Origin of the sequence: Streptomyces sp. NPDC013455 (assembly GCF_040632975.1) — a bacterium.
Taxonomy (GTDB): Bacteria; Actinomycetota; Actinomycetes; order Streptomycetales; family Streptomycetaceae; genus Streptomyces.
The window spans coordinates 1-56,422 of the sequence record NZ_JBEYCX010000024.1 but is presented as its reverse complement, the minus strand read 5'-3'; the positions used below and the strand labels follow the sequence as shown (position 1 = coordinate 56,422).

The 56,422-nt window shown below is 72.3% G+C and carries 52 protein-coding genes (1 of these 52 cut by a window edge); 20 read left to right on the top strand and 32 right to left on the bottom strand.

Features of this window, described 5'->3' with window-relative positions; genetic code table 11:
* The 5 genes from ABZ576_RS29950 to ABZ576_RS29930 all read right to left on the bottom strand — a co-directional run.
* Positions 1-225, bottom strand: partial view of a hypothetical protein gene (locus ABZ576_RS29950; RefSeq protein WP_360747596.1) — the 5' portion only. The gene continues 57 nt to the left of window position 1, outside the view; 225 of the gene's 282 nt are visible here — the first part of the coding sequence; it begins with the start codon at positions 223-225; the stop codon falls past the left edge of the window.
* Between the two features lie 145 nt (positions 226-370).
* Positions 371-676 (bottom strand): hypothetical protein, encoded by a 306-nt coding sequence (locus ABZ576_RS29945; RefSeq protein ID WP_360747593.1) that lies wholly within the window; start codon positions 674-676, stop codon positions 371-373.
* Positions 677-751: 75 nt separating this feature from the next.
* The gene (locus ABZ576_RS29940) at positions 752-1,333 is read right to left on the bottom strand and encodes a TIGR03086 family metal-binding protein (protein WP_360747590.1); all 582 of its coding nucleotides are present in this window, start codon (positions 1,331-1,333) and stop codon (positions 752-754) included.
* Between the two features lie 144 nt (positions 1,334-1,477).
* Positions 1,478-2,641, bottom strand: a complete 1,164-nt coding sequence (locus tag ABZ576_RS29935) for a hypothetical protein (RefSeq protein WP_360747587.1) — start codon at positions 2,639-2,641, stop codon at positions 1,478-1,480.
* Positions 2,642-2,690: 49 nt separating this feature from the next.
* Positions 2,691-3,632: a 5-dehydro-4-deoxyglucarate dehydratase gene (locus ABZ576_RS29930; protein ID WP_360747584.1), complete on the bottom strand. Its 942-nt coding sequence runs from the start codon at positions 3,630-3,632 to the stop codon at positions 2,691-2,693.
* A 236-nt stretch (positions 3,633-3,868) separates the two neighbouring features.
* On the opposite strand from ABZ576_RS29930, the gene ABZ576_RS29925 reads away from it, so the two are divergent.
* The 7 genes from ABZ576_RS29925 (at position 3,869) to ABZ576_RS29895 (ending at position 11,222) form a co-directional block, all read left to right on the top strand.
* On the top strand, positions 3,869-4,678 hold the full coding sequence (locus ABZ576_RS29925; protein WP_360747581.1) for an NAD(P)-dependent oxidoreductase: 810 nt from the start codon (positions 3,869-3,871) through the stop codon (positions 4,676-4,678).
* A gap of 272 nt (positions 4,679-4,950) precedes the next feature.
* Positions 4,951-5,721, top strand: coding sequence for a DeoR/GlpR family DNA-binding transcription regulator (locus tag ABZ576_RS29920; RefSeq protein WP_360747578.1), 771 nt, complete (start codon positions 4,951-4,953; stop codon positions 5,719-5,721).
* 114 nt (positions 5,722-5,835) lie between these two features.
* Entirely contained in the window at positions 5,836-7,206 is a 1,371-nt protein-coding gene (locus tag ABZ576_RS29915; protein ID WP_360747575.1) for a sugar ABC transporter substrate-binding protein, read from the top strand.
* Positions 7,203-8,141, top strand: a complete 939-nt coding sequence (locus ABZ576_RS29910; protein ID WP_360747572.1) for a sugar ABC transporter permease — start codon at positions 7,203-7,205, stop codon at positions 8,139-8,141. The genes ABZ576_RS29915 and ABZ576_RS29910 overlap by 4 nt, the downstream gene beginning before the upstream one ends.
* A complete protein-coding gene (locus tag ABZ576_RS29905; protein ID WP_360747569.1) occupies positions 8,138-8,962 on the top strand; it encodes a carbohydrate ABC transporter permease in 825 nt (274 codons plus the stop codon). The genes ABZ576_RS29910 and ABZ576_RS29905 overlap by 4 nt, the downstream gene beginning before the upstream one ends.
* Positions 8,959-9,948, top strand: a complete 990-nt coding sequence (locus ABZ576_RS29900; protein WP_360747566.1) for a zinc-dependent alcohol dehydrogenase family protein — start codon at positions 8,959-8,961, stop codon at positions 9,946-9,948. Before ABZ576_RS29905 ends, ABZ576_RS29900 begins: the two co-directional genes overlap by 4 nt.
* Positions 9,949-10,022: 74 nt before the next feature.
* Positions 10,023-11,222, top strand: a complete 1,200-nt coding sequence (locus tag ABZ576_RS29895) for a TerD family protein (protein WP_360747563.1) — start codon at positions 10,023-10,025, stop codon at positions 11,220-11,222.
* Positions 11,223-11,287: 65 nt separating this feature from the next.
* Here ABZ576_RS29895 and ABZ576_RS29890 read toward each other — a convergent pair whose 3' ends face one another.
* From ABZ576_RS29890 to ABZ576_RS29870, 5 genes are all read right to left on the bottom strand, one after another.
* Complete coding sequence (locus tag ABZ576_RS29890; RefSeq protein WP_360747560.1) at positions 11,288-11,857, bottom strand: helix-turn-helix domain-containing protein; 570 nt, start codon at positions 11,855-11,857, stop codon at positions 11,288-11,290.
* Positions 11,858-11,910: 53 nt separating this feature from the next.
* Positions 11,911-12,633: a 2'-5' RNA ligase family protein gene (locus ABZ576_RS29885; RefSeq protein WP_360747557.1), complete on the bottom strand. Its 723-nt coding sequence runs from the start codon at positions 12,631-12,633 to the stop codon at positions 11,911-11,913.
* A gap of 97 nt (positions 12,634-12,730) precedes the next feature.
* Positions 12,731-14,329: a TROVE domain-containing protein gene (locus ABZ576_RS29880; RefSeq protein ID WP_360747554.1), complete on the bottom strand. Its 1,599-nt coding sequence runs from the start codon at positions 14,327-14,329 to the stop codon at positions 12,731-12,733.
* 495 nt (positions 14,330-14,824) lie between these two features.
* Complete coding sequence (locus ABZ576_RS29875; RefSeq protein WP_360747551.1) at positions 14,825-16,279, bottom strand: alkaline phosphatase PhoX; 1,455 nt, start codon at positions 16,277-16,279, stop codon at positions 14,825-14,827.
* 182 nt (positions 16,280-16,461) lie between these two features.
* Positions 16,462-17,889, bottom strand: a complete 1,428-nt coding sequence (locus ABZ576_RS29870) for a hypothetical protein (RefSeq protein WP_360747548.1) — start codon at positions 17,887-17,889, stop codon at positions 16,462-16,464.
* 265 nt (positions 17,890-18,154) lie between these two features.
* Between ABZ576_RS29870 and ABZ576_RS29865 the strand changes: the two genes are divergently transcribed.
* Positions 18,155-19,981 carry an endonuclease/exonuclease/phosphatase family protein gene (locus ABZ576_RS29865; RefSeq protein ID WP_360747545.1) on the top strand — a complete coding sequence of 609 codons (1,827 nt, stop codon included), beginning with the start codon at positions 18,155-18,157 and terminating at the stop codon, positions 19,979-19,981.
* Positions 19,982-20,104: 123 nt separating this feature from the next.
* Here ABZ576_RS29865 and ABZ576_RS29860 read toward each other — a convergent pair whose 3' ends face one another.
* Both ABZ576_RS29860 and ABZ576_RS29855 read right to left on the bottom strand, forming a co-directional pair.
* A complete protein-coding gene (locus tag ABZ576_RS29860; RefSeq protein ID WP_360747543.1) occupies positions 20,105-20,647 on the bottom strand; it encodes a DUF3618 domain-containing protein in 543 nt (180 codons plus the stop codon).
* The gene (locus ABZ576_RS29855) at positions 20,644-21,063 is read right to left on the bottom strand and encodes a phage holin family protein (RefSeq protein WP_360747540.1); all 420 of its coding nucleotides are present in this window, start codon (positions 21,061-21,063) and stop codon (positions 20,644-20,646) included. Before ABZ576_RS29855 ends, ABZ576_RS29860 begins: the two co-directional genes overlap by 4 nt.
* Positions 21,064-21,373: 310 nt before the next feature.
* Between ABZ576_RS29855 and dapA the strand changes: the two genes are divergently transcribed.
* On the top strand, positions 21,374-22,273 hold the full coding sequence (gene dapA, locus ABZ576_RS29850; protein WP_360747537.1) for a 4-hydroxy-tetrahydrodipicolinate synthase: 900 nt from the start codon (positions 21,374-21,376) through the stop codon (positions 22,271-22,273).
* Between the two features lie 87 nt (positions 22,274-22,360).
* On the opposite strand, the gene ABZ576_RS29845 is transcribed toward dapA, so the two are convergent.
* From ABZ576_RS29845 to ABZ576_RS29800, 10 genes are all read right to left on the bottom strand, one after another.
* Positions 22,361-23,707, bottom strand: coding sequence for an FG-GAP and VCBS repeat-containing protein (locus ABZ576_RS29845; RefSeq protein WP_360747534.1), 1,347 nt, complete (start codon positions 23,705-23,707; stop codon positions 22,361-22,363).
* Positions 23,708-24,021: 314 nt separating this feature from the next.
* The gene (gene dapD / locus ABZ576_RS29840; protein ID WP_360747531.1) at positions 24,022-25,008 is read right to left on the bottom strand and encodes a 2,3,4,5-tetrahydropyridine-2,6-dicarboxylate N-succinyltransferase; all 987 of its coding nucleotides are present in this window, start codon (positions 25,006-25,008) and stop codon (positions 24,022-24,024) included.
* A gap of 311 nt (positions 25,009-25,319) precedes the next feature.
* Positions 25,320-25,652 carry a metal-sulfur cluster assembly factor gene (locus tag ABZ576_RS29835; RefSeq protein ID WP_360747528.1) on the bottom strand — a complete coding sequence of 111 codons (333 nt, stop codon included), beginning with the start codon at positions 25,650-25,652 and terminating at the stop codon, positions 25,320-25,322.
* Complete coding sequence (gene sufU / locus ABZ576_RS29830) at positions 25,649-26,116, bottom strand: Fe-S cluster assembly sulfur transfer protein SufU (RefSeq protein ID WP_360747751.1); 468 nt, start codon at positions 26,114-26,116, stop codon at positions 25,649-25,651. Before sufU ends, ABZ576_RS29835 begins: the two co-directional genes overlap by 4 nt.
* A 15-nt stretch (positions 26,117-26,131) precedes the next feature.
* Complete coding sequence (locus ABZ576_RS29825; RefSeq protein WP_360747525.1) at positions 26,132-27,388, bottom strand: cysteine desulfurase; 1,257 nt, start codon at positions 27,386-27,388, stop codon at positions 26,132-26,134.
* Positions 27,385-28,149: a Fe-S cluster assembly ATPase SufC gene (gene sufC / locus ABZ576_RS29820; protein ID WP_360747522.1), complete on the bottom strand. Its 765-nt coding sequence runs from the start codon at positions 28,147-28,149 to the stop codon at positions 27,385-27,387. Before sufC ends, ABZ576_RS29825 begins: the two co-directional genes overlap by 4 nt.
* Before the next feature lie 7 nt (positions 28,150-28,156).
* Positions 28,157-28,477 carry a non-heme iron oxygenase ferredoxin subunit gene (locus tag ABZ576_RS29815; protein ID WP_360747519.1) on the bottom strand — a complete coding sequence of 107 codons (321 nt, stop codon included), beginning with the start codon at positions 28,475-28,477 and terminating at the stop codon, positions 28,157-28,159.
* Positions 28,474-29,694 carry a Fe-S cluster assembly protein SufD gene (sufD, locus tag ABZ576_RS29810; protein ID WP_360747516.1) on the bottom strand — a complete coding sequence of 407 codons (1,221 nt, stop codon included), beginning with the start codon at positions 29,692-29,694 and terminating at the stop codon, positions 28,474-28,476. Before sufD ends, ABZ576_RS29815 begins: the two co-directional genes overlap by 4 nt.
* 64 nt (positions 29,695-29,758) lie before the next feature.
* On the bottom strand, positions 29,759-31,180 hold the full coding sequence (gene sufB / locus ABZ576_RS29805) for a Fe-S cluster assembly protein SufB (protein WP_360747512.1): 1,422 nt from the start codon (positions 31,178-31,180) through the stop codon (positions 29,759-29,761).
* Positions 31,177-31,911: an ArsR family transcriptional regulator gene (locus ABZ576_RS29800; protein ID WP_360747509.1), complete on the bottom strand. Its 735-nt coding sequence runs from the start codon at positions 31,909-31,911 to the stop codon at positions 31,177-31,179. Before ABZ576_RS29800 ends, sufB begins: the two co-directional genes overlap by 4 nt.
* Before the next feature lie 356 nt (positions 31,912-32,267).
* Here ABZ576_RS29800 and ABZ576_RS29795 point away from each other — a divergent pair, with 356 nt between their 5' ends.
* The 3 genes from ABZ576_RS29795 (at position 32,268) to ABZ576_RS29785 (ending at position 35,057) form a co-directional block, all read left to right on the top strand.
* Positions 32,268-33,188: an ABC transporter ATP-binding protein gene (locus ABZ576_RS29795; protein ID WP_360747506.1), complete on the top strand. Its 921-nt coding sequence runs from the start codon at positions 32,268-32,270 to the stop codon at positions 33,186-33,188.
* Entirely contained in the window at positions 33,188-33,961 is a 774-nt protein-coding gene (locus tag ABZ576_RS29790; RefSeq protein ID WP_360747503.1) for an ABC transporter permease, read from the top strand. Before ABZ576_RS29795 ends, ABZ576_RS29790 begins: the two co-directional genes overlap by 1 nt.
* A gap of 85 nt (positions 33,962-34,046) precedes the next feature.
* A complete protein-coding gene (locus ABZ576_RS29785; protein WP_360747500.1) occupies positions 34,047-35,057 on the top strand; it encodes a COX15/CtaA family protein in 1,011 nt (336 codons plus the stop codon).
* A 9-nt stretch (positions 35,058-35,066) separates the two neighbouring features.
* On the opposite strand, the gene ABZ576_RS29780 is transcribed toward ABZ576_RS29785, so the two are convergent.
* The 3 genes from ABZ576_RS29780 to ABZ576_RS29770 form a co-directional block, all read right to left on the bottom strand.
* Entirely contained in the window at positions 35,067-36,173 is a 1,107-nt protein-coding gene (locus ABZ576_RS29780) for an amidohydrolase family protein (RefSeq protein ID WP_360747497.1), read from the bottom strand.
* Between the two features lie 226 nt (positions 36,174-36,399).
* Positions 36,400-36,720: a hypothetical protein gene (locus ABZ576_RS29775; protein ID WP_360747494.1), complete on the bottom strand. Its 321-nt coding sequence runs from the start codon at positions 36,718-36,720 to the stop codon at positions 36,400-36,402.
* Between the two features lie 100 nt (positions 36,721-36,820).
* The gene (locus tag ABZ576_RS29770; RefSeq protein ID WP_360747748.1) at positions 36,821-37,774 is read right to left on the bottom strand and encodes a heme o synthase; all 954 of its coding nucleotides are present in this window, start codon (positions 37,772-37,774) and stop codon (positions 36,821-36,823) included.
* 378 nt (positions 37,775-38,152) lie between these two features.
* Between ABZ576_RS29770 and tkt the strand changes: the two genes are divergently transcribed.
* Genes tkt through pgl form a run of 5 tightly spaced genes read left to right on the top strand, consistent with a single transcriptional unit; the run spans position 38,153 to position 44,835 of the window.
* A complete protein-coding gene (gene tkt, locus ABZ576_RS29765) occupies positions 38,153-40,255 on the top strand; it encodes a transketolase (protein WP_360747491.1) in 2,103 nt (700 codons plus the stop codon).
* 33 nt (positions 40,256-40,288) lie between these two features.
* On the top strand, positions 40,289-41,407 hold the full coding sequence (tal, locus tag ABZ576_RS29760; RefSeq protein WP_360747488.1) for a transaldolase: 1,119 nt from the start codon (positions 40,289-40,291) through the stop codon (positions 41,405-41,407).
* Between the two features lies 1 nt (position 41,408).
* Positions 41,409-42,947, top strand: a complete 1,539-nt coding sequence (gene zwf / locus ABZ576_RS29755) for a glucose-6-phosphate dehydrogenase (protein ID WP_360747485.1) — start codon at positions 41,409-41,411, stop codon at positions 42,945-42,947.
* Positions 42,944-44,056, top strand: coding sequence for a glucose-6-phosphate dehydrogenase assembly protein OpcA (gene opcA / locus ABZ576_RS29750; RefSeq protein ID WP_360747482.1), 1,113 nt, complete (start codon positions 42,944-42,946; stop codon positions 44,054-44,056). The genes zwf and opcA overlap by 4 nt, the downstream gene beginning before the upstream one ends.
* Positions 44,053-44,835, top strand: coding sequence for a 6-phosphogluconolactonase (gene pgl, locus ABZ576_RS29745; RefSeq protein WP_360747479.1), 783 nt, complete (start codon positions 44,053-44,055; stop codon positions 44,833-44,835). Before opcA ends, pgl begins: the two co-directional genes overlap by 4 nt.
* 71 nt (positions 44,836-44,906) lie before the next feature.
* On the opposite strand, the gene ABZ576_RS29740 is transcribed toward pgl, so the two are convergent.
* From ABZ576_RS29740 to ABZ576_RS29720, 5 genes are all read right to left on the bottom strand, one after another.
* Entirely contained in the window at positions 44,907-45,746 is an 840-nt protein-coding gene (locus tag ABZ576_RS29740) for a carbohydrate ABC transporter permease (protein ID WP_360747476.1), read from the bottom strand.
* Positions 45,747-45,768: 22 nt separating this feature from the next.
* Positions 45,769-47,121 (bottom strand): ABC transporter permease subunit, encoded by a 1,353-nt coding sequence (locus ABZ576_RS29735; RefSeq protein WP_360747473.1) that lies wholly within the window; start codon positions 47,119-47,121, stop codon positions 45,769-45,771.
* A gap of 2 nt (positions 47,122-47,123) precedes the next feature.
* Positions 47,124-48,449 carry an ABC transporter substrate-binding protein gene (locus ABZ576_RS29730; RefSeq protein WP_360747470.1) on the bottom strand — a complete coding sequence of 442 codons (1,326 nt, stop codon included), beginning with the start codon at positions 48,447-48,449 and terminating at the stop codon, positions 47,124-47,126.
* Positions 48,450-48,480: 31 nt separating this feature from the next.
* The gene (locus ABZ576_RS29725; RefSeq protein ID WP_360747467.1) at positions 48,481-50,088 is read right to left on the bottom strand and encodes a glycoside hydrolase family 13 protein; all 1,608 of its coding nucleotides are present in this window, start codon (positions 50,086-50,088) and stop codon (positions 48,481-48,483) included.
* A gap of 169 nt (positions 50,089-50,257) precedes the next feature.
* On the bottom strand, positions 50,258-51,529 hold the full coding sequence (locus ABZ576_RS29720; RefSeq protein ID WP_360747464.1) for an ABC transporter substrate-binding protein: 1,272 nt from the start codon (positions 51,527-51,529) through the stop codon (positions 50,258-50,260).
* Positions 51,530-51,652: 123 nt separating this feature from the next.
* On the opposite strand from ABZ576_RS29720, the gene ABZ576_RS29715 reads away from it, so the two are divergent.
* From ABZ576_RS29715 to ABZ576_RS29705, 3 genes are read left to right on the top strand one after another with little or no spacing between them, the layout of a single operon-like run.
* Positions 51,653-52,168, top strand: coding sequence for a PadR family transcriptional regulator (locus ABZ576_RS29715; RefSeq protein WP_360747461.1), 516 nt, complete (start codon positions 51,653-51,655; stop codon positions 52,166-52,168).
* Positions 52,165-52,917, top strand: a complete 753-nt coding sequence (locus ABZ576_RS29710; RefSeq protein ID WP_360747458.1) for an ABC transporter ATP-binding protein — start codon at positions 52,165-52,167, stop codon at positions 52,915-52,917. Before ABZ576_RS29715 ends, ABZ576_RS29710 begins: the two co-directional genes overlap by 4 nt.
* 20 nt (positions 52,918-52,937) lie before the next feature.
* Positions 52,938-55,220 carry an FtsX-like permease family protein gene (locus ABZ576_RS29705; protein WP_360747745.1) on the top strand — a complete coding sequence of 761 codons (2,283 nt, stop codon included), beginning with the start codon at positions 52,938-52,940 and terminating at the stop codon, positions 55,218-55,220.
* Positions 55,221-55,293: 73 nt separating this feature from the next.
* Here the strand turns inward: ABZ576_RS29705 and ABZ576_RS29700 are convergent, their stop codons facing one another.
* Both ABZ576_RS29700 and ABZ576_RS29695 read right to left on the bottom strand, forming a co-directional pair.
* Entirely contained in the window at positions 55,294-56,112 is an 819-nt protein-coding gene (locus ABZ576_RS29700) for a thioredoxin domain-containing protein (protein ID WP_360747455.1), read from the bottom strand.
* A gap of 157 nt (positions 56,113-56,269) precedes the next feature.
* Positions 56,270-56,422, bottom strand: a 153-nt coding sequence (locus ABZ576_RS29695) for a hypothetical protein (RefSeq protein WP_360747742.1), incomplete at its 5' end; no start/stop codon positions are given.

The window sequence follows — 56,422 nt, the reverse complement described above, 5'->3', positions numbered from 1 at the left end:
GTACCACGGCTCCCCGGGGTCCCCGGAAGGCGTCCGGCCGGCTTTCGCCATGGCGAAGGTGTCCTTGCCGCACAGGGTCCGCGGACCGGCGGCGTCGAGCCTGCCGGGGGCGGCGGGCGCCGCGTGCACCCGGCGGGGAAGCCGTTCCGCGTCGGGCGGGCCGGCCGCCGGGGCGCGTGCGCCCGCCGGCTGGTCGAACTCGTACACGACGACGATCTCGCTCATGTCTCCACCGTAGGCGCGGCCGCGCGCGGGCGGCGCGTCCGCCGCGTCCTGCGGGGGCGGCACGGCGCGGGCAGGCGGCGCGTCCGCCGCGTCCTGCGGGGGCGGCACGGCGCGTGCAGGCGGCACGGCGCGGGCAGGCGGCGCGTCAGCCGCGGGTGCCGCTGGGCAGGCCGAGTTCGCGGCCGCGGTAGAAGCCCTCGCGTTCCTCGGCGACGAACGGGGCCATGGCCGCGCGCCGCTCCGCCTCCGCCTCGGACGTCCGCCACGCGTCGCAGTCCTCCTGGGAGTCCCAGAACGACACTCCGGTGATCTCCTGCCCGTCCGGGGACCAGTACGCGTAGGCCCGGTGCAGACCCCGCGGCGCGGGCTCCGGGCGCCACGCCCGCTCGAAGTCCTCCAACGTGCCCGGCTGAAGGCGGCGCGTCGTCACCCACACGTAGTGCTCCTGCATGGCGGCTTCCTCCGTACCCGTCCGGCTGGCCCCCCTCCCAGCGTCACCGTAGGCCCGATGCGCCGCTTCCGCCGCTCAGTGGGGCCACCCGGGGTTGCGTCCGCTCAGGCCGACCGCCCGGTCCAGCGGCGGCGCGTCCCGCGGGACCGGGACGACGGGGCCGAACAGGCCGGTGCCGCCGTCCGGGTCGTCGGTCGCGGACAGCAGGAAGCCGAGGGCCGAGTCGAGGGCGGCCGGGTCGGGGGCGTACTCCTGGCCGGTGGCGCGGGCCAGGTCCCAGCCGTGGATCACCAGTTCTTCGGCGACGACGGCGCCCGCGACCGCGCCCGGCAGGTCCACCCCGCCGGCGCGGGTGTCACCGGTCCAGGCGGCCGGGTCGCGCCAGGCGCCGGCCAGCTCCTCGAGCGCCTCCGGGAGCCGCTCGCGCCAGCCGGGGCCGATGTCCGGGACGGTGGCGGACGGGCTGGTGTCGGTCCTGGGGCCGAGGTCCTTGCGGGCGGCGTCCAGGAAGGCCTCGGACAGCCCCAGCAGATGTCCCAGCAGGTTGCGCACCGCGTAGTCCGGGCACGGTGTGACGGCGGTCAGCTGCTCGTCGGTCACGGACCCGGCGAGCCGGGCCACGAGTCTGGTCTGCGGTCCGAGATCCACCCTGCTCATGCTCACTCCTCCACGGTCGCGTGCGCGTACGGAGGAGGGACCGGCCGGCTCCCGGAAACTCATCGGTGCCCCGGCGCCGCCTTCTGATCCGGCCTGACCGGCCGGACACGTCCAGGGCGTCCGACCGGTCCGCCGGCCCCCGCCTCAGCGCGCCGAGAGCGCCTCCCGGACCACCGCCAGGTCGCCGTCCGACGCCAGCCCGGCGTGGTACAGCCGCAGCTCCGTCGCGCCTTCGGCACGCGCGCGTGCCGCGTCCGCCGCGAGGGTGCCGGGGCTGCCGCCCATCCCGGAGACGACGGTCAGGTTGGCGGCCAGCACCGTCCGCTCCCGGGCCCGGGCGGCGAAGGGCGCCAGCAGGGCCGTACCGCCCGTGCAGGGCACCACCACGCCGTCGGCCACGGACAGGATGTGCGCGGGGTCGACGCCGGCGTTGGCGCCGCAGTGGTAGGAGACCGGGTCGGCGTGCAGCAGGACCTGGAAGCCGGCGGGCGCGGCGGCGCGTACGGCGGCGACGGCCTCCTCCTGGAGGGTGCGGGCGGTCGTGTCGCGCCACGCGCGCGTGGCGGCCGCCGTCTCCTCCCCGAGGAGTTTCTCGACCGTCGGCCAGCCCTCGTCGTCCGCCGCGCCCCGCCACAGCGGTTCCAGGGCCTCGCGCACGGCCGCCGCCAGCGGGCCGGCGGCCAGGCCCCGCTCGCCGTAGCCGGTGCGGCAGGACGGGCAGAAGCACAGGGACATCAGGTACTGCCCGGCGTCCCCGAGGCCCACGCCGGCCGTCTTGTCGTGGGCGTGCAGGTGCGCCAGTCCGTACCAGCCGAGGGACTCCAGTTCGGTGCCGTGCGCGCCGGGGCGTACGGCGGCCTCGGCGGCCAGGTCGACCAGGTACGCGCGCGTGGCGGGCTGGGCGATGCAGGGCGCCCACGGATAGGGGTCGCCGTAGGCGTTGACGACCGAGGTGCCGGGGTGTTCGGCGCCGAGGCGGGAGTTGTGGGCGAGGACGACCCAGGTGTGCACCTCCAGGCCGGCCGCGGCGAGGGCTTCGGCGGCCGTCCCGTAGGCGTCGCCGGGGGCCCAGCGGCCGGCGGGGTGGGGCCGCAGGGCACGGCCCGCCCAGCGGTCGCCCGGCGGGTAGAGGACGGCCGCGTACTCGGCGGTGACGATGCGCCGGCGGGGGTGGCGCGGGGTCAGCGCGCGGGTGGAGTGGTAGGCGGCGGCGAGCGTGACCTGCTCGACGCCGAGTCCGGCGATGCGTGCGGGGGCCTCCGGGTCCCCGTCGACGTCCCAGGGGTAGACGAACGCCGATGCCTTCACACGTCCTCCTCGTCCTCGTACCACCCGTCCGTCGCGTGGCCGTGTCCGCTCACGCGTCCTCCTCCAGCAGCGCGTAGCCGCGTTCGATCAGCTGGGCGAGCTGTTTGAGGTGCTCTCCGGCCGGCTCGTGCAGCGGCGGGCGCACCTCGCCGACGTCCAGGCCGCGCAGCCGCACCCCGGCTTTGACGAGGGAGACGGCGTACCCCCGTCCCTGGGCGCGCAGTTCGACGAACGGGCGGTAGAAGCCGTCCAGGAGGCGGTGCGCGGTGGGCAGGTCGGCCGACTCCAGCGCGCGGTGGAAGGCGAGGGCGATCTCCGGCACGAAGCAGAAGACGGCCGAGGAGTACAGGGTGATGCCGAGCGCGCGGTAGGCGAGCTGGGTCTGCTCGGCGGTGGGCAGGCCGTTGAAGTACAGGAAGTCGCCGGGGACCTCGGTGCGGACGGCGCTGACGGTCCGCTGCATCAGGTCGAGGTCGCCGAGGCCGTCCTTGAGGCCGATGACGCCGTCCGTGCGGGCGAGTTCGACCACCGTCCGGGGGGTGAACACGGCGTTGTCGCGCTGGTAGACGACGACCGGCAGGTCGGTGGCGGCGGCGACCTCGCGGTAGTGCCGCAGCAGGCCCTCCTGGCCGGCGTGCACGAGGTACGGCGGCATGGCGAGCAGGCCGTCGGCGCCGGCGTCCGCGGCCAGACGCGCGTAGCGGACGGCGAGCGCGGTACCGTAACCGGCCCCCGCGACCACGGGGACGCGCCCCTCGGCCGCCTCGACGGCCGCCCGGACGCAGGCCGTGAACTCCTCGGGCAGCAGTGCGTGGAACTCCCCGGTGCCGCAGGCGGCGAAGACGGCGGCGGCACCGGCCGCGACACCCCGGCGTACATGGGTGCGGTAGACGTCCAGGTCGAGTGAGCCGCCGGGGCCGTAGGCGGTGACGGGGAAGAACAGCGGCCCGCTGGGGTCGCGGAGCCGGGCGGCGAGAGGGGCTGGCGTCACAAGCGCTCCCAGTCGGTGCATGCTTCTGATCGGCGTCTATATTTCTGAACAGCTTCACGCTACGGGCCGGGATCGCGGCGGGTCAAGCGCGTGAACCCGCAACACCGCAGCGGATTCCCGCCCGTCACGGCACACTTGACGGGGCACACGACGGCTCCTTAGCGTGTCCATGAATGTGAATCGTGATCACACATGCGGCCCCTCCCTGTCATCGCGGACCCCGAGGAGATCGACGGATGCCCGCTCCCCGCACCCTCCTGCTCACCGGCGCCGCCGGCGGGCTCGGCACCCTGATGCGGTCCCTGCTGCCGGAGTACGGCTACACCCTGCGCCTGTTCGACGTGCGCCCCGTCGAGGGCGAGCCGGACGCGATCACCGCGGACCTCACCGACAAGGCGGCGCTGCGCGAGGCCGTACGGGGTGTCGACGCGGTCCTGCACCTCGCGGGGATCTCCCTGGAAGCACCCTTCGAGAAGATCCTCAGGTCCAACATCGAGGGCACCTTCAACCTGTACGAGGCCGCCCGCCAGGAGGGCGTGGCACGGATCGTCTTCGCCTCCTCCAACCACGCCGTCGGCTTCACACCGGCCCCGCGCGAGGGCGACCCGCTGATCCCCGTCGACACCCCGCGCCGCCCGGACACCTTCTACGGCCTGTCGAAGTCCTTCGGGGAGGACCTGGCCCAGCTCTACTGGGACCGGCACGGACTGGAGACCGTCTCCGTGCGCATCGGCTCCTGCTTCCCGGAGCCGACCAGCGTCCGCATGCTCTCGGTGTGGATGAGCCCGGCCGACGGCGCCCGCCTCTTCCACGCCGCCCTGACCGCCGAGGAGGTCGGCCACACGGTCGTCTACGGCTCCTCCGCCAACACCCGGCTGTGGTGGGACCTCACGAGCGCCCGCGCGCTCGGCTACGACCCGCAGGACGACTCCGAGCCGTACGCCGAGAAGCTCATCGCCGAGCAGGGCGAACTGGACCGGGCGAACCCGGCCCACAGTCACCTGGGCGGGCACTTCGTGAACGATCCGCCGATCTGGCCGTACTGAACCCCCTTCCGGCCGCGAGCGGCCGGAAACGATCGTCCACGCGCGCGGGCGGGCACCGAACGGGCCCGCCCGCCACCGTGTCCGGGCATCCGCCGTGCCCGTTACCACTCCCCTTGGGACGGCCGCGCAGGTCCGCAGCGGGCACGCGCCGCGCGAAGCGGGCCCACTCGGGCACCAGCGGACCCGGAACAGACCTGGTCAGCGCCGCGCACCGCAGGTAAAACTTCCCCCACGGGCCCGAACGGGCAACTCCTGGGGAAGTGGGTGACGACGTGAGCACGCGGACGACGGAGGAACGCCGGCGCGAGATCGTGCGGACCGCGCGCGCCACCGGCTCGGTGGACGTCACCGCGCTCGCCGCCGGCCTGGGCGTGGCCAAGGAGACCATCCGGCGCGATCTGCGCGTGCTGGAGGACCACGGCCTGCTCCGCCGCACCCATGGCGGCGCCTACCCGGTGGAGAGCGCGGGCTTCGAGACGACGCTCGCCTTCCGGGCCACCAGCCACGTGCCCGAGAAGCGCCGGATCGCCGCCGCCGCTGCCGGCCTGCTCGGGGACGCCGAGACGGTCTTCGTCGACGAGGGCTTCACCCCGCAGCTCATCGCCGAGGCACTGCCAAGGGACCGGCCGCTGACCGTCGTCACCGCCTCCCTCCCGGTCGCCGGCGCCCTCGCGGAGGCCGGCCAGGTCTCGGTGCTGCTGCTCGGCGGCCGGGTCCGTCCCGGCACGCTGGCCACCGTCGACCACTGGACCACGAAGATGCTGGCCGGCTTCGTGATCGACCTCGCCTACATCGGGGCCAACGGCGTCTCCCGGGAGCACGGCCTGACCACCCCGGACCCGGCGGTCGGCGAGGTCAAGGCGCAGGCCGTCCGGGCCGCCCGGCGCACGGTCTTCGCGGGCGTGCACACCAAGTTCGGCGCGGTCGGCTTCTGCCGGTTCGCGGAGATCGGCGCGCTGGAGGCGATCGTGACCAGCACCCTGCTCCCGGCCGCCGAGGCACACCGCTACTCCCTGCTGGGCCCCCAGGTCATCCGGGTCTGATCCTTCCGCCCCGCCCCGCCCTCCGCCCCCCGGGGCGTCCCACACCCCCGGTCGCCCCATATATCCCCATACCTTCCTGCTTTCCTGTCCCCTCCCTCACCCCAGGAGCGATCCATGCGCACCCCGAGCCGACGGAGGCCGCGAGCCACGCTCGCCCTGGCCGCCGCAGGGACGCTGCTCGCCCCGCTGCTCTCCGGCTGCTGGGCCGGCGCCGGCGGGACCGGTTCCGGCGGCGACTCCATCAACGTGCTGATGGTCAACAACCCGCAGATGACCGAGCTGCGGAAGCTGACCGCCGCCCACTTCACCAAGGACACCGGCATCAAGGTCAACTTCACGGTCCTGCCCGAGAACGACGTCCGCGACAAGATGAGCCAGGACTTCGCCAACCAGGCCGGCCAGTACGACGTGGCCACCCTGTCCAACTACGAGATACCGATCTACGCCCGCAACGGCTGGCTGCACGAGATGGACACGTACGTCGCGAAGGACCCGTCCTACGACGAGCGGGACGTCCTGAAGCCGATGCGCCGGTCCCTCACCGGTGACGACGGCAAGCTGTACGGGCAGCCCTTCTACGGCGAGTCGTCCTTCCTCATGTACCGCAAGGACGTGTTCGCGGCCGAGGGTCTGACGATGCCCGCCCACCCCACCTGGCGGCAGGTCGCGGAGCTGGCCGCGCGGGCGGACGGCGCCCGGCCCGGCATGCGGGGCATCTGCCTGCGCGGACTGCCCGGCTGGGGCGAGCTGACGGCCCCGCTGACGACGGTCGTGAACACCTTCGGCGGCACCTGGTTCGACAAGGACTGGAAGGCCCGGCTCGACTCCCCCGCCTTCGAAAAGGCGACGAAGTTCTATGTCGACCTCGTCCGCGAGCACGGCGAGTCCGGCGCCGCCCAGTCCGGCTTCGCCGAGTGCCTCAACAACATGACCCAGGGCAAGGTCGCCATGTGGTACGACGCCACCTCGGCGGCCGGACTGCTGGAGGCCGGGGACTCCCCGGTCAAGGGCAAGCTCGGCTACGCACCCGCTCCCGTGGAGAGGACGACGTCCTCCGGCTGGCTCTACACCTGGGCGTGGGGCATCCAGCAGGCCTCCCGCAACCCGGACAAGGCCTGGAAGTTCGTCTCCTGGGCGTCCGGCAAGGACTATGAGCGGCTGGTCGGCGAGACCAGCGGCTGGTCGAACGTCCCGGCGGGCAAGCGCGCCTCGACCTACACGAACGCCGACTACCGCGCGTCGGCCGCCGCCTTCCAGGAGATGACACGGGAGGCCATCGAGAGCGCCCGGCCGGACGACCCCGGTGTGCAGCCGCGGCCCGCACCCGGCATCCAGTTCGTCGGCATCCCCGAGTTCACCGACCTCGGTACCAAGGTCTCCCAGGAGATCAGCGCGGCCATCGCCGGCCGCCAGTCCGTGGACGCGGCCCTGACGAGGTCGCAGGCGCTCGCCGAGGAGATCTCCGAGGAGTACGAGGGACGATGACAGCGACCACCACGGCCCCTCCCGCGGCCGCCCCCGTACGGACGGCCGGACAGCCCCCGGCCCGGCTGCGCGCCTGGGCCACCCGGGCCCCGCTGCTGCCCGCCCTCGTCTTCATGATCGTGGTGACCCAGCTGCCGTTCGTGGCCACGCTGGTGATCTCCTTCTTCGACTGGAACGCCCTCTACCCGAAAGCCCGCCGCTTCGCCGGCCTCGACAACTACCGCCAGGTGCTGACGGACACGGACCTGCGCCACTCGGTGTGGACGACCGTGCTGCTCACGGCGGCGGTGGTGCTGGCAAGCCTGGTCCTCGGGCTGGCGCTGGCGCTGCTGCTGGACCGGCGGTTCCGCGGCCGGGGCGTCGTCCGCACCCTGCTCATCGCGCCCTTCCTGGTGGTGCCGGTGGCCGCGGCCCTGCTCTGGAAGCATGTGCTCTACAACCCCGAATACGGCCTCCTGAATGGGCTGTTGCACTATGTGGGCGGCCCACAGCCGGACTGGGTCTCCCGCACCCCGCTGCTCGCGGTCGAGGCCTCCCTGGTGTGGCAGTGGACGCCGTTCATGATGCTGATCCTGCTGGCCGGGCTGCAGAGCCGGGATCAGCAGCAGATCGAGGCCGCGCGGGTCGACGGCGCGGGCGGCTGGCAGATCTTCCGCCACCTCACCCTGCCCCACCTGCGCCGCTACCTGGAGCTGGGCGCGCTGCTGGGCTCGATCCACATCGTGCAGAACTTCGACGCGGTCTTCACGATCACCTCCGGCGGCCTGGGCACCGCCAACCTGCCGTACACCGTCTACCAGAGCTTCTACCAGGCGCACGAGAACGGCCTCGCCTCGGCCGCCGGCGTCCTGGTGGTCATCGGCTCGCTCGTCATCGCGACCTTCGCGCTGCGCGTGGTGTCGTCCCTGTTCCGCGAGGAGGTGTCCCGCGCATGAGCGCCGTACGCCGTAACGGTCTGGGCCTGCTGGCGTGGCTGGCCGGGAGCGTGTTCTTCCTGCCCGTCGCCTGGATGGCACTGACGTCGTTCCACTCCGAGGCGGACGCGGCGACCAACCCGCCGTCGTTCACCGCCGCCCCGACCCTCGACGGCTACCGCGAGTTCTTCGGCAGCGACGGCGGGGCGAGCCCCTGGCCCGCGCTGGTCAACTCCACGGTGGCGTCGGTGGCCTCGACGCTCCTCGTCCTCCTGCTGGCCCTCCCGGCGGCCTATGCGCTGTCGATCCGGCCGGTGCGGAAGTGGACGGACGTCCTGTTCTTCTTCCTGTCCACGAAGATGCTGCCGGCGGTGGCGGGCCTGCTGCCGGTCTACCTGTTCGCCAGGAACGCCGGGATGCTCGACGACATATGGCTGCTGGTCGTCCTCCACACCTCCATGAACCTGCCGATCGCGGTGTGGATGATGCAGTCCTTCCTCGCCGAGGTGCCGGTCGCCGTCATCGAGGCGGCCCGCGTGGACGGCGCCCCCCTGCGGGTCATCCTCGCGCGCGTGGTGGCCCCGATCGCCCTGCCCGGCATCGCCGCCACCGCCCTGATCTGCTTCATCTTCAGCTGGAACGAACTGCTCTTCGCCCGGGTCCTGACCGGCGTGGTCGCCGAGACCGCCCCCGTCTTCCTGACCGGCTTCATCACCAGCCAGGGCCTGTTCCTGGCCAAGGTGAGCGCCGCGTCGCTCGTCATCTCCCTGCCGGTGCTCGCCGCGGGGTTCGCCGCCCAGGACAAGCTGGTCCAGGGCCTTTCGTTGGGAGCCGTGAAATGAAGGCCGCCGTCATCGAGTCCGTGGGCCGCGCCGTCGTCACCGAGGTCCCGGACCCGACGCCGGGCCCGCGCGAGGTCGTCGTCGAGGTGGCGGCCTGCGGCCTGTGCGGCACCGACCTGCACATCCTCCAGGGCGAGTTCGCGCCGAAGCTGCCGATCGTCCCCGGACACGAGTTCGCGGGCGAGGTCGTCGGGGTCGGCACCCGGGTCACCGAGGTGGCCGTCGGCGACCGGGTGGCGGTCGACCCCTCGCTGTACTGCTTCGAGTGCCGGTACTGCCGCAGCGGGCACAACAACCTGTGCGAGCGCTGGGCCGCGATCGGCGTGACGACGGCCGGGGGCGCGGCACGTTACGCGCTCGCCCCGGTCGCCAACTGCGTGAAGCTCCCCGAGCACGTGCGCACCGGGGACGCGGCGCTGGTGGAACCCCTGTCCTGCGCGGTGCGCGGCTACGACGTGCTGCGCTCCCGCCTCGGCGCCCACGTGCTGGTCTACGGCTCCGGGACCATGGGTCTGATGATGCTGGAACTGGCCAAGCGGACCGGCGCGGCGAGCGTGGACGTGGTCGACGTGAACCCGGCGCGCCTGGAGACGGCCCGGCTGCTCGGGGTGTCGGGCGCGGCGGGCAGCGCGGACGAACTGGACCGGCCGCAGGGCTGGGACGTGGTGGTGGACGCGACCGGCAACGCGGCGGCGATCCAGGACGGTCTGGACCGGGTCGCCAAGGCGGGCACCTTCCTGCAGTTCGGGGTGGCCGACTACGCGACCCGGGTGACGATCGACCCGTACCGGATCTACAACCGGGAGATCACCATCACCGGCTCCATGGCGGTGCTGCACAGCTTCGAGCGGGCGGCGGAGCTGTTCGCGAACGGGGTGCTGGACCCGGGCGTCTTCATCAGCGACCGCGTCCCGCTGGAGCGGTACCCCGAGGCGCTGGAGCAGTTCGCGGCGGGGGTGGGACGGAAGATCGTCGTGGTGCCGTAGGCCATTCGGCCGGGGCCCTCCCGCCGGTAAGGGAACGGTAAAGCGGTGTCGTTCGTTCATCCGGCATGACAGCTATGACCCCAGGCTCGAACATCCCTCTCTCGGCCGCGCGCGTGACGGTGGACGTCTCCGCTCCGGTGCGGCTCGACGTGTCGGGCCTGCTGCTCACCGCCGACGGCAAGGTGCGGTCCGACGACGACTTCATCTTCTACAACCAGCCGACGGGCCCCGGCGTGACGTACCGCTCCGGCGGGGGTACGGCGCCCGACGCGATCACGGTCGACACCGCCGCCGTGCCGCCGGACATCGAGAAGATCGTGGTCACCGCCAGCCCGGACGCGGCCGGCCAGACCTTCCAGGGCATCGAGCCGACGGCCACCGTCCGCGACGCGGACGGCGCCGCCGTGCTCGCCACGTTCACCCCGCCGCAGCTCGGCGCCGAGACCGCGCTGGTGGTCGTGGAGATCTACCGCAGGGGCGGCCAGTGGAAGGCCCGCGCCGTCGGCCAGGGGTACGCCAACGGACTGGCCGGCATCGCGACGGACTTCGGCGTGACGGTGGAGGAGCCCGCCGCGGCCCCGGCCGCCGCCCCCGCGGCCCCGACGGCCCCGCCGCCGCAGCCGCCCGCCGCCCCGGCGGTCCCCGCCGCCCCGCCGCGGCCGGCCGCCCCGCCGCCCGCCCCCGCGCCGGGTGCCGGGAAGATCAACCTGGACAAGGGCCGGGTCAGCCTCCAGAAGAACCAGACCGTGTCCCTGGTCAAGGGCGGCCGGCCGCTGCTCTCCCAGGTGCAGATGGGCCTCGGCTGGGAGCCGGCGTTCCGCGGCAAGGACATCGACCTGGACGCCTCGGTGATCGCCTACGGGCCGCAGCGCAACCACATCGACAGCTGCTACTTCGGCAAGCTGACGATCCTGAAGGGCGCGGTCCGGCACTCCGGGGACAACCTGACCGGCGAGGGCGGGGGCGACGACGAGGTGATCACGGTGGACCTCGGCCGGCTGCCGCAGGAGGTCACCGGCCTGGTCTTCACAGTGAACTCGTTCTCCGGCCAGAAGTTCACGGAGGTCGCCAAGGCCTACTGCCGCCTGGTCGACGCGGCCACCGGCGAGGAACTGGTCCGCTTCGACCTCACCGGCGCGGAGCCCCAGACCGGCGTCATGATGGCGAAGCTCATCCGCCAGTTCTCCGGCGAGTGGGACATGACGGCCATGGGCGACTTCGTGAAGGCCCGGACGGTGCGGAACATGGTCGAGCCGGGAGCGAGGGCCCTGTAGCCCGGCAGGCGGGGGCGCGTACGGGCCGGCCCGCGGCCCTTCGAGGGGCGCGGCCGGCACCGGTCTCAGCCGGCCCGCAGTCCCTCCAGCAGCAGCCGCAGATAGCGGCGGATCTCCTCGGTCCGCCCGCCTCCCAGCTCCGCCGCCGCGGTCACCCCGTGCACCAGCCGCAGCACCTCGACCGGCTCCACGTCCGGCCGCAGCGTACCCTCCGCCTGGGCCGCCTCCACCAGCCGCACGGCGGCGCCCTGGACGACGGTCCCGCACACGGTCGGCGTCGTCGCGCCGCCGTCCGTCACGGCCGAGCTGAGCAGGGCCTTCATGCCCCGCACCTGGAGGGTGCCGACGCTCAGCTCAAACAGCCACTCCCGCAGCGCCTCGCCCGGCGGGAGTTGCCCGGCCAGTTCGCCGGCGCGCGTGCCCAGCGCCTCGACCCGGTCGACGTACGCCGCCTCCAGCAGCGCCCGCCGGGTCGGGAAGTGCCGGTAGAGCGTGCCCGAGCCGACGCCGGCGCGCTTGGCTATGTCGTCCAGCGAGGCGTTCTCCCCGTGCTCGGCGAACGCCTCCGCCGCCACCGCCAGCAACCGCTCGTGGTTGCGCCGGGCGTCCGCGCGCATGGGCCTCACCTGCGGCATCCGGGTACTCCTCGCCGACCGGGGATCCTCCCCGTATCTTATCGAGCCGCTGGTCACCCCTCCGGTGGCGGATATCCGCCGGCTGCCGGGCCGCTTCCGGGCCGGCGGTCCGTCGCGCCGCTGCCCAGGCCGATCGTGGCGCGCGTCCGCATGGGGCCGTCGCCACGGCGGGAGAGGAGCACGACCTCGGTCACGCGCGCGTGCAGCACACCGAGCCGGGCGGCGCATTCGGCCGCGAGGATCCGCGGGGCACGGGTGCGCCCGAGCGAGAGGTGCGGGATGAAGCGCGGGAAGCGGTCCGTGCAGTACGGGAAGGGCTCCGCCAGCGCCCGCCGGAGCTCCGTCCAGGGCGCGGTGCCGGCCGCCGCGGGGTCGAGCCACACGGTGGCGCAGGACCGGTGGCGGAAGGCGCGGACCCCGCCGAGCCGGATGTCGAAGGGCTCGCACTGCGCGGCCGCGGCGGCCAGCAGGGGCAGCGCCGCCGGGAAGTCCTCCTCCGGCACGAAGCCGAAGATCAGGTTGACGTGGGGCGGCCAGCGGCGGATCTGCGGGTCGTGCTCGGCGCGGATGCGCTGGATGTCGGGCCAGAGCCCGGGCGGGGGCAGCCAGGCGACGGCGGTCCGCGGCGTGGGGAACGACTCCAGCCGCCCCGGCCCCGCGGCCGGACGGGGCCCCCCGGCCACGGCCGGCACGTCGGCCGCACCCCGGACCTCACCGGGACCGGGGACCTCGGCCGGCCCGGGCGTCGGGGGGCGGATCGCCGGCGTGGGGGGCACACCCCCATCATGACCCCGCCCGGCCCGCACGCCCCGTGGAGAGCCCGGCCTTCAGCGGAACCCGGTCGGCCGCCCCTCCTGTGCGGCGCGCCGCTGATCAGGCCCCGCTGCTCCCGGCCTCCCACGGCCAGTCGGCGGTCTTCGCCCGCTCCAGCAACGGCACCATCCGGAACGCCGCGTCCGAGAGGCCGCCGAAGGTGTGCCGGTTGCCGGTGCCCGACGGGCCGTGGCCCGCTCGGTAGCCGGCCAGGTTCCAGGTGTAGACCGGGACGCGGTCCGGGATCTGGTCGGTCGGGGCGCCGTGCCGGTTCGTGGCGTACTGCTCGTCGGTGACGATCAGCACCCGGTCGTGGTTCCGGTAGTGCCGCCGCACGGCCTCGGTGGTGTCGGTGCCGCCCAGATCGCCGAAGCGCTCCAGGACCCGCAGCACCGACTCACCCGTGCGGAACTCCACCCTCTCGCTGGTCGAGCCGAACTGCACGAGGTCGGCGTCCGCCGCCCGCAGCGCGAGCGCCGTGCCGAACACCGCGGCCGCGTCGGCCCGGCTGAGCCGCGAGCGATCGGAGACCTGCGACCAGAACATGGAGCCGGAGCGGTCGACCAGCACGAGGGTGCGGCCCGGCAGCGCGGGCACGTTGGCCAGCGAGTGGCCGAGCGCCCGCTCCAGCGGGTAGGACCAGCGCAGCGAGGGCGCGTGCTGGTAGGCGGCCAGGTAGCGGAAGGGGAACTGCCGCGAGCGGCGTACCTCTTCGGGGTCGCCGAGCTTCGCCGCGACCCGGGCGGCGACCTCGTCGCCGACCCCGGCCTCGTCGAAGTTCCGCAGGTTGCGGACCAGTGCCATCGCGCCCATGGACGGGATGACGGCCTCCCAGGCCGCCTTGTCCATGGGGCCCTGGAGCCAGCCGGCCAGCGCCTCCCAGGTGATGCCGGCCGCGGCCAGCCGCTCGGCGCCGCCGGGCGCGGTGACGACCGCCCGCCGCTGTGCGACGGGCAGCGCCATCAGCTCGCGGTGCAGGCCGAGCGCCGGGAGCGAGGCGGGCGGTACGGCGGTGTCCGGGTGGTGCCGCCGGTCGAGCGCGTACCGGAACAGGTCGCCCTGCCAGGGCTTGTCCGGGTCCGGCGCCGCGTGCACCAGGTTCAGGACGTCACCGAAGCGGTACCCCTTGGACGCGGTGTCGTACTTCAGCAGCGACCTGGCGTGGAAGAGCCGTCGTACGGCGTCGGCGACGCCCCGCTTGACGGGCTTGGGAATCGCGCGGCCGTAGGCCGACGTCCAGTAGGCGAGCAGCTCGCCGGGCTCGTCGGGGCGCTGGAGCACGGAGTCGACGACCTGCCGGTTCGACGGGCCGTCGGTGGCCCCGGCGGCCAGCCGCGCGTGCACGTACTCGGCGGCGCCCACGAGGGAGGCCGTCCGCATGTGGGCCTCGCCGCGCAGCCAGCCGAGCAGGCCGGCCGTCCAGGCGGGGTCGCTGACGGCGAGTTCGCGGACGAGGCGGGTGAAGCGCTCGTCGCGCTGGTCGCCGCTCTCGTAGAAGGTCCGCTGCGCGACGAAGTCGGTGACGGCGAGCAGGAAGAGCTCCGAGCGCGGATCGCGCTCGTGGCCGCGGCCGCCCTCGTGGGTCCGCAGGACGCGGCCGGTCGATGTCACCGCCGACTTCGCCTGCGCCTTGGCGGCACGCGTGTTGAATCGCGCCATGGTGAATTCCCCCGAATTCCCTCGTTCTCCGGAGGGGGGCGCGGCAAATGGGGGGTGCCCGAGGGCGGAAGCCGGCTGCGGAACACATACAGCTGCTCTACCACTGGGCTACAGCGCCCCGAAGGCGCCGACGGGAGTCGAACCCGCGACCGGCTGTGACCGAAGTAACCGCTGCCTGCGCACCGGACACCCACCATGCGCCGCGCCTCCCGAGATCAAGTCGGCGGCGGTCGTGGATTCTCTTTGGAAAAGAAGTAACCGCAGCCCGCGCACCGGGAGGTGCGTGCACTTTCCGTGTCCAGAGGTCGAGGTCGGCGGAACCGACGTATGGTGCTCTGCCCCTGAGCTACACCGGCACGTCGAGCCGGTGGCGGGACTCGAACCCGCGGCCTCCCCATGAGAAGTGGAAGTAGGTCCTGCCTGTCGCACCTGGACGAGGATCACTCTAGGAGGGGGCCGCGGGACGAGCGAGCGAATTTACCTACCGGGCGGAGGTCAGTCGCACTTCTGGCGCTTCCAGGGGCCGGTGATGGCGAGCATGATGCCGGGGTCCTGGATGTTGGCGTACAGGGTCTTGCCGTCGGGCGAGAAGGTGACGCCGGTGAACTCGCTGTACTCCGGCTTCTCCGCGGTGCCGACGTTCAGGTCGTTGCGGGCGATCGGGTAGGTGCGGCCGCTGTCGGTCGCGCCGAACAGGTGCTGGACGCCCTCGCCGTCCTCGGCGATGATCAGGCCGCCGTAGGGGGAGACGGTGATGTTGTCCGGGCCGTCGAAGGCGCCGTCCTGGGACGGGTCCGGGTTCACCCCGAGCAGCACCTTCAGCGTCAGCGTGCGGCGCTTGGGGTCGTAGAACCAGACCTGGCCGTCGTGCTGGACCGGGCTCTCCGCGCGGGCGAAGGAGGAGACGACGTAGACGCCGCCGTCACCCCACCACATGCCCTCCAGCTTGCGGGCGCGGGTGATCTGGCCGTCGGTGAACTGCTTGCGCACCGAGACGGTCTTCGCGTCGCGGTCGGGGACGTCCACCCAGTCGACGCCGTAGACGGTGCCGATCTTGGTGGCGCGGGAGAGGTCGTCCACGAACTTGCCGCCGGAGTCGAAGCACTTGAACGCCTGCAGCACGCCGGCGTCGTCGGCGAGGGTGCGCAGCCTGCCGCGGCCGTGGCGGAAACCGGCCGGCGGGGTCCAGCGGTAGAACAGGCCGTTGGGGCCGGAGGCGTCCTCGGTGAGGTAGAGGTGGCCGCGCTTGGGGTCGACGACGACGGCCTCGTGGGCGTAGCGGCCCAGGGCCTTGATCGGCTTCGGGTCGCGGTTGGCCCGGCGGTCCTCCGGGTCGACCTCGAAGACGTAGCCGTGGTCCTTGGTGAAGCCGTTCTTGCCGGCCTTGTCCTCGGTCTCCTCGCAGGTCAGCCAGGTGCCCCAGGGGGTGCTGCCGCCCGCGCAGTTGGTGGCCGTGCCGGCGATGCCCACCCATTCGGCGACCTCGCCGCCGCGGCGGACCTCGACCACCGTGCAGCCGCCGGCCGCCGCCGGGTCGTAGACGAGGCCCTCGGCGAGCGGCACCGGGTGCGGCCACTGGGCGCGGGCGCCGCCCAGCTCGTGGTTGTTGACGAGCAGGGTGGTGCCGCGCGGGCCGGCGAAGGTGGCCGTGCCGTCGTGGTTGGACGGGGTGGACTCGCCCGACTCCAGCTTGGTCTTGCCGGTGTAGGTGATGATCCGGTACTTGAAGCCGGCGGGCAGGGCGAGGATGCCGTCCGGGTCGGCTATCAGCGGGCCGTAGCCGACGCCGCGGTGGTGGCCCCCGGGCGCGGACTCGGCCCCGGCGCTCTCGTCGTCCGTGACGGCGAGGGCGTTCGGCGCGGTGGCGAGTGCGCCGACGCTGCCCGCCAGGGCGACCCCGGCACCGGTGATCGCGGATTTTCTGGCGAAGTCCCTGCGGGTGAGCGACATGGTGTCTCCTGTGACGACGGTCGTAGTGCCGTGGAGGGTGGGGGGCCTCGGTTTCGGCCACACGCTCCCGTCCGTTTTTGAACGGAAGTTGAACGCAGGGCTACTGCCGGGGCGCCTGTTCCATGAATCCGTGTGCGCCCGGCCGGGGCCGGCGCACACACCGTCGTCTCAGGTGGCGGGGGTCATCCGCCCTGCTGGGAGCGTGCCTTGAACGCCGCCTTCCGGGCCTCCTTGGCCACCTTCTTGTCCGGGTGCAGCCGCCCCATCGCGTCGAGCACCTCGGCGGTGGCGGGGTGTCCGACCCGCCAGGCCGCCGCGAAGAACCCGCTGTGCTGCGCGGCCAGCCCCTCCACCAGGGCCTGGAGTTCCTCGGAGTTGCCCTCGGCCTGGAGCTGCGCGGCCACGGTGTCGATGGTCAGCCAGAACACCATCTGCTGTGTCGGTGCCGGCACGCCGGCGGCGCCGCGCTCGCTCAGCCAGACCCGGGCGAGGCCGCCGAGTTCGGGGTCGTCCAGCACCTCCCGCAGCGCGGGTTCGGCCTCGGCGCCCACCAGCGACAGCGCCTGCTGGCAGCGCAGCCTGCGCAGCGGCGCACCCGTGTCCGCGCCGCGGGCGGCCGCGAGCAACTCCCGTGCGGCGGCGAGCGGTTCGCGGCGGGCGAGCCACTGCTCGGTCTCGGCCCGGGCGGCGGACTGCCCGAACCCGGCGGTGCCGTCGAGGAGCGCGTCCGCGCCCTTGTCGACGAGGTCGCCGACGGCCGGCGCGGCGACCCCGGCCTCCAGCAGCCGTGCCCGCAGCCCGTACACGCCGAGCGGGGTGAGGCGGACCATGCCGTAGCGGGAGACGTCGGTGTCGTCCACGGGCGCCGCGGGGTCCTCCGCCGCGTCGGCCATGAGGGCCTCGTCCACCGGCCGGTATTCCACGAGGCCGGCCGGCTCCAGCATCCGGAACTGGTCGTCCAGCCGCATCATCGCGTCGGAGACCTGCTCCAGGACGTCGTTGGTGGGCTCGCCCATGCCGTCGGGGACGATCACGGAGGCGGCCAGCGCGGGCAGCGGGACGGGGCCCTCGCCGGGGCCGTCCTCACTGACGGTCAGCAGGTAGAGGTTGCCGAGGACGCCGTCGAGGAACTCCGCCTCCCCCTCGGGGTCCCAGTCGAGTGACGAGAAATCGACCTCGCCGCCCTCGTCCAGCGCGTCGACCAGCTCGTCCAGGTCGGGGACGCCCGCGTCGGCGATGACGGCCTCCAGCGCGGCGAGCCACACGGAGAGCACGTCCCGCGGGGAGCCGCCGGTGAGCAGTTTCAGCTCCTCCCCCGCCCGGACGGTGCCGGCCTCCTCGTCGGTGATCTCGACCAGGCCGGCGTCGACGGCCGCCCGCCACGCCTCACTGGCGTACGCGGCGGCGTCGTCACCGGTGAGTCCGAGCAGTTCGGCGGCGGCGGGCAGCTGCTCCTCGGCCAGTGCGCCGCCGGCGTCCACGCGGGTCTCCGGTCCGGCCCAGCGGGCGAGGCGGGCGGCCCGGGAGAGCAACGGCGTGGACAGCGCGGCGCGCGCCAGCTCCGCTTCGGGGTGCAGCCGCGCGGGCGGCAAGGGGGAGCTGTCTGACATCGACTGGTTCTCCTCGGACCGTGAAAGGGCTCAGCCGCTCAGCCTAGACGGATTTCCACCCATGCCGCCCGGTTCATCTCCTCGCAGGCATCCGTACATGGCCGAAACCTTGACAACTCGCGGCAGCAGGCAGGAGATTGACGCGCGTAGAAGTTGGGGGGACAACTGTTCACTCGGCTCTACGCGTGTCACGGAGGGCCACGAGCCCCGCACGCTCCCGTTCCACCCTCGTCCCGGCGCTCACGCACGTCCCCGGAGGGATCCCTTGCCGAGCAGGTCTTCCGCGCGCCTCGCCGCGCTCACCGTCGCCGCCGTCTGCAGCGCGGCGTCCGCCGTCGTCCTCACCTCCCCCGCGCACGCCGACTCGGTGCGCGTCCACGATGTCCAGGGCACCACCCGAATATCGCCGTTCGCGGGCCAGAAGGTCACCGACGTGGCGGGCATCGTCACGGCCACGCGCACGTACGGCTCCTCCAAGGGCTTCTGGCTGCAGGACCCGGCCCCCGACGACGACCCGGCCACCAGTGAGGGCGTGTTCGTCTTCACCAGCTCCGCCCCGAAGGTCGCGGTCGGCGACTCGGTGAAGGTGACCGGCACGGTCACCGAGTACGTCCCGGGCGGCGCCTCGTCCGGCAACCAGTCGGTGACGGAGATCACCAAGCCGACGGTCACCACGGTCTCCGCCGGCAACCCGGTCCCGGCGCCGGCCGTCGTCGACGAGGACGCGGTGCCCGACGCGTACGCGCCCGCCGGCGACGCCGCCGCGAACAACTCGATCAACGGCCTGACCCTGGACCCGTCGGCGTACGCGCTGGACCTCTACGAGTCCCTGGAGGGCATGAACGTCCAGGTCGAGGACGTGCGCGTGGTCACCGCGACCGACCCCTACAGCGAGCTGTGGGTGACGGTGAAGCCGCACGAGCACCAGAGCCGCCGGGGCGGCACGGTCTACGGCTCCTACGACTCCCAGAACACCGGCCGGCTCCAGGTCCAGTCACTGGGCCCGACCGCCGACTTCCCGAAGGCGAACGTCGGCGACACCCTCCGGGGCACCACCACCGGACCGCTGGACTTCAACCAGTACGGCGGCTACACGCTCGTGGCGAACACCCTTGGCACGCTCGACAGCGGTGGCCTGGAGCGCGAGACGACGCAGAGGCAGTCGAGCCGCGAGCTGGCGGTGGCGACGTACAACGTCGAGAACCTCGACCCGTCGGACGCCACTTTCGACCAGCACGCCTCCGCGATCGTGAACAACCTCCAGTCGCCGGACATCGTGTCCCTGGAGGAGATCCAGGACAACAACGGCGCCAAGAACGACGGCACGGTCGACGCGAGCGAGACCGTGACCAAGCTGATCGACGCCATCGTCGCGGCGGGCGGCCCGGCGTACGACTGGCGCTCGGTCAACCCGGTCGACGGCCAGGACGGCGGCGAGCCCGGCGGCAACATCCGCCAGGTCTTCCTCTTCAACCCGGAGCGGGTCTCCTTCGTGGACCGGGCGGGCGGCGACTCGACCACCGCGACCGGCGTCGCCAAGGAGCACGGCAAGGCCCGGCTGACGGTCTCGCCGGGCCGGATCGACCCGGCGAACGCGGCCTGGAACAACAGCCGCAAGCCGCTCGCGGGCGAGTTCGCCTTCCGCGGCAAGACCGTCTTCGTGATCGCCAACCACTTCAACTCCAAGGGCGGCGACCAGGGCCTGGCCTCGCAGTACCAGCCGCCGGTGCGCAGCTCGGAGATCCAGCGGCACGCCCAGGCGACCGCGGTCAACGCGTTCGTCAAGGACATCCTGTCCGTCCAGAAGAACGCGGACGTCATCGCGCTCGGCGACATCAACGACTTCGAGTTCTCCGGGACCGCGCGGATCCTGGAGGGCGACGGCGAGCTGTGGTCGGCGATCAAGTCGCTGCCGAAGAGCGAGCGTTACAGCTACGACTACCAGGGCAACCAGCAGGTGCTGGACCAGATCCTGGTCAGCCCGTCGATCCGTCGCGGCTGTGACCTGGAGTACGACAGCGTGCACGTCAACGCGGAGTTCCACGACCAGATCAGCGACCACGACCCGCAGGTGCTGCGGTTCCGGCCGTGACACGAGTGCGGCTCCGGACCTGACGGGGTGGCGGTTCCGGCCGTGACGCGACGGCGGTCGCGGACCTGGCACGGCGGCGGGGCCGGCCGGGCGGTGTGCCCGGCCGGCCCCGCCGTGTCCTGTTCAGCTACGGCAGCTCCGGCGGTCGATCCTGCGCCAGATCACGGCCGCGGCGACGGCGCAGCCGCCCGCCGCACCCATGATCAGGACCGGCCTCGGGTGCCGCCGCGCGGCGCCCATGACGGACCGGACCGGCCGCGGCACCCGCAGGTCGTCCCGCGCGGTGCGACCGGCCCGCGCGGCCCGGTCGTGCAGGGCGTGCCCGCCCTGCCCGGCCCGCTCCTGCACCAGGTGACCGGCCTTCGTCATCCGTCCCTGCGCGCTGTGGCCGACCTGCGCGGCCCGTTCCTGCACGAGGTGGCCCGCCTTGACCGCCCGGTCCTGCATCCCGTGCCCCGCCTGGGCGGCGCTCACCCGCAGCTGGACGGTCATGGCGCCGGCCTTGTCCCGCAGGTCGCCGGCCCGGGCCCGGGCCCGGCCCTTCACATCGGCCCGCTCCACCAGCTGGGCGACGGTGTCACCGAGCTGGCCGCGGGTGTGTTCGATCTGGCGCCGCAGTTCGTCGGGGCCCTTGGCGCCCGAGCCGTGCGGGTTCTTCTGGGTCATCGGTGTGCCCTTTCCCTGATCGCGTCGACGTCCGCCCGGACGCTGTCCAGGGTCTTCTCGGGTGTGGGCGGGGCGGCCCGGCGCAGCTGGGCGCGGCCGGTCGCGGCCAGCACGCCGGCCACCACGAAGAAGACCGCGGCGACGATCAGTGCCGCCGCCCACACGGGGAGTGCCAGTGAGACGGCGGCGGTGGCCGCTCCGGCCAGGACGATCAGGCCGGCGTAGCCGACGGCGCCCGCGGCGCCCAGCAGTCCGCCGCCGCGCCCGGCCCGGCGTCCCTTCTCGGTCAGCTCCTCCTTGGCGAGGGCCACCTCCTGCCGCAGGAGCCGGGAAAGCTGTTCGGTGGCCTGGCCGACGAGTTCGCCCGTGGAGGGGTGCCCGTCGGCCGCGGGCCGTGCGTGCGAGGTCACGGTCACGGTGTCCGCCTCCTTCCTGTGCGGAGCGTCCGGGTACCCGCACGGGTGGCCCTTAGCCCTGCCCGGCGCCGCCCGGCCCCGCGGTCGCCGACGCGGGCGAGTTGGACCGGAAGCAGCCGGGCCGCGCCCGCAACCGGGCTTTCCCGCGCGACGGGTTCGGGGACTCCGGGGCCCGGGGCGGGGTCAACTCGGCGGCCGCCGCTCGGACGCGGGAGGTTCCGGCCACACCGTCAACCTCTCAGCGTTCCTTATCTGTATCCCTAAGAAGAATTAAGTAGAGCTTCACGAACGTGCCGCCGAGACTACTCCCATGACGAGTACCCGCAAGCCCGCTCCGTTCGGCCGCACCCTCTGCGCGATGATCACGCCGCTCACCGGGGCGGGCGCCCTGGATTTGGACGGCGCCCAGCGGCTGGCCGCACGGCTGGTGGCCGGGGGCTGCGACGGCCTGGTGCTCAACGGCACCACCGGCGAGTCGCCCACCACCACCGACGAGGAGAAGACCCGGCTGGTGGCGGCCGTCCGGGAGGCGGTCGGCGACCGGGCTTCGCTGATCGCGGGCGTGGGCACGTCCGACACCCGGCACACCGTGGAGCTGGCGCTCGCGGCCGGCAAGGCGGGCGCGGACGGCGTCCTGGTGGTGACGCCGTACTACAGCAGGCCGCCGCAGGAGTCCGTGGCCGCGCACTTCCGCCAGGTCGCCGACGCGAGCGACGTGCCCGTGATGCTCTACGACATCCCCGGCCGCACCGGCACCCGGATCGAGCCGGACACCATGATCCGCCTGGCGGAGCACCCGCGGATCGTGGCCGTCAAGGACTGCTCCTACGACTTCCTCGGCGCCCAGAAGGTGCTGGCCGCGACGGACCTGGCCTACTACGCGGGCTGCGACGAGCACGTACTGGCGCTCTACGCGGTCGGCGCGGCGGGCTGTGTGAGCACGGTGGCGAACGCCGTACCGGCGCACGTCGCCGCGATCCTGGCCGCGTTCGACGCGGGGGACACGGCCCGGGCGAGCGCGCTCCAGCTGGCGCTGACACCGCTGGTCGAGGCCATGATGGGCGCGGGTCTGCCCGGCACGGTCACCGCCAAGGCGCTGCTGGCCCGCCTCGGGCTGCCCGCCGGCCCGGTGCGCGCACCGCTGCTGCCCGCCGGCCGGGAGACGGCCGACGGGCTGCTGGCGCGGTACGAGGCGCTCACCGGGGTGTGATCACCGTCCGGCGGACACCGGCTGCCAGGTGCGCCCGCACTCGTACGAACAAGGCGAACCCCCGGGCAGCTGGGCGGGAGGCCGGGCCTACTGGAGCATGCCCCAGATGAGGTCGGAGTCGGCGTCGGTCACACCGGTCGTGGTGACGCCGGACGACGTGCCGGGGAAGCGCAGCGCGCCGTTGATGGCGCCGACGTAGAGGTCGGCCTTGCCGTCGCGGTTGGTGTCGCGGAGGCGGACCGGATCGCCGAAGCAGTCGTTCCATGCGACGTCGCCGGGGACGCCGGCGGTGTTGCGGGCGAGCCACTGGGAGTTGGTGCCGGTGATCCCGCTCGCGCTGCCGCGCAGGACGTGGACGCCGCCCTCGGTCGTCTCCTGGCTGATCTTCTCTCCGTAGGCGCCGATCGCGAGGTCCTTGTAGCCGTCGCCGTTGATGTCGGCGGCCGAGACGGAGGAGCCGAACAGGTCGTCGGACTCCGGGGTGCCGGCGACGTTGGCGGTGGCCTGCGTGATACGGACGGCGGTGGCGGGGCCGGCGGAGGAGCCGTACCAGATGGACACCCGGCCCTGGTAGTCGTTGTACATCTGGCTGCCCGCCGCGAGGTCCCCGTAGCCGTCCTTGTTGAAGTCGGCGATCACCGCCTCGCTGGGGTCGCCGTAGTTCGTGACGAGGCGCAGGGTCTTGCCCGCGCTGAGCGGGGAGCCGCCCTTGATGAACCACGCGTCCGTGCCGAAGTTGTTGGGCTCGTCGTTGATCCCGATGATCACCAGATCGGTCTTGGAGTCACCGTTCATGTTGCCCGCGACCAGGGACGTGGGCGCGAATCTCGTCGTCTTGTCGTGGCTGGTGACCGAGCCTGCCGCACCGGTGCGCGTGATGCTGCGGTAGACGTAGACCTTGCTCCCGCTGATCGCGGCCAGGTCCTTCTTGCCGTCCCCGTTGAAGTCCCCGGCGGCGAGGTCGAGGCCGAAGCGGGCGTTCGACACCTTGGCGCCGGCGTTGGGGATCGCGGTGCCACCCGAGAGGCCGGTCGCGCTTCCCCACAGGATGACGACGCCGCCCTCGTCCGTGCGTCCGTCGACGTCCTCGCGCGACACCGACACGGCGAGGTCCCCGTATCCGTCGGCGTTGAAGTCGGCGGGCACCCGGACGTCGCCGAACTGGTCCTCCGTCTCGTCGGTGCCGGGGACACCGGGGCTGTCCTGGGTGATCACCTGGGTCTGGGTGCCGGGTCCGGAGGCGGTACCGAAGGTGATCCGGACGCCACCGCCCTTGCTGTACTGCTCGTAGGTGTAGCCGGCGTAGTCGCGGTAACCGTCGCCGTTGAAGTCGTCCGCATACTTGGCCGCCGCCGCGCCGGCGGGAGGCGCCGCGAGGACGGGGGCGAGGGACGCCACGAGGAGCGCCGCGCAGGCTGCGGGGCGAATGCGCATGAAGTGTTCTCCTGATGATTCCGTGCGACCGCTTCTGTGCCGATTGATGTCTCGGGGACCACGGAGACAGGAGCGGTTGATGATCAGGAGACAGTCGGACGGGGGGAAAGGTTGCAGGCGGCACGGCCTTGTTTCGGTGGCACGGCCGGCCGTACGACGCGGGTCCCGGGCTCTCGGACGCACGAGCGCCCTCCCGGGCCGTTCTCGGGCCGTGGGAGGGCGCTCAACGATGACCGACGCCGACAGCCACCGATGGCTCGGCAGCAGGTCAGGCGTTGATCGAGGAGGCGGCCGCAGGTCACGGCCGCCGGTGGTCAGTTGTGGCTGTGCAGGATGTCGTTCAGGCCGCCCCAGACCGCGTTGTTCGGGCGGGCCTCGACGGTGCCGGTGACCGAGTTGCGGCGGAAGAGGATGTTGGAGGCGCCGTTCAGCTCGCGGGCCTTGACGATCTGGCCGTCGGGCATGGTGACGCGGGTGCCCGCGGTGATGTAGAGGCCGGCCTCGACCACGCACTCGTCGCCGAGGGCGATGCCGACGCCCGCCTCGGCGCCGATCAGGCAGCGCTCTCCGATGGAGATGATCACGTTGCCGCCGCCGGACAGGGTGCCCATCGTGGAGGCGCCGCCGCCGATGTCCGAGCCGTCGCCGACCACGACACCCGCGGAGATACGGCCCTCGACCATGGAGGTGCCGAGCGTGCCGGCGTTGAAGTTGACGAAGCCCTCGTGCATCACGGTCGTGCCCGCCGCGAGGTGCGCGCCCAGCCGGACCCGGTCGGCGTCGGCGATGCGCACGCCCTTGGGGGCGACGTAGTCCGTCATGCGCGGGAACTTGTCGATCGAGGTCACCTGGAGGTGCAGGCCCTCCGCGCGGGCGTTCAGCCGCACCTTCTCGAGGTCGTCCACGGCGACCGGGCCGAGCGAGGTCCAGGCGACGTTGGCGAGGTGGCCGAAGATGCCGTCCAGGCTCTGGCCGTGCGGCTTGACCAGGCGGTGCGACAGCAGGTGCAGGCGCAGGTAGACGTCGTGCGCGTCGATCGGCTTGTCGTCCAGCGAGGCGATGACCGTGCGGACCGCGACCACCTCGACGCCCCGGCGGGCGTCCGGGCCGGTCGCCGCGGTCGCGCCGCCGCCCAGCAGCTCCGCCGCCCGCTCGGCGGTCAGCCGCTCGGTGCCGGCCGGGCCCGGCTCCTCGACCAGCTCGGGGGCCGGGAACCAGGTGTCGAGAACGGTGCCGTCGGAGGCGATCGTGGCGAGGCCGGCGGCGACGGCGCCGGTGGTACGGGTTGCAGACTCGGTCATGGAGGAAAACCTAACGTGGGCGGGGTGGTGAGGGCGAACCGTGTCTCACGTGCCGGGCGCCGCTTCAGGGGATCAGCCGGGCCGGCATGGCGCGCGTGTACTCCTCGTCGTACGAACCGCCCGTCGGCAGTACCCGGAGGCAGCCGCCGTCCATCTGGGCGAGCAGCGCCCGGGCCGGCCGTGACCGGGGCGGTGCGCCGGGGATCAGTGCGTCGCCCCGCCCGGGTTGAGCACCACCACTGCGGCGATGATCCGGCGGCACGGAAAAGCGGCGGCACCCCTGGTGCCGCCGCTTCACACGCGCGGTGCGGTCAGACGTTGAACCCGAGCGCCCGGAGCTGCTCCCGGCCGTCGTCCGTGATCTTGTCCGGCCCCCACGGCGGCATCCAGACCCAGTTGATCCGGAGCTCGTTGACGAGGCCGTCCGTCGCGGACCTGGCCTGGTCCTCGATGACGTCCGTCAGCGGGCAGGCCGCGGAGGTGAGCGTCATGTCGACGGTCGCGATGTTCGACTCGTCGATGTGGATGCCGTAGATCAGACCGAGATTGACGACGTCGATGCCCAGCTCGGGGTCGACCACGTCCATCAGGGCCTCACGGAGTTCTTCCTCCGAGGCCGGCTTCATCTCAGCGGTTTCGGTCATGCCGTCTTCCTTTCGGCGTCGGCGCCACCCAGCGCCTGGGCCGTCGCGTCCTTCCACGCCATCCAGCTGAGGAGGGCGCACTTGACCCGCGCGGGGTACTTGGAGACACCGGCGAACGCCACGGCGTCCTCCAGGATGTCCTCCATCGCGTCGTCGGGCTCGATCCGGCCCTTGGACTGCATCAGCTCCAGGAAGGTCTCCTGGATCTTCTGCGCGTCGGCCAGCTCCTTGCCGACGAGGAGCTCGTTCAGCACGGAGGCCGAGGCCTGGCTGATGGAGCATCCCTGACCCTCGTACGAGACGTCCTCGATCCTGTCACCGTCGTACTTCACGCGAAGGGTGATCTCGTCGCCGCACGTCGGGTTCACGTGGTGCACCTCGGCGTCGCCATCCCTCAGACCACGCCCGTGCGGGTTCTTGTAGTGGTCCAGGATGACTTCCTGGTACATGGAGTCCAGCTTCACGTCAGCCAACGCCCTTCAGCCGAAGAAGTTCCGTACGTGCTCCAGGCCGTCGACCAGAGCGTCGATCTCGGCCGGCGTGGAGTACAGATAGAACGACGCTCGCGTGGTCGCAGGAATTCCGTACCGCAGGCACACCGGCCGCGCGCAGTGGTGGCCGACCCGGACCGCGATGCCCTGCTCGTCGAGGACCTGGCCCACGTCGTGCGGGTGGATGTCGCCCAGCGTGAAGGAGATCGCCGCGCCCCGGTCCTCGGCCGTCGTCGGGCCGATGATCCTGAGGTCCGGGACCTCGGCCAGGCGCTTGACCGCGTACTCCGTCAGCGCGTGCTCGTGGGCGAGGATCTTGTCCATGCCGATCGACTCGAGGTAGTCGATGGCCGCGCCGAGACCGACCGCCTGGGCGATCGGCGGCGTGCCCGCCTCGAACTTGTGCGGCGCCGGGGCGTAGGTGGACGAGTGCATCGAGACCGTCTCGATCATCTCACCGCCGCCGAGGAACGGAGGCAGGTCCTCCAGCAGCTCCTGGCGGCCCCAGAGCACGCCGATGCCCGTCGGACCGCACATCTTGTGGCCGGTGAAGGCCACGAAGTCGGCCTGGAGGGCCTGCACGTCCAGCGGCATGTGGGGCGCGGCCTGGGAGGCGTCGATGCAGACGAGCGCACCGACCTCCTGGGCGCGGCGGATTATCGTCTCGACGGGGTTGACCGTGCCCAGGATGTTCGACACCAGCACGAAGGAGACGATCTTCGTCTTCTCGGTGATGATCTCGTCGATGTTGGACAGGTCGAGCCGGCCGTCGTCGGTCAGGCCGAACCACTTCAGCTTCGCGCCCGTACGCTGCGACAGCAGCTGCCACGGCACGATGTTGGAGTGGTGCTCCATCTCCGTGATGACGATCTCGGTCTCGTGGTCCACCCGGTAGGGCTCGTCGGCCCAGCCCAGCATGTTCGCCACGAGGTTCAGCGACTCGGAGGCGTTCTTGGTGAAGATCACCTCGTCGCGGCTCGGCGCGTTGATGAACGCGGCGACCTTGTCGCGCGCGCCCTCGTACAGCGCCGTGGCCTCCTCGGCGAGCACATGCACACCGCGGTGGACGTTGGCGTTGTGCTGTTCGTAGTACTCGGAGAGCACGTCGAGGACCTGGCGCGGGGTCTGCGAGGTCGCCGCGTTGTCCAGGTACACGAGCTTCTTGCCGTCGTGGATCAGGCGGTCGAGGACGGGGAAGTCCTTGCGGATCGCCTCGGTGTCGAGGAGGCCCGGCAGCTGTGTCACGCGGATGCGCCACCCTTCACGTATGCCTCGTAGCCCTCGTTCTCCAGCTTGTCCGCGAGCTCCGGACCGCCGGACTCGACGATGCGGCCGCCGGCGAACACGTGGACGTGGTCGGGCTTGATGTAGCGCAGGATGCGCGTGTAGTGCGTGATCAGCAGGGTGCCGACCTCGCCGGTCTCGCGGACGCGGTTGACGCCCTCGGAGACGATACGGAGAGCGTCGACGTCCAGGCCGGAGTCGGTCTCGTCCAGGACCGCGACCTTCGGCTTGAGCAGCTCCAGCTGAAGAATCTCGTGGCGCTTCTTCTCACCGCCGGAGAAGCCCTCGTTGACGTTGCGCTCGGCGAAGGCCGGGTCCATGTTGAGGCGCTCCATGGCCTCCTTGACCTCCTTCACCCAGGTGCGCAGCTTGGGGGCCTCGCCGCGGATGGCGGTGGCGGAGGTGCGCAGGAAGTTGGAGACCGAGACGCCGGGGACCTCGACCGGGTACTGCATCGCGAGGAACAGGCCCGCGCGGGCGCGCTCGTCGACGGACATCTCCAGGACGTCCTCGCCGTCGAGGGTGACGGTGCCGCCGGTGATCGTGTACTTGGGGTGACCCGCGAGGGAGTAGGCGAGGGTCGACTTGCCGGAGCCGTTGGGGCCCATGATGGCGTGCGTCTCGCCCTGCTTCACGGTGAGGTCGACGCCCTTGAGGATCTCCTTCGTGGCGTTGTCGGCCTCGACGGTGACGTGCAGGTCTCGGATTTCAAGCGTTGCCATGGGTGCCTCAGGACTCCTGGGTGAGGGAGACGAGCACGTCGTCCCCTTCGATCTTTACGGGGTATACGGGGACGGGGCGCGTCGCGGGGAGGCCGGACGGCTTGCCGGTGCGCAGGTCGAAGGCGGAGCCGTGCAGCCAGCACTCGATCTGGCAGTCCTCCACCTCGCCCTCGGAGAGGGAGACGTTCGCGTGCGAGCAGATGTCGTGGATCGCGAACACCTCGCCCTCGGTCTTCACGACCGAGACCGGCGTGCCGTCGAGTTCCACCCGCTTCGGGGTGTCCTCCTCCAGCTCGCTCAGCGCGCAGGCGCGTACGAACGACGTCATGCGACCGACGCCTCCAGCTCTTCCTCGATCTTGGCGAGCAGGCGCTCCTCGATGTCGGCGACACCGATCTGCTGGACCAGCTCGGCGAAGAAGCCGCGGACCACCAGGCGGCGGGCCTCGTGCTCCGGGATGCCGCGGGCCATCAGGTAGAAGAGCTGCTCGTCGTCGAAGCGGCCGGTGGCGGAGGCGTGGCCGGCGCCGACGATCTCGCCGGTCTCGATCTCCAGGTTCGGCACCGAGTCGACGCGCGCGCCGTCCGTGAGGACGAGGTTGCGGTTCATCTCGTAGGTGTCCGTGCCCTCGGCGCTGGCCTCGATGAGCACGTCGCCGATCCAGACCGCGTGCGCGTCGTCGCCCTGGAGCGCGCCCTTGTACACGACGTTCGACTTGCAGTGCGGCGTGTTGTGGGTAACCAGCAGGCGGTGCTCCTGGTGCTGCCCGGAGTCGGTGAAGTACAGGCCGAACAGCTCGGCCTCGCCACCGGGGCCGGCGTACTCCACGCGCGGGTGCAGGCGGACCACGTCGCCGCCGAAGGTCACCACCACGGACTTGAAGGAGGCGTCCCGGCCGACCAGCGCGTTGTGCTGGGCGACGTGGACGGCCTCGTCGGCCCAGTCCTGGACGGAGACGACGGTCAGCTTGGCGCCGTCGCCCAGGACGTAGTCGACGTTGGCGGCGAGCACCGCGTCGCCGGTGTGGTCGATGACCACGACGGCCTCGGCGAAGGCGCCCAGCTCGATCACCTGGTGGGCGAAGCAGGTGCCGCCCTGGCCGTGCACCGCGATGCGGATCGGCTCGGTGAGGACGGTCTCCTTCGGGACGGTCACGACCGAGGCCTTCTCGAAGGCGGAGTACGCCTGGGCGGCCACGCGGTCCACCGGGGTGCCCGCCTTGCCGAGCCGCGCGTCGTCGCGGCCGACGGTCTCGACGGTGACGCCCTCGGGCGCCCGGACGTCGACCTTCACACCGTCGCCGGCGGCGACGGCGGTGCCGTCGTGCAGCCCGCGCAGGCGCTCCAGCGGGGTGAACCGCCATTCCTCCTCACGGCCGTGCGGGACCGGGAAGTCCGCGACGTCGAAGGAGGGGGGCGCGCTCATGCGCGAGACGACGGTCGACTCCGCGGCGACCGCGATCGAGCCGGCGGTGGTGGAGCCCACCGGTGGGGGTCCCCCCGCGCGAGCGGAGCCGAGCGTGGGGGAGTTCTGGGCCTCAGCCATGGCTGTCGTTGTGCTCTCTTCCTGCGTCAAGAAATCTGCGTGCTGCCTGCGGGCGGGCCGGTGACTAACCGACCGCGCCCTCCATCTGCAGCTCGATCAGCCGGTTGAGCTCCAGCGCGTACTCCATCGGCAGCTCCTTGGCGATCGGCTCGACGAAGCCGCGCACGATCATCGCCATCGCCTCGTCCTCGGAGAGGCCGCGGCTCATCAGGTAGAAGAGCTGGTCCTCGGAGACCTTGGAGACGGTGGCCTCGTGGCCCATGGAGACGTCGTCCTCGCGGACGTCGACGTACGGGTACGTGTCCGACCGGGAGATGGTGTCGACCAGCAGCGCGTCGCACAGCACGTTCGACTTCGAGCCCGGGGCGCCCTCGCCGATCTCGATCAGACCGCGGTAGGAGGTGCGGCCGCCACCGCGCGCCACCGACTTGGAGACGATGTTGGACGACGTGTTCGGCGCCATGTGGACCATCTTGGCGCCCGCGTCCTGGTGCTGGCCCTCGCCCGCGAAGGCGATGGACAGGGTCTCGCCCTTGGCGTGCTCGCCCATCAGGTAGACGGCCGGGTACTTCATCGTCACCTTGGAGCCGATGTTGCCGTCGATCCACTCCATGGTCGCGCCCTCGTAGGCGACGGCGCGCTTGGTGACCAGGTTGTAGACGTTGTTCGACCAGTTCTGGATGGTCGTGTAGCGGCAGCGGGCGTTCTTCTTGACGATGATCTCGACGACCGCGGAGTGCAGCGAGTCGGACTTGTAGATCGGGGCCGTACAACCCTCGACGTAGTGCACGTAGGCACCCTCGTCCACGATGATCAGGGTCCGCTCGAACTGGCCCATGTTCTCCGTGTTGATGCGGAAGTAGGCCTGGAGCGGGATCTCGACGTGCACGCCCTTCGGCACGTAGATGAAGGAGCCGCCGGACCACACGGCGGTGTTCAGCGCGGCGAACTTGTTGTCACCGGCCGGGATGACCGTGCCGAAGTACTCCTTGAAGAGCTCCGGGTGCTCCTTCAGGGCGGTGTCGGTGTCGAGGAAGATGACGCCCTGCTCCTCCAGGTCCTCGCGGATCTGGTGGTAGACGACCTCCGACTCGTACTGGGCGGCGACACCGGCGACCAGGCGCTGCTTCTCGGCCTCGGGGATGCCCAGCTTGTCGTAGGTGTTCTTGATGTCCTCGGGCAGGTCCTCCCAGGACTCCGCCTGCTTCTCCGTGGAGCGCACGAAGTACTTGATGTTGTCGAAGTCGATGCCCGAGAGGTCGGAGCCCCAGTTCGGCATCGGCTTCTTCTCGAAGAGCTTCAGGCCCTTCAGGCGCAGCTTGGTCATCCACTCCGGCTCGGACTTCTTGCCCGAGATGTCGCGGACGACGTCCTCGTTCAGGCCACGGCGCGCGGACGCACCGGCCACGTCGGAGTCGGCCCAGCCGTATTCGTACTTGCCCAGGCCCTCGAGTTCGGGGTGAGCAGTCTCCGTGGGGAGAGTCATGCGGGGTTCCTCCCGGCCGTGCTTGCAGGTGCGTCAGTGGAAATCTTGGGGATGAACGTCGTGCAGACGCCGTCGCCGTGCGCGATGGTCGCCAGCCGCTGGACGTGGGTACCCAGCAGCTCGGCGAAGATCTCCGTCTCCGCCTCGCACAGCTGCGGGAACTGCTCCGCGACGTGGGCGACCGGGCAGTGGTGCTGGCAGAGCTGCTCGCCGACCGGTGCGCTGCGCGCCGTAGCAGCGTACCCGTCGGCGCTCAGCGCCCTGGCCAGCGCTTCGGCGCGCTTGTCCGGGGTCACGGCCTCGATCGCCTCGCGGTACACGCTCGCCTGGGCGGCGATCCGGGCGCGGGCGAAGGCGGCGACCGCCTCGGGGCCGCCGCCCTGCTCCGCGATCCAGCGGAGCGCGTCCGCGGCGAGCTTGTCGTAGGACTGGTCGAAGGCGTCCCGGCCGCAGTCGGTGAGCGCGAAGACCTTCGCGGGGCGGCCGCGCGTGCGCGTGCCGTACACGCGCTGCTCGCGCGCCTCCACGACGTCGTCGGCCACCAGTGCGTCCAGGTGACGACGGACGGCCGCCTGGGTGAGTCCCAGCCGGCCGGCGAGTTCGGCGACGGTCGAGGGCCCGTGATCCAGGATGGACCGCGCGACCCGGTTGCGCGTCGAGCGCTCACCGGTCGCTAGCTCCTCCTGAGGGGCCCCCGTGGGGGTCTCCCGAGCCTCGCCGACGTTTTTCACAACGCCATTGTTGCGTAATTCCTCGGAGCCTGACAAGCGCCGTCCGGATCATCGGGCGGTGCCCTGCGTCACTTAGGTATACCTAATCTGACCTGCGCAAACGATCTTCTGATCGATCATTCCAGGCCGCTCCGGAGACCGCTCCGAGGGCGCCCGCGGGCACTCCCCCGCACGGCGTCGGACCAGGGCCGCACCCCCTCCGACCGGCCCAGTTGCCACGCGGGGGACCCTCGCCGCCGGCCCGCGCCCGACCGGGGCGGGCAGTGGCGGGAACCTCCCCGCGCGCCGGACCCGTGCGGAGGACTTCCCCCACCCGGCCGCCTCGGCGGCGACCGTTCTCCCTAGACTCTGCAGCCATGCGAAGTGAGCCCGTGGTCCAGGTCCAGGCCCTGGTGAAGCGGTACGGCACGAAGACCGCGGTGAACGGCCTCGACCTGGTGGCCCAGGCGGGAGTGACCGCCGTACTCGGTCCCAACGGGGCGGGGAAGACGACCACGGTCGAGACCTGCGAGGGGTACCGGAAGCCGGATTCCGGCACGGTGCGCGTCCTGGGCCTCGACCCGGTACGGCAGTCCGCCGAGCTGCGGCCCCGCATCGGGGTGATGCTCCAGTCCGGGGGCGTGTACTCGGGCGCCCGCGCCGACGAGATGCTCCGGCACATCGCCCGGCTGCACGCGCACCCGCTCGACGTCGGCGCCCTCGTCGAACGCCTCGGCCTCGGCTCCTGCGGCCGGACCCCCTACCGCCGGCTCTCCGGAGGCCAGCAGCAGCGCCTCGCGCTCGCCATGGCCGTCGTGGGCCGCCCGGAGCTGGTCTTCCTGGACGAGCCGACCGCCGGCCTCGACCCGCAGGCCCGCCGGGCCACCTGGGACCTGGTGCGGGACCTGCGCGCCGACGGCGTCTCGGTGATCCTCACCACGCACCACATGGACGAGGCCGAGCAGCTCGCCGACGACGTGGCGATCATCGACGGCGGCCGGGTCATCGCCCAGGGCTCCCCGGAGGAGCTGTGCAAGGGCGGTGCCGAGAACACCCTGCGCTTCACCGGCCGCCCCGGCCTCGACGTCGGCTCCCTGCTCAAGGCGCTCCCGGCGGACTGCACGGCCGCCGAGCTGACCCCGGGCGCCTACCGGGTCGTCGGCAAGATAGACCCCCAACTGCTGGCCACGGTGACCTCGTGGTGCGCCCAGCACGGGGTGATGCCGGACCGCATCTCGGTGGAACGGCACACCCTGGAAGACGTCTTCCTGGAGCTGACCGGCAAGGAGCTGCGCTGATGACCACCGCGTCGGGCACCTACACCCCCGAGCCGGGTGCGGCCCCCCTCCCCCGCATGATCGCGGCGCAGGCGGCGCTGGAGACGAAGATGCTGCTGCGCAACGGCGAGCAGCTGCTGCTGACGGTCGTCATCCCGACCCTGCTGCTGGCGCTCTTCAGCTCGGTCGACATCGTGGACACCGGCGCGGGCGAGGCGGTCGACTTCCTCGCCCCCGGCGTCCTGGCCCTGGCCGTGATGTCGACGGCGTTCACCGGCCAGGCCATCGCGACGGGCTTCGAGCGCCGCTACGGCGTCCTGAAGCGGCTCGCCTCCTCCCCGCTGCCCCGCTGGGGCCTGATGGCCGCCAAGACGGCGTCCGTGCTGGTCACGGAGGTCCTCCAGATCGCCCTGCTGACCGCCGTCGCCTTCGCGCTCGGCTGGGACCCGCACGGCGGCCCGGCCGCCGTCCTGCTCCTGCTGCTCCTCGGCACGGCCGCCTTCTCCGGGCTCGGTCTGCTGATGGCGGGCACGCTGAAGGCGGAGGCGACGCTGGCCGCCGCCAACCTGGTCTTCCTGCTGCTGCTCGTGGGCGGCGGAGTGATCGTGCCGCTGGAGAAGTTCGGCGCGGCCGGCGAGCACGTCCTCGCCCTGCTGCCGATCTCGGCGCTCTCCGACGGCCTGCGGGACGTGCTCCAGCACGGCGCCGGCATGCCCTGGGGCGACCTGGGCGTCCTGGCCGCCTGGGCGGTGGCCGGCCTGGCCGCGGCCGGGAAGTTCTTCCGCTGGGAGTGAGCGGGGCGGCACGCGGAGAAGTGTGAGCGGGCCGACGAGCGCCCGGCGACCCCCTCGTGAACGCGTGCACAAGCAGCGGCCTACGATGGTGGGCGTGCCAAAGCTGACCCGCGCCGACGTCGTAGCGGCCCTGCGCAACCCGCTCGCCTTCATCGCCGACCGCTGGAGTCCGGATCCCCGGACCGTCCGGCGGGCGGCGCTCGCCGCGCTCGTGATGTCGGTGGTCATCGTCGTGACCGGCGGCGCCGTACGCCTGACCGGCTCGGGCCTCGGCTGCCCGACCTGGCCCACCTGCACGGACGACTCGCTGACCACCACCCGGGCCATGGGCTTCCACGGGGTCATCGAGTTCGGCAACCGCATGCTGACCTACGTGCTGTGCGCCGCGGTCGGCTGGGCGATCATCGCGGCGCGCTCCGGCAAGCCGTGGCGGCGCTCGCTGACCCGGCTGGGCTGGGCGCAGTTCTGGGTGGTCATGGGCAACGCGGTGCTCGGCGGCATCGTCGTGCTGGTCGGCCTCAACCCGTACACGGTCGCCGCGCACTTCCTGCTCTCCTCGGCGCTGATCGCCATCGCCACGGTGATGTGGCAGCGCGCGCGGGAGGGCGACGAGGCGCCGCGTCCGCTGGTCGGCAAGGCGGTGCAGCAGCTGGTGTGGTTCCTGGTGGCCGCGTCCGTGCTGCTCATCGCGGTCGGCACGGTGGTGACCGGGGCCGGGCCGCACGCCGGCGACTCCAGCGAGGTCGACCGCATCCCGATCGACTGGGAGACGGTCGCCAAGCTGCACGCGGTGCTCGCCTGGATCGTCGTCACCCTGACCTTCGCCCTGTGGTTCGTCCTGAAGGCGGTCGACGCCCCTGCGGGGCCGCTGGCCCGCACCCGCGAGCTCTTCGTCGTCCTGCTCGCCCAGGGCGTGCTCGGTTACGTGCAGTACTTCACGCACCTGCCCGAGGTCCTGGTCGGCCTGCACATGCTCGGCTCGTGCCTGATCTGGATCGCCACCCTGCGCGTCCTGCTCGCGCTGCGCGAGCGCCCGGAGCTCCCGCCGGACCTGCCGGACGCCGCGGCGCGGACGCCGGTCGGCACCCGGGCGTAGGCCACCGGCTCACCCGAGCCCGTACACCCGGCGCGCGTTGTCCGCCGCGATCAGCCGGGCCACCCGCCGGGCGTCCTCCGGGGACCAGGCGCCCTCGGCGACCCAGGTGCCGAGGACCCGGCTCAGGGCCTCGCGGAAGAGGCGGGCACCGACGACGTGCAGTTCGGGCAGGCCCTGGGCGCCGGTGGAGAAGAGGATCTTCCCGAAGGGGGCCAGTTCCAGGATCTCGGCGAGGACCGTGGCCGCCCGGGCGCCGGTGCGGACGAGCGCCGCGCCGGAGTCGGCGTAGACGTGCGGGAAGACGCCGGCCAGGTGCGCCGCGTGGCGGTGGTAGGGATAGCCGTGCAGCAGAATCAGGTCGGTGCCGAGGCCGGCGGTGGCGCGGACGAAGTCCGTGAGGAGCACCGGGTCCGTGCGGTCGATGCGGGAGCCCGGCTCGCCGAGACCGGCGTGCAGCTGCAGCGGCAGGCCGGAGGCGACCGCGATCCACAGCAGGTGCCGCAGCAGCACCGGATCGGTGAGCGCGCCGCCGACCCGCCGTCCGGCCAGCCAGCGGCCCGCCGCGCCGCGCACCTCCCCCGGCCCCGGCGGCTCCGGAGCCAGGGCCAGCCCGTGCCGGAGCCCCGCGACGGAGGTGAAGGCGACGGCGGTCGCCGCGGCCCCGTGCACCGACTCGGCGAGGTTGGCGAGGAAGGAGTCGACGGTGCCGGAGGTGTCGGCGACCTGCTCCGCGAGCAGCTCCAGCCGGACGATCTCGCGGGCCTGGGCGGCGCCCGCGGTGGCCAGCTCCGCCGGGCCGGTGAGGTCGCCGGGCAGGCCGGTGTCGACGAGGTAGGTGGTGATCCCGCTGCCGCGCAGCAGCCGCCGGTCCGCCTCCAGGACGCCGAGTTCCCGGCGCCGCGCCAGGTAGCGGGCGGGCGGGCAGTGCGGTTCCAGGCCGAGCAGGGGTGGGCACCAGCGCCGTACGGCGAAGCCGGTCTGGGTGTCGAAGAGGGTGGTGCCGGGAGCGGGCGGGCCCTCGGTCCGCGCCAACTGGGCCTCGAAGGTGCCGAGGCCCAGCTCCGTACGGAGCACCCCGTGGCAGTACTGGTCCACGAGGGACGGCGTTTCGATCATCCGGGCTCCCCGTGAGGACGCGTGCTGCCTTACACGTCCTAACGGGTGAACGGGGTGTGAGGTCGCGGACGAACTCGCGCGGCCGTACCGGCGTGCGCTCGGGCCGCGCGGGCGCCGACGGCCGGGACGCCTCTCGCGGGCGCGCCGCTCGGCCGCCGGCCGCGTGCGCCCGGGCCGCGCGGGCGCCGGAGCGCCGGCGGCCGGGACGCCCTCCCGGGCGCGCCGCTCAGCCGCCGACCTGGATGCCGGCCATCCGCTTCCACTCGTACGGGCCCGTCGTCACCTTCGCCGCGAACTCGCCGTCGAAGTCCTCGTGGACCGTGATGCCGGAGAGGGCCACCGCCTGCTCGGCGATGGCGTACGTGGGGGCCACCAGGTCGCCCCAGCCGCCGTCCTCGCCGACGAGGACGATGCGGGCACCGCGTTCGCCGATGTGGGCCACCTGGCCCTCCGCGCCGCCGTGCGCCTTCGCGAAGGCGCTGATCTGGTGGGCGAGCCGGGACACCTTGCGCTCGGCCCGCGCGTCAACCTGCTGCGTGTCTGCCATGGCCAGGATGCTACCGACGGGTAGACCGAACGGCGACGGGAGGGGCGGGTGGCCTTGGCCACCCACCCCTCCCGTCGGGGAAGGCGTGCGGAGGAGGGGCTCAGCGGAGGAAGGGGTCCACCGCGACGGCGACGAAGAGGATCGACACGTAGGTGATCGACCAGTGGAAGAGCCGCATCTCCTTCAGCTTGGCGCCGGTGACCTCGGCCTTCGCCCGGTTCTGCAGCCCGTGCGCCTCCCAGAGCCAGAAGCCGCCGGCCGCGAGGGCCACGGCCGTGTAGAACCAGCCGGTGTAGCCGAGCGGGGTCAGCAGCAGGGAGACGGCGACCATCACCCAGCTGTAGATGACGATCTGCCGGGCGACGACCTTGTTGGAGGCGATGACCGGCAGCATCGGCACGCCCACGCGCGCGTAGTCCTCCTTGACCTTCATGGACAGCGGCCAGTAGTGCGGCGGGGTCCAGAAGAACATCACGAGGAAGAGGATGACCGGCGCCCAGGACATCGAGTTCGTCACCGAGGACCAGCCGATCAGCACCGGCATGCAGCCCGCGATGCCGCCCCACACGATGTTCTGTGACGTGCGCCGCTTGAGGATCATCGTGTAGACGACGACGTAGAAGAGCAGCGCCCCGAGTGACAGCCAGGCGCTCAGCCAGTTGACGGTGAGACCGAACAGCAGCGTCGAGACGACCGCCAGGGTGATGCCGAAGGCCAGGCACTCGCGCGGGCTGACCATGCCGGTCACCAGCGGCCGCTGCGAGGTGCGGTCCATCAGGGCGTCGATGTCCCGGTCGATGTACATGTTCAGCGCGTTGGCGCCGCCCGCGGAGAGGTAGCCGCCGACGCAGGTCAGCAGGACCAGCGTCAGGTCGGGCACACCCTGCTGGGCCAGGAACATCACCGGAACGGTGGTGATGAGCAGCAGCTCGATGATCCGCGGCTTGGTCAGTGCCACGAACGCCTTGACACGGGCCCCGAACGGCCGGTGGACCGGGCTTTGGCTCGCACCGAGCACCCCCGCTGGACGGGATTCGACGGCCGTCACGCACACCCCTGACAGAGACATCCCAGCAAGCCTCCCCCTGTGAAGTCCCGGTAAAGGCTCGCGCGTACCACGCCACTTTAGACGTTGCCCATACCCCGGCCTTCGCGGGGGTGGGGTCGTGTTGGCGCACACCCCATAAGAGGTGCCCCACCCCTCGATTGAGCGCTCAGTTGTCGCAGCCCGTATTCATGTGCCAAATGCCGTCTCGGCCAGTCGGGAGGCGGATCGCATCGAGTCCCGGCAGTCTGGAAACACTCGAAAAAACGCACGTCCTTACGGGGGTAGGCTCGGCAGCGGCCGGCGGGCAGAAGCACGCCGGTGGCCGGGTGGGCGCGTGCCCCGACGACCGGCGACCGATCATGTGGAGAGGAGCCCTGACCCAGGGTGAGCACCAAGCCGACCACCACAGACCTCGAGTGGACCGAGCTGGACCAGCGGGCCGTGGACACCGCCCGCGTCCTGGCCGCCGACGCCGTACAGAAGGTCGGCAACGGCCATCCCGGTACGGCGATGAGCCTGGCTCCGGCCGCCTACACCCTCTTCCAGAAGGTGATGCGGCACGACCCCGCCGACCCCGAGTGGGTCGGGCGCGACCGTTTCGTACTGTCCGCCGGCCACTCGTCCCTGACCCTCTACACCCAGCTCTACCTGGCCGGCTTCGGCCTGGAGCTGGACGATCTGAAGGCGTTCCGGACCTGGGGTTCCAAGACCCCCGGCCACCCGGAGTACGGGCACACCAAGGGCGTCGAGACCACCACCGGTCCGCTCGGCCAGGGTGTCGCCAACGCGGTGGGCATGGCGATGGCCGCCCGCTACGAGCGCGGTCTGTTCGACCCGGAGGCCCCGCAGGGCGAGTCCCCCTTCGACCACTTCGTCTACTGCATCGCCGGTGACGGCTGCCTCCAGGAGGGCATCTCCGCCGAGGCGTCCTCGCTGGCCGGGCACCAGAAGCTCGGCAACCTGATCCTGCTGTGGGACGACAACCACATCTCCATCGAGGGCGACACCGAGACGGCCGTCTCGGAGGACACCGTCAAGCGGTACGAGGCCTACGGCTGGCACGTGCAGCGCGTGGAGGCGCAGGACAACGGCGACCTGGACCCGGCGGCGATCTACGCCGCGATCCAGGAGGCGAAGCGGGTCACGGACAAGCCGTCCTTCATCGCGATGCGCTCGATCATCGCCTGGCCGGCCCCGAACGCGCAGAACACCGAGGCCGCGCACGGCTCGGCGCTGGGCGACGAGGAGGTCGCGGCCACCAAGCGCGTCCTCGGCTTCGACCCGGAGCAGTCCTTCGAGGTGTCCGACGAGGTCATCGCCCACACCCGCCAGGCGCTGGAGCGGGGTGCCGAGGCGAAGGCCGAGTGGGAGAAGTCCCTCCAGGTGTGGCGGGACGCCAACCCGGAGCGGGCCGCCGAGTTCGACCGGATCAGCCGGGGCGAGCTGCCCGCCGGCTGGGAGGAGAAGCTCCCGGTCTTCGAGCCGGGCAAGGGCGTCGCGACGCGTGCCGCGTCCGGCAAGGTGCTCCAGGCGCTCGGCGCGGTGATCCCCGAGCTGTGGGGCGGTTCCGCCGACCTCGCCGGGTCGAACAACACCACGATCGACAAGGACAGCTCGTTCCTGCCCGAGGGCAACCCGCTGCCGGAGGCCAACCCGTACGGCCGCACGATCCACTTCGGCATCCGCGAGCACTCCATGGGCGCCGAGATGAACGGCATCGCCCTGCACGGCAACACCCGGATCTACGGCGGCACCTTCCTCGTCTTCTCCGACTACATGCGCAACGCCGTGCGCCTGTCGGCCCTGATGCACCTGCCGGTGACGTACGTGTGGACGCACGACTCCATCGGTCTGGGCGAGGACGGCCCCACCCACCAGCCGGTCGAGCACCTGGCCTCGCTGCGCGCGATCCCGGGCCTGAACATCGTGCGTCCGGCGGACGCCAACGAGACCGCGATCGCCTGGCGCGAGATCCTCAAGCGCTGGACCAAGGAGTTCGGCAAGGGCCAGCCGCACGGCCTCGCGCTCACCCGCCAGGGCGTGCCGACGTACGAGCCGAACGAGGACGCCGCCCGTGGCGGCTACGTCCTGTTCGACGCCGAAGGGTCCGACGGGCAGAGCGCGGCGGCGCAGGTGATCCTGATCGCCACCGGTTCCGAGGTGCACGTGGCGGTCGAGGCGCGTGAGCGGCTCCAGGCCGAGGGCGTCCCGACCCGGGTCGTGTCCATGCCGTCCGTGGAGTGGTTCGAGCAGCAGGACCAGGGGTACCGGGACTCCGTGCTGCCGCCGTCCGTCAAGGCCCGGGTCGCCGTGGAGGCGGGCGTCGGGCTGACCTGGCACAAGTACGTGGGGGACGCCGGCCGCATCGTTTCCCTGGAGCACTTCGGTGCGTCCGCCGACGCCAAGGTGCTCTTCCGGGAGTTCGGCTTCACCGCGGAGAACGTGGCCGCGAAGGCGCGGGAATCCCTCGCCGACGCCCAGCGCTGACGCTCACATACGACACGTAGGAGATGTAATTCCATGACAGACGCACTCAAGCGCCTCTCCGAGGAAGGCGTCGCGATCTGGCTGGACGACCTGTCGCGCAAGCGGATCACGTCCGGCAACCTCGCCGAGCTGATCGACCAGCAGCACGTCGTGGGCGTCACCACCAACCCGACGATCTTCCAGAAGGCGATCTCCCAGGGCGACGGCTACGACCAGCAGCTGTCGGACCTCGCCGCCCGCAAGGTCACCGTCGAAGAGGCCATCCGCATGATCACCACGGCGGACGTCCGCGACGCCGCCGACATCCTGCGCCCGGTCTTCGACGCCACCGGCGGCCAGGACGGCCGGGTCTCCATCGAGGTCGACCCGCGCCTGGCGCACAACGAGAAGGCGACCGTCGCCGAGGCCAAGCAGCTGGCCTGGCTCGTCGACCGCCCCAACACCCTCATCAAGATCCCGGCCACGATGGCGGGCGTCCCGGCGATCAGCGAGGTCATCGGCCTCGGTATCAGCGTCAACGTCACGCTGATCTTCTCGCTGGAGCGCTACCGCGCGGTCATGGACGCCTACCTCACCGGCCTGGAGAAGGCCAAGGAGCGCGGCCTGGACCTGTCGCTGATCCACTCCGTGGCGTCCTTCTTCGTGTCCCGCGTGGACACCGAGATCGACAAGCGCCTGGACGGCATCGGCACCGAGGAGGCCAAGGCGCTGCGCGGCAAGGCCGCCGTCGCCAACGCGCGTCTGGCCTACCAGGCGTACGAGGAGGTGTTCTCCTCCGACCGCTGGAACGCGCTGGAGAACGCCGGCGCCAACAAGCAGCGTCCGCTGTGGGCGTCGACCGGCGTCAAGGACCCGGCCTACCCGGACACGCTGTACGTCACCGAGCTGGTCGCGCCGAACACGGTCAACACCATGCCGGAGGCCACGCTGGAGGCCACCGACGACCACGGCGAGGTCACCGGTGACACCGTCACCGGCACCTACGAGCAGGCGCGCGCCGACCTCGACGCGCTGGAGCGGCTCGGCATCTCGTACGACGACGTCGTGCAGGTGCTGGAGGACGAGGGCGTCGAGAAGTTCGAGGCGTCCTGGAACGACCTGCTGAAGTCCACCCAGGCGGAGCTCGAGCGCCTCGCCCCTTCGGAGGGCTGAGTTGTCACCCGTTTCCGGTTCCGGAGCGAACCCGCTTCGTGACCCGGCCGACCGACGGCTCCCGCGCATCGCGGGGCCGTCGGGTCTGGTCATCTTCGGCGTCACGGGCGACCTGTCGCGCAAGAAGCTGATGCCCGCGGTCTACGACCTCGCCAACCGGGGTCTGCTGCCGCCGGGCTTCTCGCTGGTGGGCTTCGCCCGCCGCGACTGGGAGCACGAGGACTTCGCCGAGGTCGTGCACGACGCGGTCAAGGAACACTCGCGCACCCCCTTCCGGGAGGAGGTCTGGCAGCAGCTCATCCAGGGGATGCGCTTCGTCCAGGGCACCTTCGACGACGACGAGGCGTTCGAGCGGCTGCGGGCCACCATCGAGGAGCTGGACAAGGCACAGGGCACGGGCGGCAACTTCGCCTTCTACCTGTCCGTGCCGCCGCGCTCCTTCCCGGTGGTCATCCAGCAGCTGAAGAAGCACGGTCTGGCCGACCAGACCAGTGGTTCCTGGCGCCGCGCGGTCATCGAGAAGCCGTTCGGCCACGACCTCGCCTCGGCCGAGGAGCTGAACAAGGTCGTGCACGAGGTGTTCGAGCCGGACCAGGTGTTCCGGATCGACCACTACCTGGGCAAGGAGACCGTCCAGAACATCCTGGCGCTGCGCTTCGCCAACACGATGTTCGAGCCGATCTGGAACCGGTCCTTCGTGGACCACGTGCAGATCACGATGGCCGAGGACATCGGCATCGGCGGCCGGGCCGGCTACTACGACGGCATCGGCGCCGCCCGGGACGTCATCCAGAACCACCTGCTCCAGCTCATGGCCCTGACCGCCATGGAGGAGCCCGCCTCCTTCGACGCGGACGCGCTGGCCGCGGAGAAGGAGAAGGTGCTGGGTGCCGTGCGGCTGCCGAAGGACCTGGGCCGCAGCACCGTGCGCGGCCAGTACGCGGCCGGCTGGCAGGGCGGCGAGAAGGTCATCGGCTACCTCGAAGAGGAGGGCATCGACCCGAAGTCGAAGACCGACACCTACGCCGCGGTCAAGCTGGAGATCGACAACCGCCGCTGGGCGGGCGTCCCCTTCTACCTGCGCACCGGCAAGCGCCTCGGCCGCCGGGTGACGGAGATCGCGGTCGTCTTCCAGCGGGCCCCGCACTCGCCGTTCGACACCACGGCGACCGAGGAGCTGGGCCAGAACGCGATCGTCATCCGGGTCCAGCCGGACGAGGGCGTGACCGTCCGCTTCGGCTCCAAGGTGCCCGGCACCTCGATGGAGATCCGGGACGTCTCCATGGACTTCGCCTACGGCGAGTCGTTCACGGAGTCCAGCCCGGAGGCGTACGAGCGGCTGATCCTGGACGTGCTGCTGGGTGACGCCAACCTCTTCCCGCGCACGGAGGAGGTCGAGCTGTCCTGGAAGATCCTCGACCCGATCGAGGAGTACTGGGACGAGCACGGCAGGCCCGCGCAGTACAAGTCGGGCACCTGGGGTCCCGTGGAGGCGGACGAGATGCTCGCACGAGACGGACGGAGCTGGCGCCGGCCATGAAGATAGACCTGACCGACACCACCGCCGGAGAGATCAACAAGGCTCTGGTGCGGGGCCGCCGCGCCATCGGCACCCCCGCCGTGGGCATGGTCCTCACCCTCGTCATCGTCACGGACGAGGAGAACGCCTACGACGCCCTGAAGGCCGCCAACGACGCCTCGCGCGAGCACCCCTCGCGCACGCTGGTGGTCATCAAGCGGGTCTCCCGCTCCGCGCGCGACCGCACGTCCTCGCGTCTGGACGCCGAGGTACGGGTGGGCGCGGACGCGGGCACCGGCGAGACGGTCGTGCTGCGGCTGTACGGCGAGGTCCTCGAACACGCCGACTCGGTGGTCCTGCCGCTGCTGCTGCCGGACGCACCGGTGGTCGTGTGGTGGCCGGTGAACGCGCCGCTGGACCCGGCACAGGATCCCCTGGGCGCGCTCGCCCAGCGCCGGGTCACCGACAGCTACGCCGCCGAGCAGCCGGTGCGGGAGCTCGCGGCCCGTGCCACGGCCTACACGCCCGGCGACACCGATCTGTCCTGGACCCGGATCACGCCGTGGCGTTCGATGCTGGCGGCGGCCCTGGACCAGGTCGTCTGCGAGGTGACGGCCGTCGAGGTGGAGGGCGAGGAGTTCAACCCGAGCTGTGAGCTGCTGGCGATGTGGCTCGCGGACCGGCTGGACGTGCCGGTGACGCGCTCGCTGTCGTCCGGTCCGGGGCTCACGGCGGTCCGGATGGACACCAGCTGCGGCCCGATCGTGCTGGACCGGGCGGACGGCTCGCTGGCCACCCTGGCCATCGAGGGCCAGCCGGCCCGCGCTGTGGCGCTCAAGCGGCGGGACACCGCCGAGCTGATCGCGGAGGAGCTGCGCCGGCTGGACCCGGACGACACCTACGCGTCGGCGCTGCGCTACGGCGTGGAGCGGCTCCACACGGTTCCGGTGCAGGCGTCCGAGCAGCCTTCCGGGCCGGTCGCCGAGGAGGCTTCCGAGCCGGTCGCCGAGGAGGCGGCCGGGCCGGTCGCCGAGCCGGAGCCGGTCGAGGAGGCCGCGAAGGCGCCCGCGAAGAAGGCGGCCGCGAAGACCGCCAAGAAGGTCCCGGCGAGGAAGGCGGCGGCGAAGTGAGCACTCCGCAGCTGGTCGTCCACCGCGACAAGGAGCTGATGGCGCAGGCCGCCGCGGCCCGCCTGATCACGAAGATCGTGGACGCGCAGGCCTCCCGGGGCACCGCGTCCGTGGTCCTCACGGGCGGCCGCAACGGCAACGGCCTGCTCGCGGCGCTGGCCGCGTCACCGGCCCGGGACGCCATCGACTGGACGCGGCTCGACCTCTGGTGGGGCGACGAGCGCTTCCTCCCCGAGGGCGACCCCGAGCGCAATGTCACGCAGGCCCGCGAGGCCCTGCTGGACTCCGTACCGCTGGACCCGGAGCGCGTGCACGCCATGCCCGCCTCCGACGGCCCGTACGGCACGGACGTGGAGGCGGCCGCGGAGGCGTACGCGGCGGAGCTGGCGAAGGCGGCCGGCCCGGAGAACCACGGTGCGGTGCCCACCTTCGACGTCCTCATGCTGGGCGTCGGCCCGGACACCCATGTGGCCTCGCTCTTCCCGGAGCTGCCGGCCGTGCGGGAGACCGAGCGGACGGTGGTCGGCGTGCACGGCGCGCCGAAGCCGCCGCCCACCCGGATCAGCCTGACCCTTCCGGCGATCCGGTCGGCCCGCGAGGTGTGGCTGCTCGCGGCGGGCGAGGACAAGGCGGAGGCCGCGGCCATCGCCCTGTCCGGCGCGGGTGAGATCCAGGCCCCGGCGGCGGGGGCGTACGGCCGGGCCCGCACCCTGTGGCTGCTGGACTCGGCCGCGGCCTCGCAGCTGCCCCGGTCGCTGTATCCGCCCGCGTCGCCGTAGGGCGCACGCGCGAAGTGGCGGCGGGAACCGGAGGTTCCCGCCGCCACTCGTCTGTCCACCGGTCCCGCCGGTCACTTCACCGAGCCCGCCATCACGCCCTGCACGAAGTGCCGCTGGAAGGCGAAGAACACCGCGACCGGCACGATCAGCGACAGGAACGCACCCGGCGCGAGGACGTCGATGTTGCTGCCGAACTGCCGGATCTGCGACTGGAGTTCCACGGTCAGCGGCTGCGCGGAGCTGTCCGCGAAGAGCAGCGCGACCAGCATGTCGTTCCAGACCCACAGGAACTGGAAGATGGCGAGCGAGGCGATGGCCGGGCGCCCCACGGGCAGCACGAGCCGGATGAAGATGCGCCATTCGCTGCCGCCGTCCATCCGCGCCGCTTCCAGCATCTCCTTCGGTATCTCCGCGAAGTAGTTGCGCAGCAGGAACACCGCGAACGGCAGTCCGTAGGCCACGTGGAAGAGGACGACGCCGGGGATGGTGCCGAACAGGCCCAGCTGGCCGAAGAGTTTGGCGACGGGCAGCAGGCCGATCTGCACCGGCACCACCAGCAGGGCCACCACCAGCAGGAAGAGCGGCTCCCGCAGGGGGAAGTCCAGCCAGGCGAAGGCGTATCCGGCGAGGGCCGCGATGACGACGACCAGCGTGGTGGCCGGCACCGAGATCAGCACCGTGTTCCAGAACGCCTGGGTGATGCCCGCGTTCCCCAGCAGCGCCGAGTAGTTGTCGAAGGACAGCCGGCCGGGGCCGGCCAGCGCCGTCCACCAGCCGCCCTTCGCCGTGTCCTGGGCCGAGCGCAGGGAGGACACGAACAGGCCCGCCAGCGGGGTGAGCCAGACGAGGCCGATCACCACCAGGGACGCCTGCACCAGGCCGTTGGCCAGACCCCGCCTGATCGCGTTCACGGCTGGCTCCTTCGCTGACTGCTCATCGCTGACTCCTTCGGAAGCGGCGGACGTTGAAGACCATCGCGGGGACCACCAGCAGCAGGAGCAGGACGCCCAGAGCGCTGCCGAGGCCCTGGTTGTTGCCGCCGCCGAAGGACACGAGCCACATCTGGGTCGCGAGGACGGTGGCGTCCTCCTGCACCGGTCCCGGCGCGATGATGTAGACGAGGTCGAAGACCTTCATCACGTTGATCACGAGGGTCACGAAGACCACGGTGAGCACGGGTGCGAGCAGCGGGACGGTGATCCGGCGGAAGATCTGCCACTCGTTCGCCCCGTCCATCCGGGCCGCCTCCAGCGCGTCACGGGGAAGCGTGGACAGGCCGGCGCCGATCAGGACCATGGCGAAGCCCGTCCAGATCCACAGGTAGGCGCCGATGATCGCCGGGGTGACGAGGGCCGGGCCGAGCCAGGAGACGCCCTGGTAGGGCGGGGCGAAGTTCGACTCGGGCAGGGTCACCGCGTACGGCCCCGCCGTGAGTCCCGAGAGGCGGAAGGAGCCGTCGGCGGCCGTCGTGGTGCTCGCCACGGTCTTCCCGTCGCGCACCGCCTGGACCTTCATGCCGGGCAGGCCGCTCTCCTTCGGGTCGACCTTCCCCTGCTTCCCTCCCCCGCCCGGGGTGAAGTCCAGGTAGACGACCCCGCGCAGTTCGCCGGGGCCGGCCTTGGGCGGGGCCGGCGCGGCGGGCCGGGCGTCGCGGGGCAGGTCCTTGGGCGGCACGCCGACCATCGGCAGGGTCACCGAGTCGCCCGCCGACGCGGTCGCGCGGTAGGAGCCGTCCCGGTCGTGGGCGAGCACTCCGGTGCGGCCGCGGGCCGTCGGGTAGGTCGACGTGCCCTGGAAGGCGTCGTGGACGGAGACGACGGCCGCGTTGAGCACGCCCTTGTCCGGGTCCTCGTCGTAGGCGAGCCGGAAGATGATGCCGGCGGCGAGGAAGGACACCGCCATCGGCATGAAGAGGAGCAGTTTGAAGGCGGTGGCCCAGCGGACCTTCTCGACCAAGACGGCCAGGATGAGGCCGAGGCCGGTGAGCAGGGCGGGGGCGACGACGACCCAGACGGTGGTGTTGCGGATGGCCTTGAGGGTGGCCGGGTCGCGGAACATCTCGGCGTAGTTGTCGCCGCCGACGAACCGGGTGCCGGAGGCGTCGAAGAGGCTGCGGCCGACGGAGAACAGCACCGGGTAGACGACGAGCGCGCCGAGCAGGAGCAGCGCGGGGAAGACGAAGAGCAGGGCGATGAGCCGGCCGCGCCGCCGGCCGCGGCGCGCGGGCGCCGGGCCGGTGGCGGGCTGCGGGGCCGCCTGCCGCTTCTCGACAGTGGTGGCGGTCATGGTCAGTCCCGGTACGCCTTGGCCGCGGCGGACTCCAGCTTCGCCGCGGTGCCCTTCGGGTCCGAGGGGTCGCGCAGGAAGTCCTGGAGGAGCTTCCACTCGCCGGTGCCCTTGGTGCCGCCGAAGGCCGCCGGTGCCTGGTCGGACATGTCGAAGCGGACGGAGTCCCCGGCGCCGACGAGGGACTCGGCGGTGGCGCGGGTGACGTCGTCGCCGTACGACGCGAGGTCCAGCTTCTTGTTCGGGGACAGAAATCCGCCCGCCTTGGCCCAGACGGCCGCGGCCTCGGGGGTGGCGAGGTACTCCAGGAGCTCCATGCCGGCCTTGGCGTTCTTGCCGTCCTTGAGGACGACCGCCGCGTCACCGCCGCTGACGACCGGTGCGCTGCCGCCGTCGACCGCGGGGAAGGGGAAGAAGTCCGCGTCCTTGCCGATGGTCCTGCCGTACTGGTCGTGGGCGACACCGGCGACGAAGTCGCCCTCGTAGACCATGCCGGCCTCGGGCTCGGGTCCGAAGACCTTCTCCACCGAGCCGGGGAAGTCGGTGTTGAGGGCGCCCTTCCGGCCGCCCGCGATCAGCTGCTTGTCCTCGAAGAGCTTGCCGAGGGTGGTGAGCGCCCGGACCACCGTGGGGTCGGTCCACTCGAGTTCGTGGGCGGCGAGGGCGTCGTACTTCTCGGGGCCGGCCTGGGAGAGGTAGACGTTCTCGAACCAGTCGGTGAGGGTCCAGCCGTCCTGGCCGGCGACCGCGAAGGCGGCGAGGCCGGAGTCGGAGACGGTGTGCCCGGCCTTCAGCAGGTCGGCGTACGTCTTGGGGGGCTTGACCCCGGCCTGGGCCAGCGCGTCGGGGCTGTACCAGACCGTCGACTTGTGGGCGGCCTTGAAGTAGAGGCCGTACAGCGTGCCGTCGACGCTGCCGTACTTCTTCCACACCGGCGCGTAGCCGGCGTCGACGGACTTCCGGGTGGCCGGCGAGAGCGGCTTGAGCCAGCCCTTCTCGGCGAACTGCTTGAGGACGCCGACCTGCGGGACCATGACGACGTCCGGCGCGTTGCCGCCCTCGATCTTGCTGCCGACGACCGTGGAGACGTTGTCCCCGGTCGACACGAACTGGGTCTTGGCGCCGGTCTTCTCGGCGAACGCGTCCAGGACCTTCTGGAAGTTCTTCTGCTCGCTGCCGGACCAGACGCCGGCCACGGTGACGGTCTGGCCGCTGAGCGCCTTGCCGCCGCCGCCCGCGGAGACGGATCCGCCGCCGCAGGCGGTGGTGCCGAGGGCGAGCGCGAGGGCGGTGCAGCCGGTGAGCAGGGTCGTGCGTCGTCGCATCATCGTTGACGGACCTTTCGTCAGGGACGGGTGATCAGAGGTCGTTCAGCCACCAGGCCGCCGTGGCGCCGGGCAGCACGCCGGGCGGGCAGGGGCCGCTGGACAGCAAGGGGGTGCCGGGGGCCGGTGCGGGGGCGCCCGCGGTACCGAAGTTGACGGCGCAGACCAGGCCGTCGCCGCGGACGAAGGCGAGGACGCCCGGCGGGGTGTCCAGCCATTCGAGGGAGCCCTCGCCCAGCTGCGGCAGTGTCTTGCGCAGGTGCAGGCCCTCCCGGTACAGGTGCCAGAAGGAGCGGGTGTCGGCGAGGGCCCGGTCGGTGGCGTACTCGGCGAAGTAGTCCGGCTGCGGCAGCCAGGGCTTGGCGCCCTCCGCCCCGGAGGTGAAGCCGAACGGGGACGCCTGTCCCGACCAGGGCAGGGGCACCCGGCAGCCGTCGCGGATGCGGGCTCGGCTGCCGGTGCGCCGGAAGATCGGGTCGGTGAGCACGTCGTCGGGCAGGTCGACGACCTCGGGCAGGCCCAGTTCCTCGCCCTGGTAGATGTAGGCGGCGCCGGGCAGCGCCAGCATCAGCAGCGCGGCGGCGCGGGCGCGGGCGGCGCCGAGGCCGCTGCCCCCGGTGGCGGGTTCGCCGTAGCGGGTGACGGTGCGGACCTGGTCGTGGTTGTTGAGCACCCAGGTGACCGTGGAGCCGGTGCCGGCGATGTCGTCCATGGCCTCGGAGATGACCTTGCGGAAGGCGTCGGCGTCCCAGGCGGCGCCGAGCAGGTCGAAGAAGAAGGCCTGGTGGAGTTCGTCGGGGCGGACGTAGAGGGCGTGTTCGCGGGCGGTGGGCACGGAGACCTCGCCGACGAGCAGGCGTTCGCGGCCGTCGCGGTCGGCGTACTCCTCGCATATGGAGCGCCAGCGGCGCCACACGTCGTGCACCTCGGGCTGGTTCCAGGCGAGCGGGTTGACCGAGTCGCGGGTGCGGGCGTCGGCCTCCGGGTCGTCGGAGTCGGGCAGCGCGGGGTGCTTGTAGAGGCCGGCGGCGACGTCGATGCGGAAGCCGTCCACGCCCCGGTCGAGCCAGAAGCGCAGGATGCGGTCGAACTCGGCGGGGATCTCGGGGTTGCGCCAGTTCCAGTCGGGCTGTTCCGGCGTGAACATGTGCAGGTACCACTGGCCGTCGGCGACCCGGGTCCAGGCCGGTCCGCCGAACATGGCGTGCCAGTTGTTGGGCGGCTCGCTGCCGTCGGGTCCGCGGCCGGCCGCGAAGTGGAAGCGGTCGCGGGCCGGGCTGCCGGGCGCGCTGTCCAGGGCCTCGCGGAACCACGGGTGCTCGCTGGAGCAGTGGTTGGGGACGATGTCGAGGAGCACCTTGATGCCGAGCCGCCGGGCGGCCGCCATCAGCAGGTCGAACTCGGCGAGGTCGCCGAAGACCGGGTCGACGTCGCGGTAGTCGGAAACGTCGTAGCCGTGGTCGTGCTGCGGCGAGGGGTAGAACGGGCTGAGCCAGATCCCGTCGACGCCGAGCTTCTTCAGGTACGGCAGTCCGGCCCGGACGCCGGCCAGGTCGCCGATGCCGTCTCCGGTGCTGTCCAGGAAGCTGCGGACGTAGACCTGGTAGATCACCGCGTCGCGCCACCAATGATGCCTGTTCACCCTGTGGAACCTGTCTCTGAAGGGCGGTCGTTATGCATGCATGTTAGGTAGGCCGCCGGCGAAGGTGTCAACGAAATGAACGGAAGATACTGGCGAGTTGGGTGCCCAGGTCAGGGCAAATCACCCCAAGACGAGCGCAGTCGTGATGGGGACGTTACTTAACAAGTAACTATCGACGGGCGATGGCGTCGAGCTCGCGCGCCAGCCGGCGCACGGCCTGGCCGGGCGTCTGGCGCCCGGTGAGCGCGTCCTGCACGACCGCCTGCACGGCCAGGCTGACCTGGTCGTAGTGCGGGCTCTTGGGGCGCGGGCGGGCGGTGAGCACCGCGGTGCGCAGGGTCGGCAGGTAGGGGAATCGCCGTACCAGGGCGGGATCCTCGTACAACGCGGCCCGCACCGGCGGCAGCGCGCCGCGCGTGAGCACCTGGCGCTGCACGGACTCGCTGGTGAGGTAGGCGATCAGGCGCACGGCGGAGTCGGGGTGCCGGGCGTGCGCGTTGACCGCGAGGTTGGAGCCGCCGAGGACGCTCGTCCCCGGCCCGTCGGGCCCCGGCAGCGGCACGGCGCCGATCCGCCCGGCGACCTTCGTGCCCCGCTCCGCGGCGACGGCGTAGGCGTAGGGCCAGTTGCGCAGGAAGAGCAGCCTGCCGTCCTGGAAGGACTGCTTGGACTCCTCCTCCTTGTACGTCAGCGCCCGCCGCGGGATCCAGCCCTCGCGGAGGCCGCGGGCCAGGAAGCCGATGCCCTCGCGGGCGGCGGCGGAGTCCACGGTGACCCGGGTGCCCTCACCCCCGAGGATGGTGCCGCCCGCCGAGTACACGGCCTCGGCCGCGTTCACGGTGAGGCCCTCGTAGGGCAGGAACTGGCCCGCGTACCCGTCGAGGCCGTACTTCGGCGCGATGGTCTGCGCGGCGCGCTCCAGCTCGGCCCAGGTACGCGGCGGCGGCACGCCCTCCTTGCCGAGGACGTCCTTGCGGTACAGCAGGAGTCCGGCGTTCGTCACGTACGGGACCGCGTACAGCCGTCCGTCGTAGGTCGCCGTGTCCACGACCGGCGGCAGGAAGCTGCCCAGCGGGAAGCGGTCGCGGGGCAGCGGGCGGATCCAGCCGGCCGCCGCGAACTCCGAGGTCCAGTCGACGTCGATGTTCAGGACGTCGAACCGGCCCCGGTCGCCGCCGCGCAGGTCCGTCGCCATCTGCGCGTGCGTCTCGTCGGCGGAGTCGGGCAGCTCGACGAGCGTGACCTCCTCGCCGGGGTGGGTGCGGTTCCAGCCCTGGAGCAGCGGGCCGAGATAGCCGGTGAGATCCCCGGCGGTGGCCAGGGTGAGCGGCCCGCGGCCGCCCTGCGCGGGCCCGCCGGCGCCGGCGCCCGAGGCCACGTACCCGGCCATGATCACGACGAGAACGAGAAGGCCCCTACCGGCGGCGCGTATCCACCGCATAGGTTCCTCCCTGTACACCGGCACCACGGGCACCCTCGCCCGCGGACAGAGGCCATGTATACCTGTTAGGTATGCGCGATACTAGGGCCTGGAGCACATGGAGCAGACAGGAGGACAGCACGAGTGCGCCTGCCCCTCCTGGCACTCCTGGCCCGTGGCCCGGCCCACGGCTACGAGCTGAAGCAGGACCTTGAGCAACTGCTGGGCGCCGCGTACCCTCAGCCGAACGTCGGCCAGGTCTACGTCACCCTCGGCCGCCTGGAGAAGTCCGGGCTGATCGAGGGCGAGGACGTCGAGCAGTCCAGCCGGCCCAACAAGAAGGTCTACCACCTCACCGAAGCCGGGCGTGAGGCGCTGCGCGTCTGGTTCGAGGAGACCGAGGACGAGCCGCGGGTCCGGGACGAGTTCTTCATGAAGCTCGCCCTCGCCCCGCAGACCGGTCTCGCCGACCAGATCGCCCTCATCAACCGGCAGCGGCGCCAGTACCTCACCACCATGCGCAACCTGTCGAAACTGGCCGCGGCCGAGAACCGGGACAACCGAATCGCCCACCTGCTGATCGAGGGCGCGATGCTGCACCTCCAGGCCGACCTGGACTGGCTGGAGCGGTGCCAGGAGGAACTGGAGGAGTTGGAGTGAGCGACGACCACCCTCCGGTGCTGCGCGCCGAGGGCCTGGTGAAGACCCACCACGGCGAGGGCGCACCGGCCCACGCCGTACGCGGGGTCGACCTCAGTGTCGCCCGGGGTGAGTTCGTGGCGATCACCGGGCCGTCCGGCGCCGGCAAGTCGACGCTGCTGCACCTGCTGGGCGGGCTCCAGCGGCCGGACGCCGGCAGCGTCTGGCTCGACGGCCGGTGCACCGACTCCTTCGGCGAGGCACGCTGGGCGGTGGAACGCCGCAGGTCCATCGGCATCGTCTTCCAGTTCTTCAACCTGGTGTCGAACCTGTCCGTCGCCGACAACGTCGAGCTGCCCGCCCTGCTCGCCGGCGTCCCGCCGAAGAAGGCCCGCGCCGAGCGGGAGGCGCTCCTGGCCGAGCTGGGCCTCGCGGGCAAGGAGCGCAGCATGCCGGGCGAGCTGTCCGGCGGCGAGCAGCAGCGGGTCGCCCTCGCCCGCGCGCTGGTCAACCACCCGCCGCTGCTGCTCGCCGACGAGCCGGCCGGCAGCCTGGACAGCAAGGGCACCCGCGAGGTCATGCGGCTGCTGTCCCGCTTCCACGCACGCGGGCAGAGCATCGTCCTCGTCACGCACGACGCCCGGCTGGCCAGCGCCGCGGACCGGGTGATCAGCTTCTTCGACGGCCGCATAGCCGACGACGCCGCCCTGGACGACGCCCCGCCGTCCCGGCGCGGCGGCATCTCCGGTGTGCTGGAGCTGAGGGACTGACGGTGCCGGATCTCAGGGACGTGCGGGCCGCCCTCCGCTGGGCGCAGTCCGATCTGCGCAACCACCGCGGCGAGGCGCTGTTCCTGGTGCTGGCGACCGCCGGGATCGTCGCCTCCCTGCTGCTGGCCACCGCCCTGTTCGGCTATGCCACCAACCCCTGGCAGCGGACGTTCGCCGAGGCGCGCGGGGCGCACGTGTGGCTGCACACCGCGCTGTCCGCCGACGCCGGCAAGCTGGCCGGGCTGGACGGCGTCGGCTCCGTCGCCGGTCCCTACCGCACCGAGTCGGCCACCGTCGCCGCCCGCGGCACCCGGGCCTCGGTGGAGCTGCGCGGCACCCCGCGCCTGCCCGCCGTCTCCCGTCCCCTGCTCACCGCCGGGCACTGGCTGAACCCGGCCGCGCCGGACGGTGTGGTGCTGGAGAGCAGCCTGGCCCGGGCCCTGCTGGCCGAGCCCGGGGACACCCTGACGCTGCCCGGCACCGCCCGCACCCTGACCGTCGAGGGCATCGCGGACAGCGCCGAGCCCCGCTACCGCCCGGGCGAGCAGCCGGGGCTGGTGTGGGCGCTGCCGGGCGCGGTGCGCGCACCGGCCGGGCAGGTCATCGGGCTGCGGCTGGGCGACCCGGCCGACACGGACTACGCGGTGCAGCGTGCCGTCACCGTGCTGGGCGCGGGCGCGGTCGGCGAGGTCTCCACCTGGCAGCAGGCGCGCGCCGAGGCCCAGGGCGGCAACCGGCTGCTCGGCCAGGTGCTCGGGCTGTTCGGTCTGGGCGCGCTGATCGCCGCCGGGTTCGCGGTCCACGGCGCGATCTCCACCCGCATCCGCGGACACCTGCGGGACCTGTCGGTGCTGAAGGCGATCGGCTTCACCCCCGGCCAGGTGGTGCGGGTCTTCCTCCTCCAGCACCTGGCGTACGCCGTGCTCGGAGCCGTGGCCGCGGCCGCCCTGACCGAGGGGCTGGGCAGCCGGGTCCCGGGCCGGCTCGGGGACGCGGTGGGGGTGTGGCAGGGGCTGCCCGGACACACCCTGGCGCTGGGCGTGGTGCCGGCGGCCGCGGTGCTGTTCATCGGTCTGACCACGGGGCTCGCGGCCTGGCGGGCCGGACGGGTGCCGCCGGTACCGGTGCCGCGTCCGGCGGCGCCGGCCGGCGGGCGGCTGACCGGGCCGGCCCGGCGGGCGCTCGGACTGCGGCTGCCGGCCGCGCTGGTCCTGGGCTGCCACAAGGCGTTCTCGGGCCGCGGCCGGTCGCTCGCGGCCGTGGCCCGGCTGACGCTGCCGCTGCTGCTGATCGTGGTGGCGCTCAGCGCGTGGACCACGATCGACCGCTTCCACAGCAGCCCCGAGCGGGTGGGACTGCCGACGGCGCTCACCGTCCGCTCCGACGGCGTCCTGGACGCGGCCGCCGTACGGGCCGTGCTGACCCGGGACTCCGGGGTCGCGGCCGTCTACCCGGGCGTCGAGGTGGCCGCGCTGGTCCCCGGGCAGACGGGGACGATCGCGCTGCGCGGCGTCGGCACCCGCGCCGAGCCCTACCCCTACACCCTCGCCGAGGGCCGCCCCGCGCGCGGACCGGACGAGGCGGTGGCCGGCCAGGGCCTGCTCGACGTGCTGCACGCGCGGGTCGGCGACTGGGTCCGGATGACCGTGGGCGACCGCCCGCAGATCCTGCACATCGTGGGCCGCGACATCGAGCCGCGCAACGCCGGCCGGGTGGTGACCACCTCCCTGGACACCCTGCGCGAGAACGACCCCGGGCTGTCGCCGGCCTTCCACGAGCTGCGGCTGCGCCCCGGCGCCGACCCGCGGCAGGTGGCCACCGCGCTGGCCGCGGCCGGCGCCGGCCACCTGGAGGTGCACCCCGTGACGAACCCCGCCGACGGGCTGTCCCCGCTGCGCGGCGTCGTCGCCGGCCTGATCGCCGTGCTGGCCCTGATCGGGCTGGTCGAGCTGCTCACCGCGATCGGCGGCAGCGTCCGCGAGAGCGAGCGGGACGTGCTGGCGCTCCGGGCGATCGGCATGTCACCGCGGCAGATCGCCGCGATCACCGTCACGGCGACGAGCTGTACGACCCTGGCGGCGGTCGTCGCCGGTACGGCGCTGGGGCTGCCGCTGGCCCGCCGGCTGATCGACGCCCAGGGCGGCTCCAGCGGCATCGGCGCCGGGATCGCCCGGTCGCCCTCCCCGGGCCTGCTGCTCCTGCTCGGCTCGGCCGCCGTGCTGGGCGCGGCGGCGCTCGCCACGCTGCCCGCGGCCCGCGCCGCCCGCCGCCGGCTCGCGGACACGCTGAGCGCGGTGGCCTGAGCCGGTATCAGGCCGGGGGCGGGGCCGGGCCGGGCGCGGGCCTGGCCGGGGGCGGAGGCGGGCCGAGCCGGCGTCAGGCCGAGCCGGTGTCCATCGCGTCGAGGACGTCGAAGAACGAGCCGTCCCACGACTCGGGGTTCTCCGCGATGTTGGCGAGCAGCTCGCCGAAGACCTCGCCGTCGAAGAACAGCCCGTTGTACTCGGCCGGGATGCGGACGCCGTCGATGTCCATGGTCGGCGTGCCCGGCCCCCGCGGATCCTCCTTGCCGCCGGCGCGCTCGTAGGCCCTCTCGGACGCGGTCACGAACGACCGGTACTTCATGGTCTTCACGGCCGAGTCGAACGCGGGCCCGCGCAGCCCGTCGATCCGCCCCGCCAGCTTGAGCAGATAGGCGTCGGTGAAGCCGTCGACGCTCTCCTCGGGCTGGTGGGCGTAGAGCATCTGGTGGTATTCGGCGAACTTGCCGGCGTCCAGCGCGGCCCGCAGGGCGTTGACCGCCTTCTCGGATCCCGAGCCGCCGACCCGGTCGTCCAGGAAGGAGGCCAGGGTGTACTCGATCCGCACCTGGCGGCGGACGGCGGCCTTGTGCAGAACCGGCCCGCCGCCGTCGGTCTCGAACTCCTCGCAGACCGGGCACCGCGGGTCCTCGTACAGGCGCACCACCAACGGGGCCTTCGGGTCGCCGACCACGATGGCCGTCCCGTCCGCCGCGAGCCGCTCCGGCACGTCCTCCAGTCCCGCGTAGTCCCCCGTGACCTGTGCCGTGGCCGTCGGACGGCCCTTCTCGGCGTCCGGCTCACCGTCCGACGACCGGTTGCCGCCGCCACAGCCCGCCGCGGTCACGGCCGTCACGGCCACCGCCACGGCCGTGGTGAGCGCCCTGCGTATCATGCGTGCTTCCTCCCCTGGATCAGCGGAACCTTAGGCGATCGGCACGGGAAACGCACAACGCCGTCCGCCACGGCCGGCGGGCGGGCGGTGGCGGACGACGGGCGGTGACGGACGGTGGCGGCCGACGGAGGACGGCCGGCGAGCGGACGGCGGCGGTTCAGCTGCGGCCGCGCAGCTCCCGGTACCGGGCGACCAGCGCGCGCGTGGAGGCGTCCAGGCCGGGGACGTCGGCGCCCTCGGTGAGGGCGGGCTCGACCCGCTTGGCGAGGACCTTGCCCAGCTCCACGCCCCACTGGTCGAAGGAGTCGAT

Bases quoted from the DNA above. Each gene is read 5' to 3' on its own strand.
- ABZ576_RS29945 (WP_360747593.1), bottom strand. From the start codon at position 676: ATGCAGGAGCACTACGTGTGGGTGACGACGCGCCGCCTTCAGCCGGGC.
- ABZ576_RS29940 (WP_360747590.1), bottom strand. From the start codon at position 1,333: ATGAGCAGGGTGGATCTCGGACCGCAGACCAGACTCGTGGCCCGGCTC.
- ABZ576_RS29925 (WP_360747581.1), top strand. From the start codon at position 3,869: ATGCCCGCTCCCCGCACCCTCCTGCTCACCGGCGCCGCCGGCGGGCTC.
- ABZ576_RS29915 (WP_360747575.1), top strand. From the start codon at position 5,836: ATGCGCACCCCGAGCCGACGGAGGCCGCGAGCCACGCTCGCCCTGGCC.
- ABZ576_RS29910 (WP_360747572.1), top strand. From the start codon at position 7,203: ATGACAGCGACCACCACGGCCCCTCCCGCGGCCGCCCCCGTACGGACG.
- ABZ576_RS29905 (WP_360747569.1), top strand. From the start codon at position 8,138: ATGAGCGCCGTACGCCGTAACGGTCTGGGCCTGCTGGCGTGGCTGGCC.
- ABZ576_RS29900 (WP_360747566.1), top strand. From the start codon at position 8,959: ATGAAGGCCGCCGTCATCGAGTCCGTGGGCCGCGCCGTCGTCACCGAG.
- ABZ576_RS29895 (WP_360747563.1), top strand. From the start codon at position 10,023: ATGACCCCAGGCTCGAACATCCCTCTCTCGGCCGCGCGCGTGACGGTG.
- ABZ576_RS29890 (WP_360747560.1), bottom strand. From the start codon at position 11,857: ATGCCGCAGGTGAGGCCCATGCGCGCGGACGCCCGGCGCAACCACGAG.
- ABZ576_RS29880 (WP_360747554.1), bottom strand. From the start codon at position 14,329: ATGGCGCGATTCAACACGCGTGCCGCCAAGGCGCAGGCGAAGTCGGCG.
- ABZ576_RS29875 (WP_360747551.1), bottom strand. From the start codon at position 16,279: ATGTCGCTCACCCGCAGGGACTTCGCCAGAAAATCCGCGATCACCGGT.
- ABZ576_RS29870 (WP_360747548.1), bottom strand. From the start codon at position 17,889: ATGTCAGACAGCTCCCCCTTGCCGCCCGCGCGGCTGCACCCCGAAGCG.
- ABZ576_RS29860 (WP_360747543.1), bottom strand. From the start codon at position 20,647: ATGACCCAGAAGAACCCGCACGGCTCGGGCGCCAAGGGCCCCGACGAA.
- dapA (WP_360747537.1), top strand. From the start codon at position 21,374: ATGACGAGTACCCGCAAGCCCGCTCCGTTCGGCCGCACCCTCTGCGCG.
- ABZ576_RS29845 (WP_360747534.1), bottom strand. From the start codon at position 23,707: ATGCGCATTCGCCCCGCAGCCTGCGCGGCGCTCCTCGTGGCGTCCCTC.
- dapD (WP_360747531.1), bottom strand. From the start codon at position 25,008: ATGACCGAGTCTGCAACCCGTACCACCGGCGCCGTCGCCGCCGGCCTC.
- ABZ576_RS29835 (WP_360747528.1), bottom strand. From the start codon at position 25,652: ATGACCGAAACCGCTGAGATGAAGCCGGCCTCGGAGGAAGAACTCCGT.
- sufC (WP_360747522.1), bottom strand. From the start codon at position 28,149: ATGGCAACGCTTGAAATCCGAGACCTGCACGTCACCGTCGAGGCCGAC.
- ABZ576_RS29815 (WP_360747519.1), bottom strand. From the start codon at position 28,477: ATGACGTCGTTCGTACGCGCCTGCGCGCTGAGCGAGCTGGAGGAGGAC.
- sufD (WP_360747516.1), bottom strand. From the start codon at position 29,694: ATGGCTGAGGCCCAGAACTCCCCCACGCTCGGCTCCGCTCGCGCGGGG.
- sufB (WP_360747512.1), bottom strand. From the start codon at position 31,180: ATGACTCTCCCCACGGAGACTGCTCACCCCGAACTCGAGGGCCTGGGC.
- ABZ576_RS29795 (WP_360747506.1), top strand. From the start codon at position 32,268: ATGCGAAGTGAGCCCGTGGTCCAGGTCCAGGCCCTGGTGAAGCGGTAC.
- ABZ576_RS29790 (WP_360747503.1), top strand. From the start codon at position 33,188: ATGACCACCGCGTCGGGCACCTACACCCCCGAGCCGGGTGCGGCCCCC.
- ABZ576_RS29785 (WP_360747500.1), top strand. From the start codon at position 34,047: ATGGTGGGCGTGCCAAAGCTGACCCGCGCCGACGTCGTAGCGGCCCTG.
- ABZ576_RS29780 (WP_360747497.1), bottom strand. From the start codon at position 36,173: ATGATCGAAACGCCGTCCCTCGTGGACCAGTACTGCCACGGGGTGCTC.
- ABZ576_RS29775 (WP_360747494.1), bottom strand. From the start codon at position 36,720: ATGGCAGACACGCAGCAGGTTGACGCGCGGGCCGAGCGCAAGGTGTCC.
- tal (WP_360747488.1), top strand. From the start codon at position 40,289: ATGACAGACGCACTCAAGCGCCTCTCCGAGGAAGGCGTCGCGATCTGG.
- opcA (WP_360747482.1), top strand. From the start codon at position 42,944: ATGAAGATAGACCTGACCGACACCACCGCCGGAGAGATCAACAAGGCT.
- ABZ576_RS29735 (WP_360747473.1), bottom strand. From the start codon at position 47,121: ATGACCGCCACCACTGTCGAGAAGCGGCAGGCGGCCCCGCAGCCCGCC.
- ABZ576_RS29730 (WP_360747470.1), bottom strand. From the start codon at position 48,449: ATGATGCGACGACGCACGACCCTGCTCACCGGCTGCACCGCCCTCGCG.
- ABZ576_RS29720 (WP_360747464.1), bottom strand. From the start codon at position 51,529: ATGCGGTGGATACGCGCCGCCGGTAGGGGCCTTCTCGTTCTCGTCGTG.
- ABZ576_RS29700 (WP_360747455.1), bottom strand. From the start codon at position 56,112: ATGATACGCAGGGCGCTCACCACGGCCGTGGCGGTGGCCGTGACGGCC.